Below are 57,423 nucleotides of genomic sequence, written 5' to 3' on the forward strand. Positions count from 1 at the left end.
CGACTTCAGCAGGTACGCGATGCCCCCCTTGCCCGACTGGGAGTTCACCCGGATGACGGCCTCGTAGCTGCGGCCCACGTCCTTGGGGTCGATCGGCAGGTACGGCACGGCCCACGGCAGCTCCTCGACGACGGTGCCCTGTGCGGCGGCCTTGGCCGCCATGGCCTCGAGGCCCTTCTTGATCGCGTCCTGGTGCGATCCGGAGAACGCCGTGAAGACGAGGTCGCCGGCGTACGGGTGTCGCTCGGGGACAGCCATCTGGTTGCAGTGCTCGACCGTCCGGCGCACCTCGTCGATGTCCGAGAAGTCGATCTCCGGGTCCACGCCTTGGCTGAACAGGTTCATGCCGAGCGTCACCAGGTCGACGTTGCCCGTGCGCTCGCCGTTGCCGAACAGGCAGCCCTCGATGCGGTCCGCGCCGGCCTGGTAGCCGAGCTCGGCGGCGGCGACCGCGGTCCCGCGGTCGTTGTGCGGGTGCAGGGAGAGGATGACGTTCTCGCGGTGGTCGAGGTTCCGGTTCATCCACTCGATCGAGTCGGCGTAGACGTTGGGGGTGGCCATCTCGACGGTCGCGGGCAGGTTGATGATGACCTTGCGCTCCGGCGTGGGCTCGAGCACCTCGAGGACGGCGTTGCAGATCCGCGCGGCGAACTCCAGCTCGGTCCCCGTGTAGGACTCGGGCGAGTACTCGTACAGCACCTTGGTGTCCGGGACCGTGTGCTCGAACTTGCGGCACAGGCGCGCACCCTCGAGCGCGATGTCGATGATGCCCTCCTCGTCGAGGCGGAACACGACCTCGCGCTGGACCACCGACGTCGAGTTGTACAGGTGCACGATCGCCTGCTTCGCGCCGGCGATCGACTCGAACGTGCGCGCGATCAGGTGCTCGCGCGACTGCGTCAGCACCTGGATGACGACGTCGTCCGGGATGAGGTTCTCCTCGATGAGGAGGCGGACGAAGTCGAAGTCGGTCTGCGAGGCGGACGGGAAGCCGACCTCGATCTCCTTGAAGCCCATGGCGACGAGGAGCTGGAACATGCGGAGCTTGCGCTCGGCGTTCATCGGCTCGATCAGTGCCTGGTTGCCGTCGCGCAGGTCGACGGCGCACCACCGAGGAGCCTCGGTGATCGTGCGGTCGGGCCAGGTGCGGTCCGGGAGGGAGACGGCGATCTGCTCGTGGAACGGCCGGTACTTGTGGATCGGCATGCCCGAGGGCTGCTGGTTGCCGCCGGGCCGGGGGGTGCTGCTGGTCATCGCGGGGTGTCCTTCGCCTGTGACGTGGTGCTCGGGGTGGGTCAGTCGGCGTCGTTCAGCCCCGCGGCGAGGATCCGACTGGATCAGGCCTCACCACGGCACAGAAGAAGCAGGCGCTGCGCTACCGAGTACACCCGTGCACTGTACTCGGCGGCGCAGCGCCTGCCGCAACCGTGTCTTGCGGACCGGTCGTCAGAACGAGGGTGACATTCCCAGCCCGAGGTCGTCCATCGAGACGCCGAGCTTCTCCGTCAGGTACGTCTCGAGCTCCGCCGTCTGCGCGTCGATCCACGCCTGGTCCTCGAGCTTGCCGGACTCGTACATCTCCATGCCCGCACGGCCCAGGGTCGCGAAGGCCTCGGACATCGTCGCCGTCGGGCTGAGGAACCAGCCCCCGTCTTCCTCGACAGCGATGAACGAGAGCTCCTCGAGCGAGAGCTCCCGCAGCAGCGGCATCTCGGGGTAGCAGATCTCGCCATTCACGGTCGGGTGCGCGAGCGCGAGGCACTCCTCGCTCAGCGTCACGGTGCCCGGCTGGACGCCGTCGTCGATGCTGATCGTGAAGTTCTCGAACACGACCTCCGCGACGCCCTTGTCCTCGGACCGCGTGCGGAACTCCTTGCTCGTGATCTCGAACGGCATCTCCGTTCCCGAGAACTCCGAGGCCGACGGCGCAACGTAGAGGGCGAGCAGCCGGCGCTCGGCCAGCGGCATGGCGTTGACGAGCGAGGACATGTCTCCGGTGGTCGCGAACGCCACGGCCGCGTCGGTCATGCCGACGGCGGCGGCCTCCGGGCTGTCGAAGCCCTGAGCGTCCTTGATGCTGGCGAGCGTGCCGCGAGCCTGGTCGGACTCGACCATCGCGTACTCACCGAGGGTCAGGTACGGGCTGACGTACCAGCTGCCCTCCTCCTCGACGGCCATGACGAACGGGGCGTCGTCGGCGACCTGCATCTCGGCGGTGGTGACCGTGACGGGGAACGTGCCCTCGAGCTCGGTCAGCAGCTGGCTCTTCATCTCCTCCTCGGAGGGGATGGGCCCCATGAGCCCCTGGTAGTCGGCGAACATCGGGTTGCCGACGAGGTCGGTCGCGACCTTGGCGACCTCGCTGGCGAGCAGCTCCTCGTCGGCGTCCACGGTCAGCGTGCCGTCCGTGAAGTAGACCTTCGCGAGGCCCTCCTCGATGTTCTCGACCTCGATCTTGAGGCCCTCGACCTCGAGGTCCAGCGTGGCCAGCAGCGCCTCGTAGTCGATCGCCTCGCCACCGAGGTCCTCGACGTCGGAGAGCCACGCGTCGAGGTTCGTGCGGGAGTGCTCGATCTCCGCAGGCGACAGCACGCCGTACATCGCGATCATGTCCTTGTCCGCGAAACCCTCGACGAGGCGCACCGCGGCCTGGTCAGGGCTCTCCGCACCGCCGAGCTTCGAGAACACCATCTGGTACGCCGCGACGCTGCCGCCACCCAGCAGCAGCACGCCGCCGGCGACGGCTCCAGCGATGATCGCCTTCTTGCGCGACTTGCGCGCAGGGGCCATGCCGGAGTCGTAGCTCGTGTACGGCTGGGCCGAGCCTGCGAAGCCGTAGCCGCCCTGGGCGGGCTGGTGATAGCCGGGCTGCTGCGCCTGCGGCGTGAAACCGCCCTGCTGGCCCTGCGGGATGAAGCTCGTCTGCTGGCCCTGCGGCGCGAAGCCACCCTGCGGGGCCTGGTAGCCGGGCTGCTGCCCGACCTGCGGCGCGGCGGGGGCCCACCCCGCCCCGGGGACGACCCCTCGGCGCGCGGCGATGGCGGCGTTCACGGCGGGGTCGTGGAACTGCTCGAGCCAGGTGAGCAGCTCGGGGTAGGTGGCCGGGTTCGCGGCGACCGCCGGACGCAGGTCGGGTCGCTCGTAGGCGATCCGGGCCAGCGTCTCGGCGGTCGTCGCGGGATCCGACGCCTGGAGGGAGAGGGGGTCAGTCATGGGGCCCGGCCTTCGGTGTCGTCGTGCGCAGTGAACAATCGGGCCCCATCATGTCGCTATCCCTGGCGCGACTTCAAGGCCGCGTCCACATCCGGGTCACCGAGCTGGCCCAGCCACTCGAGCAGCGCCGGGTAGGTCGTCGGGTTGGACGCCACGGCCGCACGGAGCTCCGGGGCGTCCTGGACGATCTGGGCGAGCGTGTGCGCGGACGTCGCGGGGTCAGCGGCCTGCGCGGCCGTGAAGCCGTGCGCGGCCGGCGCCTCGGCGACCGGCTCCTCGATCGGGTCGAACACCGCGGTGGTGTCGGCCGAGGGCAGCGCAGAGCGGTCGACCTTCAGGACCGTGTCGTGGTCCAGGTCGTCGTCGAGCACGGGAGCCTGCTCGGGCTCCGCCTGCTCCACGACCGGCTGGGTCGCGGGAGCCGGCTCGACCGGCTGCGCGGGCGCCTCGACCGGCGTCTGGCCGTAGCCGTCAGCCTGGGCGGTGTCGGGGCTTGCGGTGCTGGGTGCGCCGGCAGCGGGCGGGTAGGACGGCTCCGCGGCCGCGGGGTAGGACTGTTCGGCAGCGGGGTAGCCGGTGGACGCCCCGTAGCCCGGGGCGGCAGCACCGGCGGCAGCGACGTTGGCGGCGGGGGCGCCGTAGCCGTAGCTCTGGTCCCCGTGCTGCGACGGCGCACCCTGGGCCTGGCCGTGCGCCTCGTACGCGGGGCGGCTGGCCGGGCGCCACTCGTACGCGCCCCGGGAGTCGGCGCGCGGCGCCCGCGGGTGCGCGGCGAAGAACTCGCGCACGACGGTCGGCACGGTGAGCGCCAGGACCACGAGGATCGGCAGTGCCAGCGCGATCAGCAGGTAGCCGATCGAGAGCACGTTGACGGGCATGGGCCCGATCGCCTCGTTCCCGGACACCTGGCTCATCGCCGTGATGCCCGCGACCGCCGCGAGCACGGTGAGGACCAGCACGGTCCCCCGGCGCTCGACGACGTCCTTGCGCAGCGCCGACGCGGCGACGAGCGCGAGCGCGCCGCTGACGAGCAGGACGACGGCGTGGGCCACCTGCGGCGCCACGGCGAGGTCGTCCACGACGACGACGGCCGCGATCGTCGCGACGGCGAGCAGCAGCGTGACGCTCGCGTGCAGCACCAGGGCGCTGCGTGCGGTGCGGAACCAGGAGCCGGCGTCGTCGGCGGCACGTCGGGCGCGCGCGGCCACGGGGGCGGCGAGCGCCGCGGCGGCACCGGGCAGCAGGACGAGCCCGAACCCGGTCGCGATCACCGGGAAGCCCTCCCGCCAGGTGCGGATGGTCTCGAACTTCGCGAAGACGTTCGTGCTCGAGCCCTGGACGAAGAACAGCACCACGGCGGCGACCGCCACGGCGATCAGCACACGCTGCCAGGCGACCGCCCGGCCGAGCCCGCCGAGGACCAGCGGGATGAACACGATGGCGACGAGCGCCAGCACGGCGACGAGCGAGAGGGCGAGCCAGGCCACGCCACCGAGGCGCTCCTGGTCCCGCTCGGCCAGCTGGGTCCAGCCGACGATGAAGTAGACGAGCCAGCCGAGCAGGCCCGCGAGGGCGAGGAAGGTCAGCAGCCGCGCGAGCGTGCGACCGAGGTTGGCGGCCGAGGCGTCCTGCTCGACCGGTCCGACCTCGCTGGTGCGAGGGCTCGCGGCGAGCACCGCACCGGCGAGGCCGACGGACGCCGCAGCACCGACGCCCTCGAGGCGGTCACCGGGGATGACGTCGAGCACGATCTGGGCGAGGACGGCGAGACCGTAGGGCGCGGTCAGCAGCAGCCGCCAGCGCCGCGTCGTGTGCACGGACCAGGAACCGGGGAACGCTCCGAGCCGCGCGAGGTAGGGCAGCACGAGCGCGGCGAGCGCCAGGAGGGTCACCGGCAGCGCCCACGCGACGTCGGAGGCGGGCTGCGGCGAGAAGCTCGGCAGGCGCCAGGTGAGCGAGAGCGAGACGAGCAGGAGCACTGCCGCGACGGCGTCAGTCACGTAGTCCCGCGTCGTCAAGGAGTCGAACGGCTTGTCGGCCGCCACGTCGCGCACGTCGATCGTGTCCGTCTCCGTGCCTGCGGCCGGCGGGTACCCGCCTGCCGCGTGGTTTCCGGTGTCGTAGCTCATCAGTGTCCTTCCCTCGCACGGCTGCCCGCCTGGCGGCGCGCGTCTCCGCTGCGGGCGTGCCCGCGGGGATGAATGTACTGATAAACGGCGCGGCGCGCTCGCCAGCCTCCCAGACGTGTCGCGGGCGGGACGCTCAGAAGCCGAGGCGGCCCAGCTGCTTGGGGTCGCGCTGCCAGTCCTTGGCCACCTTCACGTGCAGGTCCAGGTACACCCGGTTGCCCAGGAGCCGCTCGATCCCCACCCGGGCCTGGGTCCCGACCTCGCGCAGCCGCGAGCCACCGCGGCCGATGATGATCGCCTTCTGGCTGGGGCGCTCGACGAACAGCTGCACGCGGACGTCCAGCAGCGGGTTCTCCTTGCTGCTGCCCTCGCGCACGGAGATCTCGTCGACGACGACGGCGAGCGAGTGCGGCAGCTCGTCGCGCACCCCCTCGAGGGCGGCCTCCCGGACGAGCTCGGCGACCATGACGTTCTCCGGCTCGTCGGTGAGCTCGCCGCCGGGGTACAGCTCAGGGCCCTCCGGCAAGTGGGTGACCAGGATGTCGGCGACCTCCGCGACCTGGTAGCCGTCCACGGCCGAGACGGGGATGACGTCGGCCCAGTCGGCGAGCGCGCTCACGGCGAGGAGCTGCTCCGCCAACGCCTGCCGAGAGACGGTGTCCGCCTTGGTGACCACCGCCACGACCGGTGTCCGGCGTCGTCCGCCCATGACCTCGGCGAGCTCGGCGGCGATGAAGCGGTCGCCGGGACCGACCTTCTGGTCTGCCGGGACGCAGAACGCGATGACGTCCACCTCCGACAGCGTGTCGCGCACGAGTGCGTTGAGCCGCTCGCCCAGGAGGGTCCGCGGCCGGTGCAGCCCGGGCGTGTCGACGAGCACGAGCTGCGCGTCGCTGCGGTGCACGATCCCGCGGATCGTGTGTCGCGTCGTCTGCGGGCGGCCTGAGGTGATCGCGACCTTCTCCCCCACGAGCGCGTTCGTCAGGGTGGACTTCCCGGCGTTCGGGCGTCCGACGAGGCAGGCGAAGCCCGAGCGGAAGGCGGGCGTGGTGGCGCTGGTCATGGGTCTGCTCTCGGTCGGTCGCGGCGTGGGGTCGGGCGGGGTCGCGGTCACCGGCTCGCGAGGAAGGTGAGCAGCAGGTTGCGCTGGAGCGCGAACATCTCCTTCTCCTCCTCCGGCTCCGCGTGGTCGTAGCCGAGCAGGTGCAGGATCCCGTGGGTGGTGAGCAGGAGCATCTCCTCGACCATCGAGTGGCCTGCGGTGCGCGCCTGCGCCGCGGCCACGTCGGGGCACAGCACGACGTCGCCCAGCAGACCCGGGCCCGCCATGTCGCCCTCACGGCCGGGACGCAGCTCGTCCATAGGGAAGGACAGCACGTCCGTGGGGCCGGGCTCGTCCATCCAGCGCACGTGCAGGTCGGTCATGACGTCGGACGTGACCATCATGATCGAGACCTCGGTGCGCGGGTGGACGTGCATCGCGTCGAGCACGTGCCGGGCGAGCGCCGCGAACTCGGCCTCGTCGACCTCGGTCCCGGACTCGTTGTTGACCTCGATCGTCATCTGGCTCTCTCCTTGCCGGTGCGTGCGCGGGTGGTCCCGGACGCGCCCGAGGCGACGTCCCAGCGGGAGTAGGCGTCGATGATCTCGCCGACGAGCCGGTGCCGGACGACGTCCGAGCTCGTGAGCCAGCAGAACTCGATGTCGTCGACGCCCGTGAGGACGTCCTCGATCAGGCGCAGGCCCGACGACGTCCCGCCGGGCAGGTCCACCTGCGTCACGTCTCCGGTGATCACCATCTTGGAGTTGTACCCCAGGCGGGTCAGGAACATCTTCATCTGGTCGGGCGAGGTGTTCTGGGCCTCGTCGAGGATGATGAACGCGTCGTTGAGGGTCCGCCCGCGCATGTACGCGAGCGGGGCGACCTCGATCGTGCCCGCCTCCATGAGCCGCGGGATGGACGCGGGGTCGATCATGTCGTGCAGGGCGTCGTACAGCGGGCGCAGGTACGGGTCGATCTTCTCGGTGAGAGAGCCGGGGAGGTAGCCCAGGCGCTCCCCCGCCTCCACGGCAGGCCGGGTCAGCACGATCCGGTTCACCTGGCGCGCCTGCAGCGCCTGGACCGCCTTGGCCATCGCCAGGTACGTCTTGCCGGTGCCCGCCGGACCGATGCCGAAGGTCACCGTGTTCGCGTCGATCGCGTCCACGTAGCGCTTCTGCCCGACCGTCTTGGAGCGGATCGTGCGACCGCGCGAGGACAGGATGTCGAACGTGAGGACCTCGGCCGGGCGGTTGGCGTCGTCGGTCAGCATCGCGATGGACCGGGTCACGACGTCGGGACCGAGCGGCGTGCCCGCGGCGGCGATCTCCACGAGCTCGTCGATCAGCCGGACAGCGAGGCCGACGTCGCCCGCAGGGCCGCTCACGGTGATCTGGTCCCCGCGGACGTGGAAGTCGACACGGGAGAACCCGGCCTCGATGGCACGCAGGACGACGTCCCCGGTGCCGAGCAGCGAGACCATCGGGACCTGCGCGGGGATCGCGATGCGATGCTCGAGCCGCGCCCCGGGGCCGGACTTCGCGGTCGTGGCCGCGGTGCTGGGTGTCTCGTGCATGAGCCGGCGGGTGCCGTCGTCTCCTGACTGCTCGGATGGCTGGTCTGACGCGTCCCAGTCTAGCGAGCGCGACGCGCCCGGCGCGGCGTCAGGGCCCCCGAGGCGGTGCGGACGCGCGACAATGGCACCACGCACCTACCCCGGAGGTCCTCATGGCACTGCACCGCCGCACCCGCGCCCTCGTCGCAGCCTCGACGCTCGCGCTCGTCCTCGCGGCCTGCGCGACCGAGGACACCCCTGGTGAGGGCGGTACGACGCCGCCCCTCGTCACGTCCCCCGGGACCGCGTCCCCGAGCGCGACGCCCGAGCCGACGACGACGTCGGAGTCCGCGGCCCCCCCGACCGCTGACCCGGTCGTCAACGGCACGACCGTGCTGACCGCACCGCTGCCCGGCGCCGAGGTGTCCGGGCCGACGGTGACCGTGACCGGCGAGGGCACCGCGTTCGAGGCGACCCTGGACTGGCGCGTGACGGCCGCCGACGGCACCGAGGTCGCGCGCGACTTCACGATGGCGGGCGCCAACGGCGAGATCGCGCCGTTCGAGTTCACGGTCGACCTGCAGCCGGGCGAGTACACCGTGCGTGTCTGGGAGACCAGCGCGATGGACGGCGAGGAAGAGATCAACCCGGTCGAGGCTCGCTTCCGCGTCGTCGACTGATCTACGGGCGCGGCTCCCAGCGCCCCAGGCGCTGCGCGAGGGCGGCGATCGCGAGCGGGCCGGCGGTCGAGGTGCGGAGCACGTGCGGCCCCAGCCGGACGGGCTGGGCGCCCGCCTCGCGCAGCCGGTCGACCTCGTCGGCGGTGATCCCGCCTTCCGGGCCGACGACGACGAGGATCTCCGTGTCCGAGCCTTCCGCGGGCAGCGCGCACGCGGCGATCGGCACGCTGGCCTCCTCGTGCAGCACGAGCGCCGCGCCGCCGTCGGCGCACACCTGCGCCACGCGCGCCGCGAGGCCACGCGTCTCCACGGGGTCGAACACCTCGGGCACGAGCGCGCGGCGCGACTGCTTGGCGGCAGCCCTGACCGTCGCGATCCAGCGCGCGCGGGACTTGGCCGCGCGATCACCGCGCCAGACGACAATCGAGCGCGCGGCCTGCCAGGGCACGAACCCGTCCGCGCCGGCCTCGGTGGCGGCCTCGATCGCCATCTCGTCCCGGTCGCCCTTGGCGAGTGCCTGGGCGAGCACGAGGCAGGGGGCGTCGAGCCCCTCGTCGACGCGCTCGAGCACCCGCAGCTCGACCTCGGCCGCGTGCACCGACACGATCTCGCAGCGCAGCCGCAACCCGCGCCCGTCGACGACGTCGATGTGCTCGCCCGCCCGACGCCGCTGCACGACGCCTGCGTGGCGGCCCTCGGCGCCGTCGAGCAGGTAGGTGTCGCCGGCGCCGAGGTGGGCGAGGATGTCGCCCTCGGCGAGGAAGACCGGAGCGCTCATCGGCGGGTCAGCGGCCGGTGATCTTCTCGCGCAGCCGCGAGAAGACGCCACCGTGCGTCGACGAGACCTTCGCCTCGGGGCGCTCCTCGCCGCGTGCCGCAGCCAGCTGGCGCAGCAGCTCCGCCTGGGTGTCGTCGAGGCCCGTCGGGACGCGCACGTCGACGTGCACCAGCAGGTCCCCGCGACCCCCGACGTGCAGGTGCCCGATGCCGAGTCCCTTGAGCGTCACCACGTCGCCCGGCTGGGTGCCCGGCTCGAACGTGACCTCCTGGTCGCCGTCGAGGGTGTCCAGGTCAATGGTGGTGCCGAGCGCGGCGGCGGTCATGGGGATCTCGAGGTTGCAGTGCAGGTCGTCGCCGCGCCGGACGAAGACGTCGTGCTTGCGCTCGCGGATCTCCACGTAGATGTCGCCGGCCGGGCCGCCCGCGGGGCCGACCTCGCCCTGGGCGGTCATCTTGATGCGGGTGCCGGTGTCGACGCCGGCCGGGACGTCCACCGTGAGGGTGCGGCGGCTGCGGACCCGGCCCTCGCCCGAGCAGTCGGGGCACGGCTCCGGGATCGTGGTGCCGAAGCCCTGGCAGGCCGAGCACGGCTGGGTCGTCATGACCTGGCCGAGGAACGAGCGTGCGACCCGCTGGACCATGCCGCGTCCGCCGCAGACCTCGCAGGGGCGCACGCTGGTGCCCGGGCGGCAGCAGGATCCGCCGCACGTGCCGCACGCGACGGCGGTCTCGACCTGGATCTCGCGACGCGCGCCGAACGCGGCCTCCGCGAGGTCGAGGTCGAGGCGCACGAGCGCGTCCTGGCCGCGGCGCGAGCGCGGGACGGGGCCGCGGGGAGCGGCGCCGCCGCCGAAGAAGGTCTCGAAGATGTCCTGGAAGCCGAAGCCGGCTCCCCCGCCGCCGCCGCCCATCGCGGACGGGTCGGAGCCCATGTCGTACTGCTGGCGCTTCTCGGCGTTGCCCAGCACCTCGTAGGCCCGCGAGACGTCCTTGAAGCGGTCTGCCGCGGATTCACCAGCGACATCGGGGTGCAGCTCACGGGCCAGTTTGCGGTAGGCCTTCTTGATCTGCTCCGCGCTCGCGTCGCGAGGCACACCGAGGATCTCGTAATAGTCGGTCACTGCATACTTCCTGTTGGTGGATGTGGCGTCAGGTGGCGAGCACGCGCGACAGGTAGCGCGCGACGGCGCGCACCGTGGCGATGGTGCCGGGGTAGTCCATGCGGGTGGGACCGATCGAGCCGATGAGAGCGACCGAGCTGCCGTCACCACCGTAACCGGTGGTCACGACAGACGTCTGCGCGAGACCCTCGTGCTGGGTCTCGTGGCCGATGCGCACGGCGACGCCGGGGTTGTCCTCGGCCATCTCCGTGAGCAGCCCGAGCAGCACGACCTGCTCCTCGAGCGCTTCGAGCACCGGGCGCAGCGCGTGCTGGAACCGCATGCCGCTGCGGGCGAGGTTCGCGGTGCCCGTGAGGACCACGCGCTCCTCGGTCTCCTTGTCGAGCGTGGCCGCTAGGAGGCCGGAGATCTCCGTCACGACGGCCTGGTCCTCGGGGGCGAACTCCGCGGGCAGCGCCGCGAGGATGCTCTTGAGCTCGGGCAGCGGCCGGCCAAGCGCGACGGCGTTGAGCCGCGCCCGGAGGTTGGCGAGGCTGACCTCGTCGACGACCTGCGAGGTCTCGAGGGTGCGCTGCTCGACGCGACCGGTGTCCGTGATGATCACGACCAGCAGGCGTCGCTCGCCCATCGGCACGAGCTCGAGGTGCCGCAGCCCTGACCGCCGCAGGGACGGGTACTGCACGACCGCGACCTGCTGGGTGAGCTGCGCGAGCAGCCGGCCGGCCCGGACGACGACGTCGTCCAGGTCGACGGCGGCGTCAAGGAAGGTCTCGATGGCGCGGCGCTCGGGCGCGGACAGCGGCTTGACCTGAGCGAGCCGGTCCACGAACAGCCGATAGCCCTTGTCGGTGGGGATGCGCCCCGCCGACGTGTGCGGCTGCGCGATCAGCCCGGCCTCCTCGAGGGCGGCCATGTCGTTGCGGATCGTCGCCGGGGAGACGCCGAGGTTGTGCCGCTCCGCGAGGAGCTTGGAGCCCACGGGCTCACGGGTGTGCACGTAGTCCTCGACGATCGCGCGCAGCACGTCCAGGCGTCGGTCGTCACTCATCGCTCCGCCTCCTCCACGTCGTCCCGGTCGGGTCCACCGAGTTCGCACTCGGGGTGTCCGAGTGCCAATCCTACGTCGTCGCTCCGCGCGACTTAGGGTGATCTCCGTGACCGACCGCTACGGACGCGATGTCCTGTCTGCCGACCCGCTCCCGCCTCGCCCGACCTCGCGGCCCGTCGCCGCCGACGTCGGCCTCGTCGTCGAGGAGGTCACCACCGGCTGGGTGGGGGCAGTCCTGCGCACCGAGAAGTCCGGCGGCATGCACGTCGTCGTGCTCGAGGACCGCCAGGGGCGGCGGCGCACGTTCCGCCTGGGCCCGGGGTTCTGGATCGACGGCGCGCCGGTCGAGCTCGTCCCACCCACGACCACGACGGCGCCTGCCGCGCCCGCCCGCACCGCCTCCGGGTCCCGGGCCGTCGTCGGCGCCAAGGCGCGCGTCGCCCGCGAGTCGCGGATCCTCGTGGAGGGACGCCACGACGCCGAGCTCGTCGAGCGCGTCTGGGGCGACGACCTGCGCGTCGAGGGTGTCGTCGTGGAGATGCTCGACGGCGTGGATCACCTCGAGGACGTCATCGCCGAGTTCGGGCCGGGCCCCGGACGCCGGCTGGGTGTGCTCGTCGACCACCTGGTGCCGGGCTCCAAGGAGCAGCGGATCGCCGACCAGGCCCTGCGCGCCGCCCCCCGCGGGACGGTCCTCGTCGTCGGGCACCCGTACGTCGACGTGTGGCAGGCCGTGCGCCCGGCCCGGCTCGGCCTCGAGCGCTGGCCCGTGATCGAGCGCGGCACCGAGTGGAAGCACGGCATCCTGCGCGAGCTCGGCTGGCCGCACGAGGACCAGGCCGACGTCGCGCGCGCCTGGAAGAAGATCCTCGGCACCGTGCGCTCCTACGCGGACCTCGAGCCCGCCCTGCTGGGCCGGGTCGAAGAGCTGATCGACTTCGTCACCGAGCCGGAGGAACCGTGAGCTACTCGTCCATGCCGCCGGGCGCCCAGCCCTACCCGTACGGGCCGACGCCGATGAGCCCGTCCGACGAGACCCTGTGGTCCGTCCTGGTGCACGTGAGCGTCTTCGTCGCTCCGATCCTGGGGCCGCTGCTCGTCCTGCTGATCCTCAAGGAGCGCAGCGCGGTCGTCGCCCACCACGCGCGCGAGGCGCTGAACTTTCACCTCACGTTGACGATCGTCTACACGGCCCTGGGCGTCGTGACCGTGGTTTCCCTGTTCTTCGCGACGCCGCTCACGATCCTCCTCGGGGGGCTCGTGACCGTCGCGGGGGTCGTCCTGCCGATCCTGGCGGCGGTCGCCGCCGGCAAGCGGGCCCCGTACCGCTACCCCGCCGCGATCCGTCTGGTGCGCTGAACCAGTCCTGACATGCAGAACGCCCCGGTGTCGTCCGACGACACCGGGGCGTTCTGGTTCACGATCAGCCAGCGACCTGCTGTCCCTGCAGGCGGCGGAACATGAAGGCGGTCGCGAGCATGGCGACCGGCGCCGCCACGAGGAGCCCGACGCCGCAGAGCGCACTACCGATACCCATCGCGACCTGGACCAGGACGAACAGCAGCACGGTCTCTGCCACGTTCGCAATCACGAGCGCGTAGCTCGACTTGAACGCGTCGATGGGCGACTGGCGCTGGCCGATCACGAAGAACAGCACGAACTGAGCGATCCACCCGAAGACCAGACCCGGCAGATACAGCAGCGAGTACCCGATCGCGGATCCGATGCCGATGAGGACGATCGCGACGACGACCTTGCCGATCTCCGCGAACTGGAAGAAGGTCCCCACACTGATCGGGCGACCTTCGGTCACGTCCAGGCTCGCGCGCGTCAGCCCCGCCTGCATCAGTGCCGTCAGGAGGGCGACGACGACGAAGAACAGCACTCCGGTCCCGCTGAACATGGCGAAAGCACTCGCGCCGTCGCCCGCTGCGAGCGATCCGAACAGCGCGAAGAACATCGCGATCGTGACGATGAGGAGCAGACCGCCGTACGCGACCATAGCCAGGACGAACGGCGCGACGTTGCGAGTGAACGCGCTCCAGCCCCACGTGAACGCGTCGCCGGCGCTGGGCGCGCCACCCTGGTTGCCGTAGGGCGGCTGTCCACCCCCGCCGTAGGGCGGCTGGCCCCCGCCGCCGCCGTACGGAGGCTGACCGCCGCCATAGGGAGGCTGCTGGTTGTACCCGCCCTGGCCGTAGCCCGGAGGCTGGTTGCCGGGCTGTCCCGGCTCGTTCCAGCCCTGTCCGTTCGGCGGTGTCGTCATGTGCGTTCCCCTCGTCGAGCGTCGAGCCTGGTGTCCCCTGGCCCCTGAACGTGCCCGATCATGCCAGTTCTGGGGCGTTTGTGGCAGCGCCCTCACAGGTCAGTCGTCGGTGAGGTCCCGGACGACGGCGTCGGCGAGGAGGCGTCCGCGCCGCGTGAGGACCGCGGACCCCGTCACAGCGGCGCGCCCCTCGAGCAGTCCCGCAGCGACGTTGCCGGCGACGTTGCGCCGCGCCGTCGGACCGAGGTCGGCGATCGGCAGGCCCTCGCGCAGCCGGACGCCGAGCATCACCCGTTCGAGGGCGGCGTCGGCGTCGGTGAGCACCTCGCGTCCGGCGGCCGGGCTGTGGCCCTGCTCGAGGGCGGCCGCGTAGCGCCGGGGGTGCTTGACGTTCCACCAGCGCAGGCCAGCAGCGCTCGCGACAGCGTCGGGAGTGTCGGGCGTGTCGGGAGTGTCAGGCGTGTCGAACACGTCGTCGCGCGGGTCGTGCATGGGCCCGGACAGGTAGGAGTGCGCTCCCGGTCCGATGCCCCACCAGTCGTCCCCGCGCCAGTAGGCGAGGTTGTGGCGGCACGCGGTCGCGGGCGTGCCGGGGCCGTCGAGCGGGGTGCGGCGCGCCCAGTTGGAGACCTCGTACCACTCGAACCCGGCGGCGGTCAGCAGGTCGTCGGCGAGCTCGTACTTCGTGGCCTGGTCGTCCTCGTCGGGCAGGGCCAGCTCGCCGCGGCGCACCTGGCCCGCCATCCGCGTCCCTGCCTCGACCACCAGCGCGTACGCGGACACGTGGTCCGGCCCGGCGGCGACGGCGGCATCGACGCTCGTGCGCCAGTCGTCGAGGGACTCCCCCGGCGTGCCGTAGATGAGGTCGAGGGAGACCTGCAGGCCGGCGTCGTGCGCCCAGCCGACGACGTCGCCGATCCGCTCCGGGTCGTGCGTGCGCTCGAGGGTGGCCAGCACGTGCGGGACGGCGGACTGCATGCCGAACGAGACGCGCGTGAAGCCCGCGGCGGCGAGGACGCGCAGGTACTCCGGGCTCACCGAGTCCGGGTTCGCCTCCGTGGTCACCTCGGCGTCGGCGTCGAGCCCCCACGTGGTGCGCACGTCCCCGAGGAGGCGGGCGAGGTCGGTGGCGGGCAACGTCGTCGGCGTCCCTCCCCCGAAGAAGACCGTCGAGACCGAGCGCTCCGGGTACCCCGCCTCGCGCATCGTGCGTGCGGCCAGCGCGATCTCGAGCGACGCGGTGTCCGCGAACGCGACCTGGCTCGCACCGCCGCCGAGCTCGGTCGCCGTGTAGGTGTTGAAGTCGCAGTAGCCGCAGCGCACCGTGCAGAACGGCACGTGCAGGTACACGCCGAACCGCCCTGCCGACGCCGCGTCCCCCACCCAGGTGGGAAGTGCGCCGTCGGCCGGGGCGGGCAGGCCCTCGGGGCGGGCAGGGCTCACTTCTTGCCCTTGTCCTTCGGCTCCGTCTGCTCGGACGAGAGCGCGGCGATGAAGGCCTCCTGCGGCACGTCGACCCGGCCGATGGTCTTCATGCGCTTCTTGCCCTCCTTCTGCTTCTCGAGGAGCTTGCGCTTGCGGCTGATGTCGCCGCCGTAGCACTTGGCGAGCACGTCCTTGCGGATCGCGCGGATGGTCTCGCGGGCGATCACGCGGGCGCCGATCGCGGCCTGGATGGGCACCTCGAACTGCTGACGCGGGATGAGGTCCTTGAGCTTGCCGGTCATGGAGACGCCGTACGCGTAGGCCTTCTCGCGGTGCACGATCGCGCTGAACGCGTCGACCTGCTCGCCCTGCAGGAGGATGTCGACCTTCACCAGGTCAGCCGCCTGCTCGCCGATCACGTCGTAGTCGAGCGAGGCGTACCCGCGCGTCTTGGACTTGAGCTGGTCGAAGAAGTCGAACACGATCTCCGCGAGCGGGAGCACGTACCGCAGCTCGACGCGGTCCGCCGAGAGGTAGTCCATGCCCTGCAGGTCGCCGCGGCGCGTCTGGCACAGCTCCATGATCGCGCCGATGAACTCGGACGGCGCCAGGATGGTCGCCTTGACGATCGGCTCGCGGACCTCGCCGATCTTGCCGCCCGGGAACTCGCTCGGGTTGGTGACCGTGAGGATCGTCTTGTCCTCCATCGTCACCTCGTAGATGACGTTGGGCGCGGTCGAGATGAGGTCGAGGTCGAACTCGCGCTCGAGGCGCTCCCGGACGATCTCGAGGTGCAGCAGGCCGAGGTAGCCGACGCGGAAGCCGAAGCCGAGCGCGACCGACGACTCCGGCTCGTACACGAGCGCGGCGTCGTTCAGCTTCAGCTTGTCGAGCGCGTCGCGCAGGATCGGGTAGTCCGAGCCGTCGATCGGGTACAGGCCCGAGAACACCATCGGCTTGGGGTCCGAGTAGCCGCCGAGCGCCTCGTCGGCCGGCTTGGCGTTGTTCGTGACCGTGTCGCCGACCTTGGACTGGCGCACGTCCTTCACGCCCGTGATCAGGTAGCCGACCTCGCCGACGCCGAGGCCCTTGGTCGGGATGGGCTCCGGGGAGGTCACGCCGATCTCGAGCAGGTCGTGCGTCGCGCGCGTCGACATCATGACGATGCGCTCGCGCGGGTTGAGCTGGCCGTCGACGACGCGGACGTAGGTCACGACACCGCGGTAGGTGTCGTAGACCGAGTCGAAGATCATGGCGCGGGCGGGCGCGTCCGCGTCGCCGACCGGGGCAGGCACGGTCGCGACGATCTTGTCGAGGAGCTCGAGCACGCCGGCGCCCGTCTTGCCCGAGACCCGCAGCACGTCCTCGGGGTCGACGCCCACGAGTCCGCCGATCTCCTCCGCGTACTTCTCCGGCTGCGCGGCGGGGAGGTCGATCTTGTTCAGGACCGGGATGATCGCGAGGTCGTTCTCCATCGCGAGGTACAGGTTGGCCAGCGTCTGGGCCTCGATGCCCTGCGCGGCGTCGACGAGCAGCACAGCACCCTCGCAGGCCGCGAGCGAGCGGGAGACCTCGTAGGTGAAGTCGACGTGCCCCGGGGTGTCGATCATGTTCAGGGCGTACGGCGTGCTCACGCCCGCGGCGTCGGTGACGGCCCAGGGCATGCGCACCGCCTGGGACTTGATGGTGATCCCGCGCTCGCGCTCGATGTCCATGCGGTCGAGGTACTGAGCGCGCGCCGCGCGCTCGTCGACGACGCCGGTGAGCTGGAGCATCCGGTCGGCGAGGGTGGATTTGCCGTGGTCGATGTGCGCGATGATGCAGAAGTTGCGCAGAAGGTCCGGAGCGGTCGCGGCGGGCTGGATCCTGGCCGTCTCGGCTGCTGAGGGAATGGGAGTCACGCGGGCCATTCTCCCACGGAGGACCGGCGCCGGTCCCCGCTCCCCCGCAGCCGCCCACGAGCACCGATAGGTTGGCGCTATGTCTGACTGGTCACGCATCCTGCGCCGCGCCGGCCGCATCGCCAGCGCGGCGATCTCTTCAGCAGCGGCGTCGCGCACGCGGACGGACGACGCGTCGCGCAAGCCCTTCCCGACCGCCGGTTCTGCTGGGACGAGCCCGGGATGGACGCCCGGCACGCCCTCCCCCGGGGAACGATCAGCTCCGTCACCGCAAGCCTCGCTCCCCGCACCCGACACCGGGTCGTCCGGGTCGCCCGCCGTGCGGAGGATCGAGACGCCCGACGCTCCCGGCTACCCCGGCGACTTCACCGGCACCGTCCACCCGATCTACCAGCCGTCGCTCGACGGCGACGCTGATCCCGGCGAGATCGTGTGGACGTGGGTGCCCTTCGAGGAGGACCACACGCGCGGCAAGGACCGCCCGGCCCTCGTCGTCGGGCGGGACGGGCGGTGGCTGCTCGGCCTGATGCTGACGAGCAAGGACCACGACCGCGACGCGGCCGACGAGGCACGCTGGGGTCGGCGCTGGCTCGACATCGGTTCCGGCCCCTGGGACTCCCGCGGACGGGACAGCGAGGTGCGCCTCGACCGCGTCCTGCGGCTCGACCCGGACGCTGTGCGGCGCGAGGGCGCGATCATGGACCGGGCGACGTTCGACCGGGTGGCGGCCGCGATCGCTGGATGAGGCGCGCCCGGCACGTGCGGGGGGTCGGCAGGCAGCCCTCAGCCTGGTAGCATCGGTGGTTGCGTGTCCGCCCAGGTCGGCGGGCACAGGCTCGACACCTCTCCACGGGTTCCCCACCCCAGTCCCGGTGTCGGGGCAGTCCTCTACGACCTGTCAGCTCGCCGCGAGGCGAACACACAAGAGAGTCCACACGTGGCAAACATCAAGTCCCAGATCAAGCGCATCCGCACGAACGAGAAGGCGCGCCTTCGCAACAAGGCTGTGAAGTCTGAGCTCAAGACGAACGTGCGTCGCGTCCGCGAGGCTGTCGCCGCGGGTGACAAGGACGCGGCATCCGCTGCGCTCCTCGTCGCGTCGAAGAAGCTCGACAAGGCTGCCTCCAAGGGTGTCATCCACCTGAACCAGGCTGCCAACCGCAAGTCGGCGCTCGCCAAGGCCGTCAACGGCCTCTGATCACAGCGGTGATCACCCGCCCAGCCACGCTGGGCACCTGAACGACACGCCAGAGGCGCCGCCCCACCACGGGCGGCGCCTCTCGTCGTCTCCAGACGCGCACGCGCCGAGTCCGATAGTCCGGGCCCCACTCCGATAGGAGGACCTATCGGAGTGGGGACAGAACTAGCGGACTCGACGGAGGCGGGGGGCGCAGGAGGGCAGCGGCGGGGGGGTCCAGTGCGCCGGCGCGGGCGGTCAGGCGCGGGCGGCTGCGGCGATGCGCAGGACGGCGCGCTCGACGGCGTAGACCGGGTCACGCCCCGCGCCCTTGACCTGGGCGTCGGCCTCCGCGACCGCGGTGATGGCCTCCGCGAGGGCCTCGGGCGTCCAGTGCTGCAGGTCCTTGCGCGCGCGGTCGACCTGCCACGGGGCCATCCCGAGGTCGGCTGCCGACAGGTGCCGCCGGCCCCGCATCGCCGCGACCTTCGCCAAGGTCCGCAGCTTCATGGCGAGCACCGCCACGATCGGGACGGGGTCCACACCGGTCGCCAACGCGTGACGCAGGAGCGACACGGCCTCCCCCTCGTTGCCGGCCACCGCGGCGTCGGCCACGCGGAACCCCGTCGCCTCGACGCGTCCGCCGTAGTAGCGCCCGACTACGGCCTCGGTGATCGTGCCGGTCGTGTCCGCGGCCAGCCGGGAGCAGGCCGCCGCGAGCTCGCGCAGGTCGCTGCCGAGCGCCTCGACGAGCGCGCGCACGGCGCCCGCGTCAGCACGGCGGCCCAGCGTCCGCATCTCCGTGGTGACGAACGCAGACTTGTCCGAGTCCTTCTTGATCGGCTCGCAGGCGACCACCGGCCCGCCGTGCGCCTTGACGGCGTCCAGGAGCTTCTTGCCCCGCTGGCCGCCGCGGTGCTCGAGGACCACGACGACGTCGTCGGCCGGGGCATCGAGGTAGGCGATCATGTCCGTGATGAAGGCGTCCGACGTCGCTTCCACCCCGTGCACGACGACGTGGCGGCGATCAGCGAACAGCGAGGGGCTGGTCTCGACGGCGAGCATGCCGGACGCGTAGGTGGACGCCTCGAGCTCGACGACCTCGACCTCGGAGTCTGCCTCCCGCGCGAGGACCCGCAGCCGGTCGACGGCACGGTCCACGAGGAGGCCTTCGGCACCCTGGACGAGGACGACCGGTGCGAGCTCGACGGTGTCCCAGGTGACGGACGGTCGGGAGGGTCGTCGTGCGGGTCGCTGCGCCATGGTCCAAGAATCCCACGCCCAACCGACAGGCTGGGTCCGCTACGCCGTCGCGGGTGCGGCGGACACCGGGAGCGCGCGTGCCCAGGCGCGTGCAGCGTCGAGCTCTCCCTCGGCCAGGCCGTCGGCCTTGCCGTGCACGAAGAAGGTCTTCGGCTCGCATGCCCGCACTGCGCCAGCGGCGCGCAGACGCTTGTCGATCGCCTTCGCGGCCGAGCCGGGCAGCCGCGGCGACACGACCTTGGTGTCGAAGGCCGCGCAACGCAGGCCTGCGGGCACCGTGAGGCCCTCGAGCCACTCCCGGACACCGATCGTCGCCGAGACCAGCGGGCTCCGTTCCTTCGCGGCGTCCAGCCGGGTCGCGCCGACAGCGTGCCAGGGCCCTAGGTCCCGGAGGCCTCCGGGACCGGCGCCACGCACCACCGCACCGCGACGATCACGACAACGGTCGCCCCCGCGAGCAGCGCCGCACCGCCGGTGCCCGGGACCCACGCGATCTGCGCTCCGGGTGCGTCGGCGAGCACCGTGGCGACCTTCGCCATCCACTCCGCGGCGAGCGCCGCGATCCAGGCGAGCGCCCGGGCCACCGGCAAGGACCACGGCGAGACGACGGCGGCCAGCACGCCACCGATGGTCGCGGGGACGACCGCTGGGGCGACGAGCACGTTCGCGAGCACCGCGTACGGCGTGAGGACGGGCTCGAGCAGGATGAGCACCGGTGCGCACGCGAGCTGGGCGACAGCGGGGACCACCAGGGCGTACGCGAGCGCACGTGGGACCACCTGCGCGAGCCAGCGCACGGCCGGCGGCGTGGCAAGGACGATCGCGCCGGTCGCCACGACGGAGAGGACGAAGCCGTAGGAGCGTGCGAGCCAGGGGTCGAGCAGCACGAGCACGACTACCGGAATACTCACCATGCTCAACACCCTAGAGCGTTGGCGCGCCCGCGACCGACGGTGCTGCGGCTCGCGCAGATCACGGACCACAGAACGAAGGGACGGACCGCCGCGATCTAGTAGTTCTCTCTCACGTACCGATAGATGCGGTCGAACAGGTCGCCTTTGATGGGAAGTCCGTAGTTCTTCAGCACCGCACGCAGCTCGCGTCGAACAGATTTATCGCCCGAGTCACTCGAAGTCCAGCCGGTGTAGGCGACTTCACCGACAATCGCGTCAATGCGGTCGACAATTTCCGGCACAATCTGATGCAGCCCCTGCGGCGTGTTCTCTTCGACAATCTGGGTGAGCACACCGCGTTTCGGGTCGGCGAGGCGTTCAAGTTCCTCTTCATCCCCAGCCTCTGCGGCGCGGTCTGCCGCGACGACGTCTTGTGCGATCCTGAGTGCCTCCTCCAGGAACGCTAACGAGTCCTCGACGTTCTCGACCGCTCTCGTCCGAAGCTTTTCGATTCTCTCCGCGAGCGACTTGTAGACTCGGCTCTCTCCCTCAGCGAGACGACGGTGAAGCCGCGCCTCGATCGAGTCGAGCACCTGCTGATAAACGTCGGTCCGCTCCTGGCCATCTGGCGAGGTGTTTGACAGCCGCAGCTGCTCGGCGATGCGCTTCACCAGCGCGAGCCCGGCCGCATTCAAGGTGACCGTTCTAGAGGCCATCGACTTCACGACGACTGCGTTCATGTGGCCGTGGATGAGCTCCGTGGTCTTCGCCCCGAGCCGCGCCCAAAGGAAGGCTTTGGAGACATCTTTGGGCCGAATCGACTCATAGACCTTCGCTAACCAGAAGTACTGCTGCTTGAACGGCAACAGCATAGGGTGCGGGTCCAAGAATTCCCAGACCGTCTGGAGAGCCACGTAGCCTTCGACGAACTCCGTGCGCTGCGTACCGCCATCGGGTATCCGCTCGTGCGCTATTGCGAGGGAATCGAATGAGGAATCCACGGTGTCGATGCCCGCGAAAAGATGGAGGAGCTTCGTGAGGTCGGCGACGAACTTGCCTGCCAATTTGGATGCGTCAATGACGTTCAATTCTCCCTCGTCGTCCACGCTCAGCTTCGGGCCGGCGATCGCGGTGCCGATTGCCTTGGCGAGACCGATGTAGTCGACGACACGGCCGTAGTCCTTGCGCTGTCCCGTGACCGGGTTCTTCCAGGGACGGTTCGGCCGCGTGATGGTCTGGAAGAGATTGGCCTCCTTGGCCGGTTTGTCGAGGTAAAGCACTCCTTCGATAGGTGCGTTGAAACCGGTCATCCACTTGGCGGTGACGACGACGAACGACATCGGGTCATCGACCTTTTTGAACCGTCGCTTCAGCGCCTCCTCCTGCTCTGGCGTAAGCAGGTACTGTTGATGCTCCTTTGGCGTGTCCTTGCTGTCGGCGACGTGCATCACCACTCCGACCTCACGGAGTCGCCCGTCGAACATGACCGCGCCGCGACGCTCGAGCTCCTCCTCGATGGCGCGCGCGTACGCGATGACCAACTTCTGGTTGTACGCGACCACTTGAGCTTTCTGCCCCAGAGGCGCGACGTAGGCGAGAAAGTGATCGACGATGTCGGCACAGACCGCGGCGACGCGATCGGGGTTCGACAGGATCGTCTCGATGTGCGAGGCCTTGCCGGAGAGGTAGACCTTCTCTTCCTCGTCGAGGTTCTCGATCTCAGCCAGCTCATCGAACGCCTCGTCGAGCGCCTCCTTGTCGAGGCTGAAGCCGACCGATCGGCCCTCCACTATGACCGGCTTCGTGAACCCGTCCGCAATGGACTGCTCCGGCGTGTACCTCGACATCACGAAGTCGGGGTCGGATGGGTCACCGAAGAGCTTGAACGTCGAGCGGTCCTTATCCTGGATCGCCGTGCCCGTCGCGCCGAAGAACTTCGCGTTCGGCACCGCCGCGCGCCATGCATCGCCAAACTTGCCCTCCTGCGACCGGTGCGCCTCGTCAACGAGGACGATGATGTTCGACCTGTCGTTCAGGTGCCCAGCCTCGGCGAACTTGTGCACGGTGGTAATCACAATCCCCGGGTCTCCGCTGCGGAGCAGTTCGTGCAACTCACGCCGGTTGCGGGGCACCGTCAGACGCGGCATACCGGCCGTCTCGAACATTTCCGCGGTCTGGCGTACAAGATCCTTGCGATCCGCGATAACGATCACGGTCGGCGAACTGCCGAACTTCTCGACGACCGCATCATCGCGCAGGAGCCGTGCTGCGGCGAAAGCCATGAGCTCTGTCTTACCCGAGCCCTGGTGATGCCAGATCAGTCCGCCACGCCCGTCGGCGAGCACCTTGTCGTGGATCGCCAGGGCTGCCTCGAACTGCGGGTACCTCGGGAGGAACTTAATGTCGGTCTCGGAGGCATCTCGAGCATGACGAAACATCACGAGGTCCTTGAGGATCGGGAGGATCACTTCGGGGCGCAGCAACAACCTCGCCGAGCGCTCAACTCGGGCCGGGCCCGTGATGACCTTCGGGTCGTCCTCGGTCGAACCCCAAGGAGCCCAGATCTCCGAGTCTGGATCAGGCACAGCACGGATAGGAGCCATCCGGAACTCTAGGCCTTCGGTAGCGATGTTGAAGACGTTGGTCGCGAAGAAGTTCGGGTACTCGTCCTCGTAGACGTCGTAGATGTCCTTCGCCGCGCTCACCCACGAGACCTGCTGCTTCACAGGCGTCTTCGTCTCCGCGACCACGAGCGGGAATCCGTTCACGTAGTAAACGACGTCGAATCGCCGGGGCTTGACCGATCCGGCGATCCTCACCTCATCGGCGACTGTGAATCGGTTGTTCTCGAGCACTACGAAGTCGATCAGCCTGCGTGGAACGTGTTCACCGTTGATCGTCGTGAACGCGTGATCACCGCGTAGCATCACGGTGAGCCGTTCATTGGCGGAGACGAGCCCGTTGTGGGCATCCAGCACCGCCTGGTTGATCTCGTGCAGGACGAGGTCAGTGGATTCAGGGTCATCGCCGAGCTCGGGGTTCAGCGCAACTAGCGACTCTCGAGCCCACCCCTCGATGACGACATCATGGTCATCTCGGGGTAGCTCATCGCCATGCAGACGATCCCAGCCTGCTTCCTCTGCCCATTCGAGCAAGGAGCGCTGGATTGTGGACGACTCTGTCCATGCCATGTCAGGAGGCCTCCCCCAATAGGTCGTCGTAGGACTCAGGAATCTCAGTCTCCTGGTTGAGGAGCGACGTCGTTAGAGCAGCGCGGAACCCAATGAGCGAGCCCAAGTGGCTGCCTGACCCGCCGGACTCCTTGTCGAGCGCAGAAACGCAGCGATCCACAGAAGTAATGAGATCTACGATCCGGCGTTGGATACCCAAGTCCGGCAATGGAACCGACCACGATTCGAAGTCTCGCTCTTTCCAGCGAGCCCGTCCCTCCGAACCGCCCCGCGATGCTTCGATCGCACGAAGTACTGCGCTCTGCTTAAAGTAGATCAGCAAGAACTGGGGAAGCAAGAGATCACGATCTGTCTCGTATAGCGGAAACTCATTGCTTGCGAGGGCACCATCAAGGGAATCCGGGACGACATCAAACGCCCCCTTCTGCGTATCAATTCTGTTAAAGACGAAGTCGCCGCTACGCGCTCGATAGAGCGTCTTCGCTTTGACTGTGTCAGTGGTGCCGATTCCGCGGTTGTACGCCCCTTTGCCATGCCAGCGGACGCCCATCGTCGTGTACTCGACGCCAGGTTCGAGCCGGACCGCTTCGCGGCGCTGCTTTGCAACCGAAGCTACTGGTACTACGCGCCACTTAGTCATCGCTCACCTCAATCGCGCTCAGATCAATCCCCGCCGCCTGAAGCCGTCTAAACATGTCTGCCTCAGCTGCGATGCGCCTTATTCGACTGTCCGCGTAGGCCGTCAGCGTGCTGCCAAGATCAGCTGATTCTTCGGCCGCCACCGTGATGTAGTGACCGAGCCTCAAGTCGAAATCTCGACTGGCGATCTCGTCAATCGGAACGAGTCGGACGTTAATACGGTCCACATCGGCTGATTTGGTACCGCTCCGGTAGGTGTCAACCAAGGCATCAACGTCAGCGGCGGTCATCGAGTTCCGGTTGACTGCCTTCTCAAACCGGGCCGAGCCATCGATGAAGAGCACTTTGCCGGCGCGAAAAGCAGACTTATTGGCTCGAAAAATCAAGATGCAAGTCGGAATGTCTGTGGAGTAGAAGAGATTGGGCGGCAATCCGATAACCGCTTCAAGCAAATCGGCCTCAATGAGTTTCTGTCGAATACTGGATTCGGTCCCCATCCGGACCAAAGTACCGTGTGGCATAACGACGCCAACCCGACCAGAATCTGGCGTCATCGAGGCAATCATGTGCTGGATAAATGCGAAGTCGCCGTTCTTCGCAGGCGGCACGCCGTACCGGGCTCGAGGGTCGGTTGCCCAACGGTCCGCTCCCCAGTTCGCGAGCGAGAACGGCGGGTTGGCGATTACAGAGTCGAAAGTGCGCAGAGCACCTCTGGCGTCCTTGAAGGCGGGGGCACGGAGCGTATCCCCTCGCTTGATCTCGAAGTCCTCGATCTCATGCAGGAACAAATTCATCCGCGCGATCGAGGAGGTGGTTAGGTTGATCTCCTGACCGTACAGGCGCAGAGTCCTGTGATCCAGGTTGGCGTCGCGGAGTTGGTTGATAGTCGCGACCAACATCCCGCCCGAGCCGCAGGCAGGGTCGTACACGGACTCTGCCGGCTGCGGCTCTAGGATTCCTACCAGCAGGTTGACGACCTCGCGGGGTGTGAAGAACTCCCCCGCCTTCTTTCCTGACTCGTCGGCGAAGTTCTTCAACAAGTACTCATATCCAGCGCCTAGAAGATCGTGGGAAACCGTCGTCGGATCGAGCTTAATTTTGTTAAAGGCCTTGATCAAGTCAAGAAGTGCTGACTCTGGGATTCGCTCCTTGTTACCCCAAGCAACATCACCGAAGACTCCGGCAAGCGAGCGCGGGTTAGCCTTCTCAATCCGCTGGAAGGTGCTCGCGATCTCCGCGCCGAGGTTTTTGACCTTCGTCGTGGTCTCCGACCATAGCGTGCCTTCGAGCATCTCAAATCGGTGGTAGTCAGCTTCGATCTCGTCGTCGAGGTCGTCCCCATACTCTTCAAGCGCCATGTCGTGCTCGTACACCCAGGTGTCAGAGATCCATTTCCAGAAGAGCATCGGAAAGACGTAGGTCTTGAAGTCGGCTGGGTCAACGGGGCCGCGCAGAGCATTTGCCGCGTCCCAAAGCCTGGACTCGAGCTCTTGCTGGGTGATCGTCACTGAGTTGGTGCCCTTCTGTGATTGCTTTGGTCCACACGCGTACTGAGCCGGTCGCACCGAAGCTCAGGCGCAGTCACGGTGAAAGTCGACTCGAATCAAGTCGACTGGAGCCATTCACATCGTATAGATACGCGGCATCATTCAGACTTGCCGTCGCTGCGCGACATCTTGTCGAAGTATCGCACGCTGGAAGCTACGCGGATGCGTCAGGTCTATCCCTGAGCGAGTAGCAGCGCTGCCGCATCCACGCCCAACTGCTGCGCCAGTGCATCGACGGAGTCCAACGTGAGGTTCCGCTCGCCGCGTTCGACTCCGGCGAGCTAGCGCGGGGTTACCTCGAGCTGCTCAGCGAGCGCCTCCTGAGTGAGCCCCCGGGCACGACGAATCTCGCGCACCTGCGCGCCGAGGGTCGACTTGAGAGAACTGGTCACCCCTCAAGGCGGGTCTGCTGCACGGATAGGTGACAGCGGTTCTCAGGCGGCGAGTGCGACCTGAGTGGTCTGTATGGTCTCGTATTCGATGGGGGTGAGTCGACCCAGGCGGGCTTGCCTGCGCCGGCGGTGGTAGGTCCGTTCGATCCAGGTCACGATCGCCAGGCGCAGCTGGTCGCGGGTGGCCCAGGAGTGGCGGTCCAGGACGTTCTTCTGCAGCAGGCTGAAGAAGAACTCCATGGCGGCGTTGTCCCCGCAGGAAGCCACCCGCCCCATCGATCCGGTCAGGTCGTGGCGGGTCAGCGCGCGCAGGAACTTGCGGCTACGGAACTGGCTTCCCCTGTCGCTGTGGACCACGCATCCGGCGACGTCGCCGCGGCGAGCCACGGCGCTCTCGAGCGCGTTGACGGCCAGGCGCGACTTCATCCGTGAGTCGATCGAGTAGCCCACGATGCGCCCTGAGTAGGCGTCCTTGATCGCGCACAGGTAGACCTTGCCTTCGGCGGTCTTGTGCTCGGTGATGTCGGTCAGCCACAGCCGGTTCGGGGCGTCGGCGGTGAACTCGTGGCGCACTACGCCGTGCTTGTCGGTCACGGCGCACAGGTCGTCGTGAACCGCGGGGCCTGGCTTCTTGCCGTTCTTGGTGGGCTTCTTGCCGAACGCGCTCCACCAGCCCATCGACGAGCAGATCCGCCACGCGGTACGGTCAGCCATCGCGTGGCCGGCGTCGCGGGCTTCGTCGGCGAGCAGCCGGTGGCCGAACTCGGGGTCGTCGGCGTGGGCGTCGAACAAGGCATTCGCGCGGTGGGCCTGAGCAAGGTCACGCGCGGTGACGGGGGCGGCCAGCCACCGGTAGTAGGGCGCGCGGGCGAGCTTCAGTACCCGGCACGTCACCGCGACCGGCACCCGCACTGGGGCCCCGGTCGCGGCCAGCTCGCGCACGAGCGGGTACATCATTTTCCCGGCAGGTTCGCCTGCGACAAGTACGCGGCTGCGCGGCGCAAGACCTCGTTCTCCTGCTCCAGCAACCGGATCCGCTTCTTCAACTCGCGGGTATCTCCGTCCGGCGAGGCCGCAGCGCCCGGGGCGGGTCCGTCGGCGAGGTCGGCGGCCCGCATCCAGTTCGTCAGGCACGACTCGCTGATCCCGAAGTCAGCAGCGATCTGCTTCAGACGCTGACCCGGCTCACGGTTGCGGGCCACGCGCACCACGTCATCGCGGAACTCTTGGGGGTAGGGCTTGGGCATGAGGGACATCCTTCCAGTAGCGCCCAACGGCACCACAGGTCAGGTGTCACCTATCCGTGCAGCAGACCCGGACGAGGGTCGCGAAGGTCCGGTCTAGAAGACGAGGGACTGCACGGCAAGGTCGTGATCACCACCTGGACTGCGGAGTCTGCTCACCGCGGGGACCGGTGCTTCTGATTTCGACGTCTGCCCCCACTGGCGTCCAGGCGTGAGCTGACGCCACCGGAAGATTGTCGGTGGCGAAAGGTACATTGCTCAGCATGACTGAACTGTTGGCGGCCCTGCTGGGCGCGATCGTAGGCGGCGTCCTATCTGCATGGGTGGGTTCCCGGCAGACCGCCAACGTGCTGAAGCACGAGACGGACCTCGCTGCGATAGAGCGAAGGGAAGCAGAACGCGCCGATGAGCACCGCCGGCATTCCTTCGCAGCGGATCAACTGATCGTTGCACTCGCGGAGTTCACGACGATCAAGGGGGACGAGAGGCAGGGGCCGGCATCCTTCGCTCGAGTGCCAGCAACGGCAGATGTACATCTGGACCGGAAGAGACGTGTCTCGACGCTTCTGCAAGCGGGCTCCAGCCACGCGCATGCCCTTCCGACGGAGCTGCATGCGCGCTGGGATGCGCTGACCTGGATGGTCCGCTTCAACCAGTTGGATCAAGGAGAGCGCTCGGATGATCCGCGACAGCGCGACGTCAGCGATCTGCTGAACTATGTCGAGTACGTACGGCGATCCCTATGCGCCGTCAGCGGAGACGGCCCGATGCCGCCACATTATGCTGCTCCGGACGTACGCCGCGAAGAATCTCGCCCATGGGGCTTCAAACCCGACGCGGGGCACAATGAGCCCGACCTCACTGATTGGCATTCGAGCACCCGCCTCATCGGCAAGGTCAAGTTCACGACCGGAGAGAGGCGTTGGTACGGACCGAACGGACTCATCGAGGATCTTCCACGAGAGTCCACCAAATCAGACCAATCTGACGGATGAGCTGGCCGCGCCACGCGTTTTGGCTGTACCTAAAAAGAAGAAACTTGCTTCGAGTGGGCTGGGTCTGCGAGGAGCACACCGTAAGCTTCCCGAAAGACCTATGTCCCGATGCGTAAAGCTTGCGGACGACGACCAAGGAGTTCTATGGGCTCGGATCTGTTCATCTCATACGCCTGGACATCGGATGAGCACCGGGAGTGGGTACGTCTGCTCGCAGCTCAGCTCAAGGCGCTCGGTTTCGATGTGCTCATCGACGCAGATGTCGATTATGGCGACGACCTCAACGGCTTCATGCGTCGCGTTGACGATGCCAAGCGCGTACTACTCGTAGTCGACCGGAACTACGTAGAACGGGCCGACACGATGCCAAACTCGGGCGTCGGCAAGGAGAGTCGCTGGATCTCAGAGGTGCACGGTGACCGCGAGGCCTCCTGGATGTCAGTCCTGTTCGTCAACAACCCGGATTTTACGTTGCCGGCATGGCTAGGCGACAAGATGCCGAAGGGTTTCAATTTCAACCACTCTTCCAACAGCCTCCAGGAATTTCCCGGGGCTGAACAGGTTGAAGATCTCTGGCGCTGGATCGCCGGGCTGCCGACTAACCGCGACAGCGCGACTCCGATCGCGACACTTCGTGAGCGCGCCACGCGCTTGGAGGAACAAACCTTGCGCACAGAACCCTCTCAATGGCGGAGCCCCGACTTGGAAGGCGAGCTCCGCTTCGCCTATGCAGACGCACCTCAAAGAACTTTCCGTTGGGGATTCGGCGACTCAGAGTTCGCTTTCAGTGTCAGCGGGCACAGCAATGACTCCATATACGTCCTCAAGGACTACGGGAATGCTGTGGGGCTGGTGCAGGGTGAGATGCCCGACGATGCCGACTTGGCGCGACATCTTGTCCCGGGGCGCTCAGTCACTCCGCGCGTCGGCCAAAGTGTCGTGCTGATGAATGAGCACGGTCGGCTCGCTCTCGTTGAGATCGTCGACGTCCAAAGGGAGACCACGCACATCCCCTACACCGCGCCGCACGTCACCTTCCGCTGGCGAGTCATCGCGTCCTCGTGACCAGGAGCAACGTACCGGGCCGAAGACAGGTCGCCACCCGTCTACGAACTGCATGAGCCTCCCGTATAGCCGAGCCTCGAACGCTTAACTTGCCTCCAAGACCAATGCTTCAAACGGTACCCACGACGACGTCAAGGCGGGTCGACCAAACACGAGCGTCGCTGCCGTTGGTGTTACAAAAGAAGACCACTGCGGACGTCTTCTGGCACTCTTGAGAGCAAACATAGTAAGGTGGGAGCGTCCCACAACGCTTGCAATATCGGAGCGTTAAAATGGCTTCTGACCTGGGGTTTTAGCATTTAGAACCATCGCATAGTTGGCACTTACGCACCTGGCGAAGTATTTGCCCGACACCGCCGTCAGGTGGGTGAGCCCGGTGGCGCGCATCGCGTCCGCGACGTCGTCGGGCAGGGCCGAGGTGTCCCCCACGGCGACCCCGGGGACCAGCCCACGGGCAGCGGCGGACCGATCGGCGACGGCTGCCACCAGGCCGGCGCGCATCGCGTGCGCCAGACCGTACGGCGAGGCTTCGACGACGACCGGGGGGCTGGCGCCGAGCAGCTCGTAGCGTTCGGCCCCACCCGCGGGCAGCGCGACGAGAGTCTCCGAGGCCCGCACCACGCTCGCGTAGGTCAGGTCGCCCCACGCACCGTCGCCGCGCACCAGCACCCCGACGGAGACGCCCTGGCGGACCGCGGAGGCGAAGGGACCGGCCGTGACCTCGGTGACGTGCAGTCGCACCCGTGCCGTCGCTGCGCCCCACGGGCTGGTGGCGACGGCGGGGTCTGCCCGCAGCCGCCCGACGACGTGCACCGGGTCGCCGCGCGCCGCCGCCCCGGCGACGACGCCGCCCTCCTGCGCCGCGAGGTGCACCCCGACGACCGCGGCCGTGCACGCCGCGGCGACGAGCGTCAGCGCGAGCGCGTCCCGGAGCGCGCGACGGCGCATCGTGCCGGCGGCGAGGCCGACCATCAGCACCGCTGTCCCGAGGGCCGCCCCACCCGTGGTCGCGACGAGCACGAACGCGGCGAGCCAGCTCCCGAGCGCGGGACCGAGCAGGCGGACGTCGATCACACGCGCACCCCCGACCACAGGTTCTCCAGCACGGCAGGTCCGACGCCGCTGACCTCGAGCAGGCCGTCGACCGACGCGAACGGACCGTAGGCCTCGCGGTGCTCGACGATCCGCTGCGCGAGCACCGGACCAATCTCTGGCAGCGCCTCGAGCTCGCCCGCGGTCGCACTGTTGAGATCGAGCGTCGCACCCCCACCCGTCGTGCCTGGTCCGGCGTCCGGACCGCTGGGCGCCTCCGAGCCCGACGGCGCTTCCTCCCCCGCCCGCAGCACCACGACCTGCTCGCCGTCCGCGAGGACGCGTGCCAGGTTCAGGCGCGCCAGGTCGGCTTCGTCGGTCGCCCCGCCCGCGCTCTCGACGGCGTCCAGCACGCGGCTTCCGACGGCGAGGCGGACGACCCCCGGCCGCTCGACGGCCCCGACGACGTGCACGAGCACCTCGGCCGGGACGCCGTCGACGACCTCCGGAGCTGACGACGGCGCTTGTCGAGGCGCATCGCTCGACGGGGCGGCTGCGCTGGTCGCCATCCGTGCGGGCATCGGCACCGCCTCACTCGGCACGCCGGCGACACCCCGCGCGACCAAACCGCCCGTGAGGATCGCGAGGGCAGCGGCACCGATGGCAAGGGTGCGGCGGGTCGTCAGCCAGCGCACGCGCGGGGGCGCGTTCCGGTGCGCACCTGCGAGAACAGGTGCACCCGCGCGAAGCCGCTCACGCAAGGCGGCGACGTCGTCAGGAGGAGGCTCGGGCACCGTCCGAGCCTGCTCGCGTCATCGGGCGCGCGCAGGGGTTCCGGTCGCTCTGGGGACGACGGCGCGGCGCAGCATCCCTGTGGAGGACCCTCGGGGCAACTTCCGGGGTCTCGCCTCAAGAGGCGCGCGAGCAGCCGTCAGTTGCGATTCAGACCGTGCACACGCGTGTCGAGGGCAACCTTGAAGTGGCTCTCCGCCGCGTCGATCTCGCGCACGGGGGTGGCCGGGTCGAAGACCCGGAGCAGCGAGAACCGAAAGTTCGTGGCTGCCAGGCCGCGCAGCTCGACATTGCCACCGTGACCATTGGTGGCGTAGGTGTTCCATCGTTGGCGGATGCTCTCTGCCCCGTCCGCCTTGCCCACGTAGTGCCGTCCGCTGCTCGTGTCGGTGATCAGGTAGATGCCCACGACCGAGGAGAGCGCGGTGCGCCACGCCGAGTAGCGGTGCTCGCGCATCACCGCTTGGAGCTGCGCGTGGTCCAGGACCAGCCGGTTGAAGCCGGGGAACGGGATCGGCTGCGCGTCGACGATCTCCATGACCGGGTACTGGGCGGCGGTAGGGCCGTTGAGGCGCCAGGCGCGGGGCGACCTCCAACCGATGACCAACCGGTTCCTGAGGTCAGCCAGCTGGTCGGTCTCCACGAGGTCGAAGGTACGCAGCAAGCCATCGTTCCGGACCTCTCCCCGATTTTCGACCACCGACCAGAGCCGGGCCCGGTCGCCGCCATCGCGCACGAAGACGGCCCAGATGCGCGGTGGCACCGCGGGAAAGACCTTCGGGTTCGCTGACTGCCCGCGCGTGTACTGCATGATCTCGTCGTGCGTGGAGTCGGCGTGGATTCCCCTCTGCCCGTCCTCGTGCTCACGCACGTAGGCGTGGCGGATCACCTGGGCATCCGCAGGATCGATCCCAGCACTGCGCAGGATCGGTTCGAGCGTCAACGTCATGCTCGTCGCCCCTCCATCGGATCATCCACGACAAACGCCGCGACCAGCCCCGGCCCGACGTGCGCCCCCAGCACGGCCCCGACGGGCGCGACGAGCACCTCGAGTCCGGTCCGCTCGACCAGGTCCGCCGCGATGGCGCGCACGTCCGCGTCGTCGCCCAGGTAGTGCAGCGCTACACGCGGCCGGGCGCACCGTGCCGCCTCCTCCTGCACCAGCGCCGTCAGGCGCGTGACGGCGGCGGCACGCGTACGCACCTTCGCGAGCACGGCCACCCGCCCGTCGCGCAGCGTCAGCAGCGGCTTCATGCCGAGGGCCGTGCCGACCGCGCTCGCCGCGAGGCTGAGCCGCCCGCCGCGCCTCAGGTGCTCGAGCGAGTCGACGAGAAAGAACCCGCTCGCCGACCGCGCCGTCGCGAGAGCCGCGCCCTCGACGTCGGCCGCCGACGCACCCGACGCCGCCACGCGGGCCGCAGACAGCGCAGCGAAGCCGAGTCCCATGCCCACCACGCGCGAGTCGACCACGCGCACCGGCACGGGTGCCCGGTGCGCGGCGAGCGCCGCCGCGTGCACGGTGCCCGACAGCTCCCCGGAGAGGTGGACCGACACGATCTCGCGCGCTCCTGCCGCGGCCAGCGCGGCATACCGCTCGGCGAACGCCTCGGGCGTCGGCTGCGAGGTCGTGACGCGATCGCCGCGCAGCACCGCCGCCGTCGCCTCGTCCGTCCCCACGCCCTCGAGCGTGATGCTCTCCCCCACGTGCACGTGCAGGGGCACGACGGCGACGTCCGCCTCCTGCGCGAAGGCGGGCAGCAGGGCGGCGGTGGAGTCCGTCACGACCGCCACCGCCCTCCCCCGCTGCGGGCTCATGCCGTCACGGCGTCCGCGGCGGCGACCCACACGACGCGGGACCGGCCGGCGTCGTCCTTGAGCGTCTGCAGCACGAGGTCGACGTGCGGCTCGAGCGCGCTGACCTTGTCCAGGGGCGCACCGATGATCAGCTGGAAGCCGAGCCCACGCCACGCACCGACCGCGCGCCCGGCGAACCGCGCGTCGGCCTTGATGAACGCCTCGTCGAGGAACACCGGCGCGTACCGCGGGCGCTCGGCGTCGGCATCGCCGAGCTGGTAGCGCAGCGCCGCACCGACGATGAACGCCACGAGCTCCTGCGACTCGCCGCCGGACTTGCCGGCGATGTGGTCGTAGACGCTCACGTGGTTGCCGTCGAGGTCGACGCACTCGGCGCTGATGCGCACGTGCTCGCGCACATCCACCAAGCGCCGCCGCTCGGGGCTCTCGGGGCGGATCCGCGCGAGCAGCCGCGCCATTCGCGCGTACCGCCGCTCGCGCTCGGCCGTCGTGCCGTCGGCCGTCGCATCCTTCGCCAGGGCACGCAGGTCCCGGCGGAACGTCGCGACGTCGTGCGCCTCGGTGACGGTCGCGGTGATGCGCAGGCGGTGCGCATCGTCACGGAACGGCAGCCCGGCCAGGATCTCGTTCACGGGCTCCATGCGGGTGCGGATCTCGCTGATCGCCTGCTCGATCGCCGAGCTCAGCATCGTCAGGTCGCGCCCGGACAACCGCCCGATCGCCCGGTTCCAGCTCTCCTGCAGGGCGTACATGCGCTGCCGGGAGATCTCGTCGTGGATGCGCTTGAAGTCCTCGTACGAGGTGTCGGGGTCGGTGCCCAGGTTCGGGTTGGGCCACTGCTCGACGAACCGTGCGAACACCGCGGCCAGGCCGTCGTGCGCGGCCGCGACCTCGGCGTCGGCGAGCTCCCGGGTGTGCACGAGCTCGCTGCGCAGCGCGGCGACGGCCGCGGTGAAGGCGGACAGGTCCCCGCCCGGCGTCCAGCGCGACCCGGCGAGCTGCTCGTCGAGGAGGGCCGCCTGCTCGTCGTCGGCGGAGATCCCCGACTCCTCGTGGGCGGCAAGCCGGTCCCCCAGCTCGTCGACCTCGTCGACCAGGGTCGCCCACACCTTCTCGAGCTGCTCCATCTCGACCTGCGTGCGCGACGCCTCGCGGCGCAGGTCAGCGAGCCGGCTCGAGACGCGCGCCTCGTCCTCCTTGAGCGCCCGCAGCACGTCGGAGCCCGCGACGAGCTCAGCGAGGCGCGCCTGCCGGACCGCGAGGTTGCGCGCCGCGCCCTGGACGTCGAGCTGGTCCCAGGACAGCCCGCTGACCGCCTGCGCGGCGGCGAACCGGTCGGTGAACCCCGACCGCGCACGGCGAGCCTCGGCGAGCTCACGCTCCGCGGTGCGCTCACGCACGTGCGCCTCACGCCGCTCGTCCTCGAGCTCGGCGAGCGCGCGGTCGTTGCTGAAGCCGAGCACGCTGCGCCGTCCACCGCCACCATGCGCGCCACGCTGCCCGTCGCTGGTCTGCCCCGTGCGGCTGAGCGCCCGCGGGTGACGCGAGAGGTCGGCGGCGTCGTCGACGCACACGTAGGAGAACCGCCGGTCGAGGGTCTCGGCGACCCAGCCGGTGAACGGGCCGTGCCGCAGCTCGAGGCGGCCGTCGAGCCGCGTGCGGTCCTCCTGCTCGCGCACGGGCAGGCCGGTGGGCACGCCCTCGAACCGCAGCCGGCGCGAGGAGGGAACCCGGTCGATCGCACGCCGGAAGTCGGCCAGGTGCTCAGCGTCGACGAGCAGCGTCAGCGCGAACCCGCCGAGCGCCAGGCTGATCGCGTCGCGCCACGGCTCGTACTCGGCGCGCACCTCGAGCAGCTCCGCGACGAACGGCAGCTGGTCAGGGCTCAGCCCGGCCGCCTCGGCGAGGGCGCAGCGCGCCTGGTGGTCGGCGTCGGGCACGTTGCCGCGGCGCTGGCTGAGCGAGCCCTTGTCCGCCTCGAGCCGGGCGAGCTCCCGCGCGGCCTCGGCGTGCGCGACGGTCGCGGCCGCGACGGCATCGTCGAGCTCGCGCTCGCTCGCCGCACGGTCGGACACGAGCGTCGACGCGCGCCGACGCAAGGCCTCGAACTGGCCCTTGTTCTCGGCGTCGTCCCCCAGCACGCGGCGGTGGGCCTCGAAGGCGGCGTGGCGCTGCTCGGTGTCGGCGAGCGCGACCTCGAGGTTCGCGACCTCGCGCTCCAGGCGCGCAATCTCGTCGCCACCGTTGCGGCGCTGGTTGTCCTTGATCTCCTCGTGCTCGCGCTCGGCGATGAGGATCTGCGCCTCGAGGGCAGCGTGGCGGGCGTCCGCCTCCGCGTGCGCGGCGCGGTTCGCGGCCTCCTGCGCGCGGGCCAGCTCGAGCCGGCGCGCGTCGTGCCACTGCGCGAACGGCGTGTCCGGCTGGTCGATCCGGCCGATGCCGAGCGAGTCGATCGCGGCCGCCCGCGCGCGGGCCTCCTCGAGCCGACGCCGCAGCCCGACGATCGGGCCGAGCAGGTCGAGCTGGCGCTGCGCGGTGAGCATCTCCTCGCGCACCTCGCTGAGCTCGTCGAAGTGGTCGACTGCGTCCTGCGCGCGCCGGATGGTCTCCGGCTCCTCGAGCACCATCGACTTGTACAGCGCGTCGACGGTCGTGATCTGCTGCCCGGCCTGGATGCGGGCGAGCAGCGCCATGGCCTTGTGCCCGTCACCGGCGGCGCCGATCCCCAGGGTGCTGTGCAGCCGCGCCGTGAACGCGACGTCCGTGTCGTAGAGCGCGAGCCCCAGGCGGTCCGTCATCCCCGCGCGCGGGAACCGCTCCGCCGCGAGCGGCTCGAGCAGCCGCAGGTCGAGCGCGCTGTCGACCGTCGCGCGCACGAGGACGCAGTCGTCGTTCTTCACGGCGCCGCGCGGCACGTAGTAGGCCCGCACCGCGGTGAACACGCGCCCGGACTGGTCGGCCCACGACATCGCGATGGCCGACCACGTGTCCGTGCCGTCGCCGCGCAGCACCGCGTCCTTCGCGCTCAACGAGCCCGCGACCCGCGCCTCGTCGAGCTTGCCGCGCGCATAGGAGATGACGTTTCGCTGCTCGCGCCCGCGCGCCCGCCCGCTCGTCGCCCCGTTCGAGGCGCCGTTGAACGGCGTCGTGTGGCTCATCGTCAGCGCGATGTAGGCGTCGAGCAGCGTCGACTTCCCCGTCCCGGACGCGCCCGAGAGCAGGGTCGCCGTCGAGGCCAGCCCGATCTCGTGATACCCGTGGTACCCGCCCCAGTTGATCAGCTGGATGGACCGCGCGACCCACTGCTGGCCGGTCGAGGCCGTCGGCACGAGGCCGAACAGCGTCTGGCTCATGGTGCTCACGGTGCCTCCTCCGGCAGGGTGTCGTCAGTCGGTGCGTCGTCGTCACCCTCGGCATCGTCGCCAGCATGGGCGTCGCCGGCCACGTCGTCGTCCGCGAGAACATCGGGCACGTCCCCGGCCTTGAGCCAGCGCGCGAGCTCCTGGAGCCGCTCGACCGGCAGCAGCACCTCGATCACCGGCAGGATCCGGAACCGGCCCGGGCTGACCTCGTCCAAGACGCGTTCGCGCTGCAGCGTGGTCATCGCCGCCTCGGCCTCGCGGCGGCGCAGCGCGAGGTTGGTCTCGTCGCTCGCGAGGAAGCTCATGGCGTACTCGACGAGCTCCTCGGCATCGATGAACGCGGCGCGCTCCCCCGCTCCCTGCTGCTGGCGGAACACGTTGCGCGCGTGCACCATCAGCAGCGTCTCGACCCGGCGGTACGGCTCGTCCTTGAGCAGGATCGGCACCGACAGCCCGTCGGGGCGCAGCTGCTTCTTGTACGCGAGCTCGTAGTCGCGGTCGATGACGAGCTGCAGGAACATGTCGTGGCAGCGCGACTCGAGGACGTCGAGGTTGGCCAGCAGCGCCTTCCACTCCACGGGGTTGTCGGCGGCGGCCACGTACCGCGCGCGCAGCAGCAGCGCGAACGCCCGCCGTGCCTCGAGCGGCAGCTGACCGCGGTCGCCGTCGAACAGGACCGGGACGTCCTCCTCCATGGGCGGCGTCTCGACGAACGCGGGAGTGCTCATGCTGCTCCTTCAGGTTCTGCGGGCGCGGGCTCGCCGCGGTGCGTCGGGGGCGCCAGGAGCACCCGGGGCAGGGCGAACTCGCGCTCGCTGCCGTCGGCGCGCCGGGCCACGACGCGCTCGACGGCGCCGGGAACGACGCCGTGGCTCTGCTCGGGCACGCCAGCGTCGGCCAGCTCGAGGAAGCCGAGGATCTCGACCGGGCGGCGCAGCTCGGCAGGCGCGCTCGCGAAGGCCTCGGCGACCGAGAGGTCGCCGGCCCCGCCTGCGCGCAGCTCGGCGACGTGCGCCGCGAGCCACGCGTGCTGCGGACCGCCGAGTGCGCGGATCTCGTCCAGGTCGCCGCGCTCGTCGTCGTCGGCCCACTCCTCGAGGGCGGCCGGGGGCGTCTCGGGGCGCAGGTCGTGCAGGGAGTCGCGCAGGCGGCCGAGCTGGGCGCGGCCAAACCAGCGCAGCGGCTCGACGCGGGCACCGCGCGAGGACTCGGGGAACCAGTGCGCGAGGGCGGACACGACGTCGCGGATCGCGTGATCGAGCTCGCGGTCCCGCAGCGGGTTGTGCCCGCGCACCTGGGCCGTGAGCGTGCGCGACGCCCGGGCCTGCTCGGACTGCACGACGTCGAGCGCGGAGACGATCTGCGCGCGGATGCCCCGGAAGCCTTCGCGCTCGGCGCGGCTGAGGCTGCGGGCGAACGGGTGGCGCAGGATCGCGGCCACGTGGTCGTCGAGGGCGGCCAGGAGCTCGGCGTCGGTGAGCAGCTCCATCGCGCCCGTGAACGCGCGCCCCTCGGGGGTGTTCGCCATGAGGTTCTCGGACGCCTCGAGGTACTCGGCGAGGATCTCGCCGGTCGGCCGCTCGTCGGCGCGCAGCTGGGCGATGATCTGGCGCTGCAGCTCCTTGATCGACTCGGCCACGCGCGCGAAGTCCGCCGGCAGCTCGCGGACCAGCAGCTGGACGTGGTCGTACGCCTCGACCATGCGGTCGGCGGGGGCGGGCTCGAGGTCCGCTCCGGAGGCGAGGCGGTCGCGCTCGGCCGTCAGCGCCGCGAGCTGGACGTCGATGCTCGCCAGCCGCTCCGCGCGGTCCCCGGTCGCGTCCTGCGCGGCGCGGTCCACGGTGTCGAGCAGCGCGCGGATGCGCGACTCCGACACGAGCGAGCGCGCGCCACCGGTGCGCTTGACCAGCTCGAGCGCCTCCTGGGCGTGCGAGGTCAGGCGGTACTCCTCGACGTCGGCGTCGTTGACGTCGCTGATCAGCCAGCGCTCGCGCACCCACCGCGCGCACAGCACGCGCGCCGGCTCGGCGGGCACGTCGACGCCGGCCGCCGCGAGCTCGGCGAGCAGCGTGTGCACCTCGAGGTGCATCTGCTCGGACGCGACGGTGCCGCGCCCGCGGGTGAACACCGTGTCGAACACGGCGACCACCAGCGGTGCGCTCTGCTTGTTCAGCAGCGCGAGCGTCGGGCGCGCGAACGCCCGCTGCGCGGCTGCGAGTGCGCCGGCGACGGCGCGTGGGTCACCCACGCGTCAGACGACGACGTTGACGAGCTTGGGCGCGCGCACGATCACCTTGCGCACGGGGCGACCGTCGAGGAACCGCACGAGCGCGGGCTCAGCGAGCGCGGCGGCCTCGAGGTCCGCCTCGGAGATGTCCGGGGACACCTCGAGGCGCGCGCGCACCTTGCCCTGCACCTGCACGACGCACGTGACCGTGTCCTCGACCAGGTGCTGCGGGTCGGCGACCGGGAACGGCTCGTACGCGAGGGACTCGGTGTGGCCGAGGCGTGACCACAGCTCCTCGGCGATGTGCGGGGCGACGGGCGCCGTCATGAGCACCAGGGCCTCGGCGGCCTCGCGCGGCACGCGGTCGAGGCTCGTGAGGTGGTTGTTCAGGGTGATCAGCTTGGCGATCGCCGTGTTGGGGCGCATGTGCTCCATCTCGACGCGCACGTCCGCGATCGCCCGGTGCAGGTGCTTGAGCGTGTCCGCGTCGGCGGGCTCGTCGCTCACCGAGAGCTCGCCGGTGGTCTCGTCCACCACGTTGCGCCACAGGCGCTGCAGGAACCGCTGCGAGCCGACGACGGCGCGCGTGTCCCACGGGCGCGACAGGTCCAGCGGGCCCATCGACATCTCGTACACCCGGAAGGTGTCGGCGCCGTACGCGTCGTACATGTCGTCGGGCGTCACGACGTTCTTGAGCGACTTGCCCATCTTCCCGTACTCGCGCTGCACGACCTCGCCGTTGTACGTGTAGACGCTCGCGCCGTCGGCGTCGGTGGTCTCCTCGACCTCGCCTGCGGGGACGTACGCGCCGCGGGCGTCGGTGTAGGCGTAGGCCTGGATGTAGCCCTGGTTGAACAGGGTGTGGAACGGCTCGGCGCCCGAGACGTGGCCCAGGTCGAACAGGACCTTGTGCCAGAACCGTGCGTACAGCAGGTGCAGCACGGCGTGCTCGACGCCGCCCACGTACAGGTCGACACCGCCCGCGGCGCCCGCGCTCGCGTTGTGGTCCGGGCCCAACCAGTAGCGCTCCAGGTCCGCGGCCACGGCGGCGTCGGCGTTGTGCGGGTCGATGTAGCGCAGGTAGTACCAGCATGAGCCGGCCCAGTTGGGCATCGTGTTGGTGTCGCGGCGGTACTGGCGCGGTCCGTCGCCCAGGTCGAGCGTGACGTAGACCCAGTCGTCGTTGCGGCCCAGCGGCGGCTCGGGAGAGGAGTCCGCGTCGTCGGACGCGTAGGTCCGCGGCGCGTAGTCCGGCACGTCCGGCAGGTTCACGGGCAGCAGCTCGTCGGGCAGGGCGATGGGCTCGCCGGACTCGTCGTAGACGATCGGGAACGGCTCGCCCCAGTAGCGCTGCCGGCTGAACAGCCAGTCGCGCAGGCGGTAGGTCACCGTGCCGGTGCCCAGTCCCTTGGCCTCGAGCCAGCCGATGATCTCCGCCTTGGCCTGCGCGACGGTCAGGCCATCGAGCGAGACCTCGTCGTTGGCCGAGGCGATGATCGCGCCGTCGCCCGTGTACGCGCCGCCCTCGAAGCCCTCGGGCGGCTGCACGGTGTAGACCACGGGCAGCTCGTAGGCCTGCGCGAACGCGAAGTCGCGCTCGTCGCCGCCCGGCACGGCCATGATCGCGCCGGTGCCGTAGCCCATGAGGACGTAGTCCGCGGTGAACACCGGGACCTCGGCGCCGTTGACGGGGTTGACGGCGAACACGCCCGTGAACACGCCCGTCTTGGACTTCGCGTCAGCCTGACGCTCGACGGCGGTCTTCCCGCCAGCCATCGCCTGGTAGGCCGCGACGGCCTCGCGCGGGGTCGCGTGCCCCCCGGTCCACAGCGGGTTGGTGCCCTCGGGCCACTCGGCGGGGACATGCTCGGTCAGCACGCCGTGCTCGGGTGCCACGACCATGAACGTCGCTCCGAACAGCGTGTCCGGGCGCGTGGTGAAGACCTCGATCGGGGCGCCGTCGGTCGCCACGGCGAACGTCACGTGGGCACCCTCGGAGCGGCCGATCCAGTTGCGCTGCATCGCCTTGACCTTGTCCGGCCAGTCGATCAGGTCGAGGTCGTCGGCCAGGCGGTCCGCGTAGGCCGTGATGCGCATGTTCCACTGCCGCAGGGACCGCTGGAACACCGGGAAGTTCCCGCGCTCGGAGCGGCCGTCGGCCGTGACCTCCTCGTTCGCCAGGACCGTGCCCAGCCCGGGGCACCAGTTCACGGGCGACTCCGACACGTACGCGAGGCGGTGGGCGTCGATCGCGGCGCGGCGCGCGGTCGTGTCGAGGTCGGCCCAGGGGCGTCCGTCCGGCGTCGGGCGGGTGCCCGCGGCGTACTCGGCCTCGAGCTCGGCGATCGGGCGGGCGCGGCCCGTGCCGCCGTCGGGGCGCACAGCGTCGGCGTCGTACCAGGAGTTGAAGATCTGCAGGAAGATCCACTGCGTCCAGCGCACGTACTCCGGGTCCGTCGTCGCGAAGCTGCGGCGAGAATCGTGCGCGAGGCCCAGGCGGCGCAGCTGGCGGCGCATGTTGGCGATGTTCCGCTCGGTCGTGATGCGCGGGTGCTGGCCCGTCTGCACGGCGTACTGCTCGGCGGGCAGGCCGAACGCGTCGAAGCCGAGCGCGTGCAGGACGTTGTCGCCGCACATGCGGCGGAAGCGCGCGGTGACATCGGTCGCGATGTAGCCCAGCGGGTGTCCGACGTGCAGCCCGTCGCCGGAGGGGTACGGGAACATGTCCATGACCATGAAGCTCGAGGACTCCGGGTCCGCGTGCCGGCCCTGGCCGTCGGTCAGCTCGCCGGACGGGTTGGCGGCGTAGAACGTGCCGCGCTCGTCCCAGCGGTCCTGCCACGCCAGCTCGATCTGCGCCGCGAGCGCCGGGGTGTAGCGGAAGGTCGGCTCGTCAGGGCTCGCGGGCTGGGCAGGCTGGGTTCGGGTCGCATCGGTCACCCGGGGAGTTTACCGCCGCTGTGCGCACCTGCCGTGCTGTCGCTCAGGCTGAGGCGACATCGTCGAAGTGCTCGACGACGGGGAACGGGTCGTAGAAGTGGTGCAGCAGGCGTCGCCACTCCTCGTACGCCGCGGAACCGCGGAATCCCTCGGTGTGGTCGGTGAGGCTGTCCCACCGCACGAGCAGCAGGAAGACGTCGGGCCGCTCGAGGCAGCGCGACAGCGTCAGTCCCCGGAAGCCGCGCGACGCCGCGATCAGAGGTTGTGCGCGCGCGAACGCCTCTTCGAACTCCTCCGCACGACCGGGGCGGACATGGAGGACCGCGTGCTCGAGAATCACCGGACCGACCGCTCAGCCGAGGGTGCGGGCGATGTCGTCGCCGAGGACGAGCAGGATCCACGTCAGCAGCACGAGGACGACGACGCCGAGCCCCAGGTGGCGGTACCGCACGAGGCCTGACTTCTCCGAGCCGCGCCCCAGCACCCCCGTCCGCCACACGTGCACGAACGTGTACCAGGCCAGCGGGACCATGGCGGTCCACACGACCATGCAGTACGGGCACAGCGCGGCGAGCTCGTACAGGCTCGTGTGGATGAGGAACACCACGAGCGCCAGCCCGAGGACGTTGCCGGCCAGGAAGACCCACCAGAACCAGCGCGGCAGGCGCAGCGACGGGGCGAGGGCGAGCAGGACGCCGATCGTGACCACCACGGGGAACGCGGCAACGCCGATCACGGGGTTGGGGAAGCCGAGCAGGCTGCCCTGCCAAGACTCCATCGCCGGCCCGCACGTCATGAAGACGTTGAACGAGCACGACGGCACGTGCGAGGGATCGATCAGGGTCCAGATGCGCTCGAGCGTGAGCGCCATGGACCCGACGAACCCGACCAGCCCGAGCACGACCAGCAGTGCACCGAAGCGGCGCTGGTGGCGCTCGGTGGTGACGACGTCGGTCATGGGTTCTCCTGCGGTTCGGTGGTGGTGTCCGGGACGACCCACACGGCCTGGGCGGCGCCGAGGCCGAGGTCCTGCGGCGTGCTCGCGTCGTCGACCGTGAGCGTGACGACCCCGGCGGCGGCGTTGACGGCGTGCAGCGTCACGACGGAGTCAAGCACGACATCCTGGGTGACGAGGTAGCGCAGGACGTCAGGGTCGGCGTCGGAGATCCGCGCCACGCGTCCACCGGTGCGCGGGGGCAGGTCGGCCAGCGGCCGGGCGTCCGGGGTGGCGACGGTGCCGTCGGCGGCGGGGATCGGGTCCCCGTGCGGGTCCCGGGTGGGGTGTCCGAGCGCGCGGTCCAGCCGGTCGAGGAACGTGTCCGACACCGCATGCTCGAGCACCTCGGCCTCGTCGTGCACCTCGTCCCAGCCGTAGCCGAGCTGGGCGACCAGGAAGGTCTCGAGCAGCCGGTGCCGGCGGACCATGCGCAGCGCCTGCGCGCGCCCGGCGTCCGTCAGCGTGACCTTGCCGTATCGCTCGTGCACCAGCAGGCCCTGGGCGGCGAGCCGCCGCACGGTCTCCGAGACCGTCGAGGCGCCGACGCCGAGCCGCGCGGCGAGCGCCTTCGTGGTCACGGGCTCGTCCGACCACTCCTGCGCCGACCACACCACCTTGAGGTAGTCCTCGGCGACGGGGGTCAGCGCGGGTCCGGGCTCAGGGCTGGACTCAGGCACGGGGCTCGACGCAGTCTCAGGGCTCATCGGGCGTCACGATACCCGCGCGTGCACGACGGCGACCTGGCGCGTCCGCAGGTGCCCACGCACACGCACGCTCGCGTAGGCCAGGGTGAACACGAGCCCCTGCGCGACGACGACGCATCCCGCGGCCGAGGCGTCCAGGGCGTAGCTCGCCACGAACCCGACGACGGCGCACGCGCTGGCCATGACGGGGGCGATGACGAGCATCCGGGCCATGCGCGTGGTCAGGAGGTACGCGGTGGCGCCAGGGATGATCAGCATCGCGACCACGAGGATCACCCCGACGGCCTGCAGTGCGACGACGACGGTCACGGCCAGCAGGGCGAGCAGCAGCGCGGAGATCCGGCGGGGCGAGATGCCGACGGCGTGGGCGTGGGTGGGGTCGAACGCATAGAGCGTGAGGTCACGTCGTCGGAGCAGCAACGTGGCGGCGACCAGAGCGCCCGAGACGCCGACGAGGAGGACGTCCTGGCCCGAGACGCCGAGCACGTTGCCGAACAGGATGTGGGTGAGGTCGACCTGGCTCGGGGTGACGCTCACGAGCACGAGGCCGAGGGCGAACAGGGACGTGAACACCACCCCGATGGCGGTGTCCTCCTTGAGCTTGGTGGTGTCCCGCACGCCGCCGATCAGGGCGACGGCGCCGAGGCCGAACACGAGCGCCCCGAGGGCGAACGGCAGCGCGAAGGCGTAGGCGAGCACGACGCCGGGCAGCACGGCGTGGGAGACGGCGTCGCCCATGAGCGACCAGCCGATGAGCACGAGCCAGCAGCTGAGCAGTGCGCACACGATGCTCGCGACGAGCGTCACGGCGAGACCGCGCTGGACGAAGCCGTAGGTGAGCGGCTCGAGGAGGAGGTCGATCATCGGACCATCCCGAACGCCCGGGCGAGCACCTCGGGCGCCAGGCCCTGCGCGGCAGGTCCGCTGAACACCAGGGAGCGGTGCAGCACGACGGCGTGGTCCGCGAGATCCGGGGCGGACCCCAGCTCGTGCGTGGACACGACGACGCTGGTCCCCCGCTTCCGCAGCTGCTTGAGCACGGCGGTGATGCCGTCCTGGGAGACGGTGTCGACCCCGGCGAACGGCTCGTCGAGCAGCAGCACGCGCGCCTCCTGAGCGATCGCGCGGGCGACGAACGCGCGCTTGCGCTGCCCGCCGGAGAGCTCGCCGATCTGCCGGTCGGCGAGCGCAGCCAGCCCGACGTCGTCGAGCGCGGCCTCGACGGCGTCGCGGTCGGCCGGGCGCAGGCGGCGGGTGAGGCCGAGGCGTCCGTAGCGGCCGGTCGCGACGACCTCCCGGACGCTCACGGGGAAGTCCCAGTCGACGTCGTGCGCCTGCGGCACGTAGGCGACCAGGCCGGCACGGCGTGCCTCCGCCGTGCTGCGGCCGAGCACCTGGACCGTGCCCGCCCACGGGCTCAGCGCGCCCATGACGAGCTTGAACATCGTCGACTTGCCGGAGCCGTTCACCCCGACGACCGCGGTGATGCGCCCGGCGGGCATGGTGAGGGTGACGTCGTCGAGCGCGAGGACTTGGCCGTAGCGGGCGGTGACGCCCCTGAGCTCGACGGCGGCGGCGCTCATGCGTCCTCCAGGGCGGTGGCGATCAGGCGGGTGTCGTGGCGCAGCAGGTCGAGGTAGGTGGGCACGGGGCCGTCGGCGCCCGAGAGCGAGTCGACGTAGAGCGGGCCGGCGAGGCGGGCTCCGGTCTCGGCAGCAACCTGGCGCTGGGCGGCGTCGGAGACCGTGCTCTCGCAGAACACCGCGGGGGTGCCGGTGGCGCGCACCTGGTCGACGACGTCGATCACCCCGCGCACGGTGGCTTGCCCCTCGGAGTTCACGGGCCACAGGTAGGCCTCACCGAGGCCGGCGTCCCGGGCGAGGTAGGAGAACGCCCCCTCGCACGTCACCAGGAGAGCCCTGGGACGGTCCCTGAGCACGGCGACGAGGTCGGTGTGGATGGCCTCGAGCTCGGCCGCGTAGGCCTTGGCGTTGGCCGCGTAGGCGTCGGCGTGCGCGGGGTCGGCTTTCGCGAGCGCGGCGGCGATGTTGCGGACGTACACCTGGCCCGCTCGCGCGGACATCCAGGCGTGCGGGTTGCGCTCCCCCGCTGCCGCGCCGTCGACGATGGGCAACGGCGGGACGCCGTCGCTGAGGGTGGCGTGCGGGGCATCGACGCCGGTGAGGAGCTGGGCGAACCACGACTCGAGCCCGAGGCCGTTGTCCAGGACGAGGTCCGCCCCCTGCGCGCGCGCCAGGTCGCCGGGCGTGGGTTCGTAGCCGTGGATCTCCGCGCCGGGCTTGACCACGGACTCCACGCGGACGTGCTCACCGCCGACGACGCGCGCCATGTCGGCGATGACGGTGAAGGTCGTCACGACGTGGAGGCGGTCGTCCGCGCTCGCCCCAGGCGCTGCCGGGAAGGCGCACGCCGCGAGGAGCGCGGCGCACATCGCGCCTGCGGCAACCCGCGCGGAAAAGTTCGACATACCGAACTTTCGCACGGCGGATCCCCGTGCGCAACGTTCGCGGGGCTACTCGATCTCGTCCGCTCCCTCGACGGTGACCACGAGCACCGGCCGCGGGAACCGGACGGCGGCCCCGACCTCGACCGCACCCGACGGCGCGAGGGTCACCACGCGCAGGTCGACCATCCGGCGGGCCTCGGGGTCGAACCGCAGCACCGTCATCTGCGCGACGCCGCGCAGGGGTCCGATCGTCAGCTCCCCCTCCACCGCGCCTGCCGTGCTCGCGCTCCCGTACCGCATCCCGAGCCCGTGCTGGACCGGGCCGACGCGCCGGTGCAGGTGACCCGACACCTGCACCGGCGCACAGCCGCGGTCGAGGGTCGTCGACCCGACGTACGGGGTGTGGATCAGCAGGAGGTCGACGTCGGCAGCGCACGCCACGTCGGCGAGCCGCACGCCTGCCTCCTGGGGCGTCTCCTCCCCCGTGGCCCGCGTCGCCTGGCCGGGCCGGGTCTCGTTCGGGTCCGCGTCTCCGAGGATCCGCACCCCGGCGACCTCGACGACCTCACCGTCGAGGACCGTCATCCCGGCCGCGCGCGCCTGGGCGCCCGTCTCGGCCGAGTCATGGTTGCCGGTCGAAATCACGTACGGGACGCCGCGGGGGGCGGCGTCGGCGAACGCGCTCACGCAGAAGCGCTCGACCGACGTCCCGTTCATCGTCGTGTCGCCGGCGTCGAGGATCACCTGGGCCCTGGAGAGCTCGGCAACGGCGGTGATCGCCCGTGCCATCCCGACGTTGCAGTGCAGGTCCGACACGACGAGCAGCGGGACGAGGTCGGCTTCGACAGCCTGGCCGTCGGCGTCCTCCGGTACCGCCTCCCCCACGCCGGCGAGCCGCTCCCCGGAGTCCGTGGGCGTCGCCTCGGTCGAGGGGTCGTTCGTCGGGTCCGTCGACGGGGTGGTCGACGGGGTCGCGGGAGGCGACGGGTCGCTCACCGGCTCGGGTGCGGGGGGCGTCGGCGCAGCCGCGCCGTCGGGTGCCGCGTCGCCCTCGGGCGTCCCAGCGTCCTCGGGTGCGCCGTCGTCGGCGGGTCCACTCTCGCCGCCGTCGACCTGACCACCCATGTCGCCGGCGCGCGGCGCTGTGGCCGCGGCGAGCAGCGTCGCGGCGCGCTCCTCCTGGGCCGCGCGCTCGGCCCAGGCGACGCGCACGGCCCGCTCGGCGTCGTCGTAGAAGCGCTCGTTGTCGCGGTAGACGTCCAGGACCTGCGCGCCGTAGGTGTCGATGATCCCCGAGAGCCGGCCCGTGATCCGGGCCCCCTCGAGGGGCGTGTCCGCGAAGACGGCCGAGGCCGGAACTCCGACGGGCGTGCGCGGGCGCGCCGACGTCGAGGACGTCACGACGAGCACGGCGACGAGCACCCCGCCGACGAGCTGACCCGTCCGCGGCGCCAGCCGCCCCGCGAGCTCGTCCCGGCGAGCGCGCCCGAGCAGCACGTAGCCGAGGCCGCCGACCACCGCGAGCACGAGCACCGCGCCGCCGAAGCGCAGGGCGGCGTTCGCGATCAGCTGCTCGGCGACCTCCGCGACCGTCGTCTGGGGCCCGGCAAAGAACTGCACGTAGGCCGCGAGGTCCTCCTCGAGCCCCGCGAGACTCGACTGCACCGCCTGCAGGTCCGCCGGGATCTCCTTGACCTCGATGTCGACGCCGAGCACCCACGGCAGGGGCGAGTCGATCTCGAGCGTGCCGAGCGGACCGAGGTCGACCACGACCGTGTCGTCGAACGTCACGGCGTACCGCGCCTCGTGCGGGCCCAGGCTGAGGTCGGCGCGGGCCGTCCCGAAGCCGTAGACGAGCGCCACCAGGAGGCAAGCGAGCACCGCGAGCGTCCAGCGCAACCACCGCGGTGGCACGCGTCGCCGTCGTCCCGCCTCCTCCGTCGCCACGCCCCGACCCTAAGCCAACTGAGCCCACCCCGCCGGGGCGCGGAGCCCACGCGCGCTGCCTATGCTCGGGCGATGAGCTACGTCGAACCGAGCTACAGCCGGGACATGCGGTACATCTCCACGCGGATCACCGCCGACGGCGCGGGCGGTTACCCCGTCGAGGCCAGTCGGTACCGGCTGGTGGTCGCCCGGGCGTGCCCGTGGGCGAACCGCGCGGTGATCGTGCGCCGGCTCCTGGGCCTCGAGGACGCGATCTCGATGGGCATGTGCGGGCCCACCCATGACGAACGCTCGTGGACGTTCGACCTCGACCCGGGCGGGGTGGATCCCGTGCTCGGCATCGAGCGGCTGCAGGACGCCTACTTCGCGCGCGTGCCCGACTACGACAAGGGCATCACCGTCCCCGCGATCGTCGACGTGACGACTGGCCAGGTGGTCACGAACGACTTCCCGCAGATGACGCTCGACCTGTCGACCGAGTGGACCGCGCACCACCGCGAGGGCGCGCCCGACCTCTACCCCGAGGCCCTGCGTGCCGAGATCGACGAGGTCAACGCGCTCGTGTTCAAGGACGTCAACAACGGCGTCTACCGCTGTGGCTTCTCCGGGACCCAGGAGGCGTACGAGGCCGCGTACGACCGACTGTTCTCCCGGCTCGACTGGCTCAGCCAGCGCCTCGAGAACCAGCGGTTCCTCGTGGGAGACACGATCACCGAGGCCGACGTCCGGCTGTTCACCACCCTCGTGCGGTTCGACGCGGTCTACCACGGGCACTTCAAGTGCAACCGGTCCAAGCTCACCGAGATGCCCGTGCTCTGGGCGTACGCCCGGGACCTGTTCCAGACTCCCGGGTTCGGCGACACGATCGACTTCGGCCAGATCAAGGAGCACTACTACGTGGTGCACAGCGACATCAACCCGACGCAGATCGTCCCGGCGGGCCCGGAGCTGGGCGGCTGGCTCACGCCGCACGGCCGCGAGTCCCTGGGCGGCCGCCCCTTCGGCAACGGCACCCCGCCTGCCCCGCCCGCCCCGGGCGAGCACGTCCCGCCCCTCACGATCACCAACTGACCAACCCTCCACTGAGTGCGTGATTTTGGCGGTGTTCTGGGCTGAAAACACCGCCAAAATCACGCACTCAGCGGGGTGGGTCGGTGGGGTCAGGTGAGGGTGGTCGGGGTCTTGTCGGGGCGGAGGCCTCGCCAGATTGCGTGACGCAGCCTGCCCGACGACGTCCACTCGCCGTACTCGACCTCGGCCACCAGCTCCGGGCGCAGCCAGCGGGCATCGCGGGCGTCGAGGCGGGGCACGTCGTCGATCGGCGGCTCGTCCGTCGCGTATGGGGCAAGCTGCTCGGCCAGCCTCGCGAGCGCCTTGTCGCCGAGCGCAGCGCCGACGCGACCGGCATAGCTGAGCCGGCCGTCGCGCGGGACGGCCACGAGCAGCGAGCCGATCGTCCCTTCGCGCCCGCCCTTGCCAGGCCGCCAGCCCACGAGCACGACCTCGGCGTCGTGCCGGTGCTTGATCTTGAGCCACTCCCGGGAGCGCCGACCGGGCGAGTACCGCGACGCCGACCGCTTCGCCATCACGCCCTCGAGCCCGAGCTCCGCGCTGGCCGCGAGCGCATCGCCGAGCTCGCCGTCGACCCTCGGCGGCACCTGGACGCGTCCCCCCGGGCTCACGACGAGCTCGAGCGCGTCGCGCCGCGTCGTGTACGGCTGGCCGGTGAGGTCCTTGCCGTCGGCGTGCAGGACGTCGAACAGCATCAGGTGGACGGGCGCCTCGCGCTGCGCACGCGCGACGTCGCGCGGCTGGGTGAGCCCGAACCGGTTCTGCAGCAGGCCGAAGTCGGGCCGGCCTGCCTCGTCGAGGGCGACGATCTCGCCGTCGAGCACGGCAGGGATGGGGACCCGCGACGTCACCTCGGCCAGCTCGGGGTATGCCGCCGTGACGTCGTTGCCGTTGCGGGTCACCAGGCGCATCTCGTCGCCGTCGACGTGCACGAGCGCCCGGATGCCGTCCCACTTCATCTCGTAGCTCCACCCCGCCCCGACGACGTCGCGCTCCTGGCCAGGCGAGGCGAGCATCGGGCGCAGGTCGGTCGTGTCCGACGGCGCGTCGGGGGCCGGGACAGCTCGCGCGGCACCGCCCGACGACGCCCGGTCGGGACGGGCCTGCGTCGTCGCCTCGCGAGCGTCTTCGGCCGCGTCGTCTTCGGCCGCGTCGTCGTCGGCGAATCCCCAGGGCGGCGCGACGCCGTCGGGCAGGGCCTCCATGCGGTGGATGAGCCAGGTCGCCTGGTCGCCGCTGCCGGTGTGGATGAGCGCGAACCGGAACGGCGCGACGCCGAGCTCCTCGAGGCCGCCGCCCGCCCGGCCGTGCAGGGTCGCGATGATCTCCTTGCCCTCGCGCCACTTCTCGAGCTTGTACGTGCCCGCGTCCCAGATGCTCACGGTGCCCGCGCCGTACTCGCCGCGCGGGATCGCGCCCTCGAAGCTGCCGTAGGCGAGCGGGTGGTCCTCGGTCTGCACGGCGAGGTGGTTCTGCTTGCCGTCGGTCGGGACGTTCTTGGGGATCGCCCAACTCACCAGGACCCCGTCGCGCTCGAGCCGGAAGTCGAAGTGCAGGCGCCGGGCGTGGTGCTCCTGGATCACGAACCCAGGCTCGTCGGGGCGCTCGGGGTGGCTGGCTCTGTCGGACTCCTCTCCGGCGTCGAACGGCTCCGGGGTCTTCTTGGGGTCACGCTTGGCGCGGTAGGTCGCGAGCCGGGGGTGACCGGCGTCGTCGTCGCTCCCCCGGCCGAGGGCCGCCATCGGGTCGTCCTTCTTCTTCATCCGGGCGAGGACCTCGTGTATCTCGAGGTGGCGCAGGCGCACGGTCATCTCGCTCCAGGTGCGCGGCACGGCCACCATCGGCCGCTCTCGACCGCGCAGCGAGTACGGCGCGACGGTCGTCTTGTTGCCGTTGTTCTGGCTCCAGTCGACCAGCACCTTGCCCTCGCGCAAGGACTTCTTCATGTCGGAGACCACGAGGTCCGGGTGGTCGGCCTCGAGCGCGCGGGCCAGCTCGTGCGCGACGGTCGAGATCTGCTCGCTCGTTTGCTCGCCCGGCAGGCCGGCGTACAGGTGGATGCCCTTGGAGCCGCTGGTCACCGGCACGAGCTCGAGACCCATGTCGATGAGGATCGCGCGGCACAGCTTCGCGACCTCGACGCACTCGGGCAGGCCGGTGCCGGGGCCTGGGTCGAGGTCGAGCACCATGCGGTCGGGCTTGCCGCGCTCGCCGTCGGGAGTGAACCGCCACTGGGGCACGTGCACCTCGAGCGCCGCGAGCTGACCGAACCACGCGAGCGTCGCGGCCTCGGTCACCAGCGGGTAGGTGTTGACGTGGTCCGAGTGCTGCAGGTCCGCGCGCTCGACCCACTCGGGCGCGGAGTCCTCGAGGTTCTTCTGAAAGAACACCTGCCCCGGCTTGGCCTCGGTGCCCACGCCGTGCACCCAGCGCTTGCGTGTGACCGGGCGGCCGACGACGTGCGGCAGCATGATCGGCGCGATCTGCGTGTAGTACGCGATCACGTCGCCCTTGGTCGTGCCCGTGGCCGGGTAGACGACCTTGTCGAGGTTCGTCACCCGGAGCGTGCGGTCACCGACCTGGATCGTCTGTGCGCCAGCCATGGGGCCATGGTGCCGCCGTCGGGGCGCTCGCGCCCGCCGAACGCTGCGGATCCGGGGCCGTCCCGACGCGCGGACCGCGGAAGTTCGCGCTTCACTGGTGCTATGCGATCGATCTGGAAGGGCGCCATCACGTTCGGGCTGGTCAACGTGCCGGTCAAGCTCTACAGCGCCCTCGAGAGCCACGACGTCCCCCTGCACCAGGTGCACGACGACGACGGCGGCCGCATCCGCTACCACCGCACGTGCGAGGTGTGCGAGCAGACCATCCCGTACGAGCACATCGACCGGGCCTACGACGACGGCGAGCACACGGTCGTGTTGACCAAGGACGACTTCGCGGTGCTGCCGTCGGAGCAGAACCGCGAGATCGAGGTCGTGGAGTTCGTGCCATCCGACCAGATCGATCCGGTGCTGTTCGACCGCACGTACTACCTGGAGCCCGACTCCAAGTCCCCCAAGGCCTACGTCCTGCTGCGGCGCACCCTCGAGGAGACGGACCGGACGGCGATCGTGCGCTTCGCGCTCCGGCAGAAGACTCGGCTGGCGGCCCTGCGGGTGCGCGAGGGCGTGCTCACCGTGCAGACGCTGCTGTGGGCCGACGAGGTGCGTGACGCCGACTTCCCCAAGGCCACCGCGGACGTCAAGATCTCCCCGCAGGAGATGAAGATGTCCTCCGCGCTCGTCGAGTCGTTCTCGAGCGACTTCGAGCCCGAGCAGTACACCGACGAGTACCAGGAGGAGCTGCGCAAGCTCGTCGAGGCGAAGATCGAGGCCGGCGATGCGATCGACACCGATGCCACCTTCGGCAAGAAGCCCGACGACGACGAGAGCGCCGGCGGCGACGTCATCGACCTGATGGAGGCCCTGCGCCGCAGCGTCGAGTCGTCGCGGGCGAAGCGGACCGGGCAGGCGGAGGCAGCGGAGTCCTCGGCTGACGACGAGCCGGACGACGACCAGGCGGACGAGGCCGACGACGCCCCTCCTGCCAAGAAGAAGGCCCCGACGCGCAAGCCCGCGGCGAAGAAGCCCACCGCCGAGGACGCCGACGAGCCGAAGAAGTCGACCGCCAGGAAAGCCCCGGCGAAGAAGGCACCCGCGAAGAAGCCCGCGGCCAAGAAGCCGGCAGCCAAGTCGGAGACGAAGAAGCCCGCTGCCCGCAAGAAGGCCAGCTGACCGACCCGGTCAGCCGAGGATTGCGAGCTCCTTGCTGCCAGGAGCCGCGAATAGTGCACAATCCCCGGCGGCCGGAGGTCAGGGCCGGAGGTCAGGGCCGGGCGGGCGACGGCCGGAGGTCCGGGCCGGACGAGGACTCAGGACGCGGCGAACCGGTCCGTCGCCGCGCGCAGCGCCGCGGTGATCCCGGGCTCGGTCATCGAGTGGCCGGCGTCGGGGACGATCACGAGCTCGGACTCGGGCCAGGCACGGTGCAGGTCCCACGCGGTCTTCGCCGGGCAGACGACGTCGTAGCGCCCCTGCACGATCACGCCGGGGATGCCGGCGAGCCGGTCGGCCTCCTCGATGAGCTGGCCGTCGCGCATCCAGCCGCGGTTCACGAAGAAGTGGTTCTCGATCCGCGCGAATGCCGTCGCGAACTCGGGCCGGGCATTGTCAGCGACCGCGGCGTCGTCGGGCAGGAGCTTGGACGTCGCCGCCTCCCACACGCTCCAGGCCACGGCGGCGGGCCGGTGCACGGCGGGGTCCGGGTCGCTCAGCATGCGGTGGTAGGCCGCCATGAGGTCGCCACGCTCGGCCGCCGGGACGACCGCGAGGTAGGACTCCCACACGTCCGGGAAGAGGTAGCTCGCGCCTTCCTGGTAGAACCAGTCGAGCTCGATCTTGCGGAGCGTGAAGATGCCGCGGAGCACGAGCTCGGTGACCTGCTCCGGGTGGCGCTGGGCATAGGCGAGGGCGAGCGTGCTGCCCCACGAGCCTCCGAACACCAGCCACTGCTCGATCCCGAGGTGCTCGCGCAGGCGCTCGATGTCGGCGACCAGGTGCCACGTGGTGTTGGTGGACAGGTCGGCGTCGGGATCGCTGGCGTGCGGGGTGCTGCGGCCGCACCCGCGCTGGTCGAGCAGCACGATCCGGTATCGCTCGGGGTCGAAGATCCGGCGCTGCATCGGGTTCGTCCCGCCCCCGGGCCCGCCGTGCAGGAACACTGCGGGCTTGCCCTGCGGGTTGCCGCTCACCTCGTAGTAGACGCGGTGCCCGTCACCGACGTCGAGCATGCCGGTCTGGAAGGGCTCGATCGACGGATACAGCGCGTGCTCGCTCATGCCCCCGACTTTACTCACGCCCCGCGCCCCGTCCGTGAGTGGGGCAGCTGCGGGGCGTGTGGGGAGGATCACAGCGCGAGGGATGAGATCTGGGTCTTTCGGCCCAGGTCAGCGACCTAGCATCAAACGGTGACGGAGCACAAGGTAGACGTAGTCCTCATCGGCGGCGGCATCATGAGCGCGACCCTCGGGTCCCTGCTCTCGCTCCTCGAGCCCACCTGGCAGATCGAGATCTTCGAGCGGCTCGACGACGTCGCCCTCGAGAGCTCCAACCCGTGGAACAACGCGGGAACCGGCCACGCCGCGCTGTGCGAGCTCAACTACACGCCCGAGCGCGAGGACGGCTCGATCGACATCGCCAAGGCGGTCACGATCAACGAGCAGTTCGAGGTCTCCCGCGAGTTCTGGCACCACCTGGTCTCGACCGGTGCGCTGCCGGACACGAACGCGTTCCTGAGCCCCACGCCGCACATGACGTTCGTGCACGGCGATGAGAACGTCGACTTCCTGCGCCGTCGCCACGCTGCGATGTCCGCGCACCCGCTGTTCTCCGACATGGAGTTCTCCGACGACCCCGCCGTCATCGCGCAGTGGGCGCCGCTGCTGATGGCGGAACGGGCCGACGACGGCGCTCCCGTCGCGGCCACACGCGTCACCGGGGGCACCGACGTGGACTTCGGGGCGCTCACGCGCCTGCTGTTCGCCCACCTCGAGGCGCACGGCGCCCGCATGCACCTGGAGCACGAGGTCCGCGGCCTCAAGCAGCGCCGCGACGGCTCGTGGGACGTGCGCGTCAAGGACCTGCGGTGGAACGCGGCGCCGGCGCGTCGCTCGGTCAACGCCCGGTTCGTGTTCGTGGGCGCCGGCGGTGGCGCCCTCCCGCTCCTGCAGAAGGCCGGCATCCCCGAGGCCAAGGGCTACGGCGGCTTCCCCATCTCGGGGCAGTTCCTGCGCACGACCAACCCGGAGATCGTCGCGCAGCACCACGCGAAGGTGTACGGCAAGGCAGAGGTCGGCTCCCCGCCCATGTCCGTCCCGCACCTCGACACCCGCGTCGTCGACGGCGAGGCCGCGCTCATGTTCGGCCCCTACGCCGGGTTCAGCACCAAGTACCTGAGGAAGGGCTCGCTGCTCGACCTCTTCACGTCGATCCGCCCGAACAACATCGTGACGATGGCCGGCGCCGGCCTCGACAACATGGACCTGACGGCGTACCTCGTCAAGGAGGTCACGGCGTCGCCCGAGGCGAAGTTCCGCACCCTGCGCGGCTTCATGCCCTCGGCGCACCCCCGCGACTGGGAGCTCATCACCGCCGGGCAGCGCGTGCAGATCATGAAGCGCGACGCGAAGAAGGGCGGATGCCTGGAGTTCGGCACCGAGGTCGTCGCCTCCGCGGACGGCTCGATCGCCGGTCTGCTCGGCGCCTCGCCGGGTGCGTCCACCGCCGCGTGGGCCATGATCAAGCTACTCGAGCGCTGCTTCCCCGCCGACGCTCCCCGCTGGCGCCACCACCTCGCGGCGATCGCGCCGTCCGTCGGCGCGGACTGGGACACCCCGGAGGAGCGCGCCGCGCTCGACGCCGAGGTCGACGCGGACGCCGACGTCGAGGCCGGGCACTGAGCCGAGGCCCCGGGCCTGACAGCGTCCGGGCCTGACCGCGTCGCTGGACGCGACGCCGCTCAGCGCGCGGCGCGCACCTGGTCCACGCCGCGGTTGGCGAGCTGGTCGGCGCGCTCGTTGCCCGGGTCGCCCGAGTGGCCCTTGACCCAGCGCCACTCGACGTCGTGCCGGGCGACCTCGGCCTCGAGCTCCTGCCACAGCTCCACGTTCTTGACCGGCTTCTTGTCGCCGGTGCGCCAGCCGTTGCGCTTCCACCCGGCGAGCCAGGTGGTCATGCCCTTCATCACGTAGGACGAGTCGACGTGCAGGATCACGCGGCACGGCCGGTTGAGCGCGCGCAGCCCGCGGATGACCGCGAGCAGCTCCATGCGGTTGTTCGTGGTGTGCGCCTCGCCGCCGAACAGCTCGCGCTCGTGCTCGCCGAACCGCATCCACGCGCCCCAGCCGCCGACGCCGGGGTTGCCTTTGCACGCGCCGTCGGTCCACATCTCCACGACCTCGACCGGCGCAGCGGGGTCCGCGCTCTCAGGACCTGCCGGGAGATGGGCGTCGGTGAGGGGGCTGTGGGGAGTCGTCACGGGACCCAGCCTACGACCAGCCCTCGCAAGAACTGGAAGAACGCGGACATAAGCGACGCCGCAGGTCACGATTGTGACCGCGCTCCCACGGGACCCTTCCCGCAACGACCGCGGGCCGCTACGGTGTGCTCCATGAGAGCCGACGATGTCTCTACCGTGAGCCCACCGACCGCAGTCTCCGCGCCCTCCGCCGGACGCGTCGAGCCGTCCGTCCCCGCGCCGCACGCCCCGCCCGCGTGGGACCACGAGAGCGTGCTCGCCGAGACCGAGCTCGAGCTGCGCCGTGCCGCCAAGACGTTCTTGCGCCGCAAGGTGCCGACCGCGCCACTGCTGCGCAAGAAGCCTGCCACCGCCGGCCGGGTCGCCTTCGACTCCTTCGAGGCCACGGGCCTCGAGGGCTGGATGATCGGCTCGAACCTGTGCCTCCTGTCCGACGGCGGATGGGTCCCGTACGTCGCGGGGCGCAGCCAGAAGCTGGACCGCCCGCGCACCGGGATGTTCGCGGACGCCGGAACCAAGAAGGCCGCCGCCGAGTGGGACGCGCTCAAGGACGCCGGCGTGGCACCGGGTGCCCGCTACATCGCGATCGAACCGGAGCACGCGAACTACCTCGACGTGTGCCGGCACCCCCGTCGCGGCGAGTTGTTCAAGGTCCGCGAGATCGCTGGTCTGCCGCACCTCGTCTTCCCGTACGACCGGGGGCAGGGTTCCCACGAGGACGTCCTGCGCGACGACCTGCACCGTTGGACGGCCGACTACCTGGCCTGATCCCAGCCAGGGTGCAGGGCGCCAAGCACGTGCCTACGGTGGAGTGGTTCTGACCACGTCGAGACCGGAGGTATGCCATGACCAGCTCGTCCATGATCGCCACCCACCCCGCCACCCCGGCGTGGGACCCCGGGCGCCTGAGCGCGGCCATCGACGCGCTGGGAGCGTGCGCCCAGGCGTGCACGACGTGCGCCGACGCGTGCCTGAGCGAGGACATGGTGGCGGACCTGCGCCGCTGCATCCGCACGGACCTCGACTGTGCCGACATCTGCGCGGCGACGGCGAGCGTGCTTAGCCGGGTCGGTGAGTCCGACCTCGCGACCGCGCAGGCGCTGCTCGAGGCCTGCATCACGGCGTGCGAGGCGTGCGGCGACGAGTGCGCGTCTCACGCCGAGATGCACGAGCACTGCAAGGTCTGCGCCGAGGCGTGCCGCACGTGCGCCCAGGCCTGCCGGGAGCTGCTCGCCGCCTGAGGGCCTCAGCGCTCGAGCGCCAGCACCGCGCGCGCGGCGGCCACCATCGCCACGTCGACGAACCCGCCGTCGGGTAGCACCGCCGTGCCTGCTCCCGCCGCGCGTGCTGACTCCACGGCGGCGACGACGGCGCGCGCCCGGGCCAGCTCGGCGGCGGTCGGGGTGAACGCCTCGCGGATCGTGGTGAG

51 protein-coding genes (2 of these 51 only partly in view) are annotated in these 57,423 nt (G+C 70.5%); 12 read left to right on the forward strand and 39 right to left on the reverse strand.

The genetic code is table 11. The annotated features are described in order from the left end of the window. From leuA to BMZ30_RS07700, 6 genes are all read right to left on the reverse strand, one after another. A protein-coding gene (leuA, locus tag BMZ30_RS07675; RefSeq protein ID WP_093376843.1) for a 2-isopropylmalate synthase crosses the window boundary here: on the reverse strand, positions 1-1,254 show its 5' portion. It extends 510 nt beyond the left edge of the window; only the first 1,254 of its 1,764 coding nucleotides appear in the window; the start codon lies at positions 1,252-1,254; the stop codon falls past the left edge of the window. A gap of 192 nt (positions 1,255-1,446) precedes the next feature. Continuing rightward, positions 1,447-3,213, reverse strand: a complete 1,767-nt coding sequence (locus BMZ30_RS07680) for a variant leucine-rich repeat-containing protein (protein ID WP_093376846.1) — start codon at positions 3,211-3,213, stop codon at positions 1,447-1,449. A gap of 56 nt (positions 3,214-3,269) precedes the next feature. Further along, positions 3,270-5,342: a DUF7937 domain-containing protein gene (locus tag BMZ30_RS07685; RefSeq protein ID WP_093376850.1), complete on the reverse strand. Its 2,073-nt coding sequence runs from the start codon at positions 5,340-5,342 to the stop codon at positions 3,270-3,272. A 133-nt stretch (positions 5,343-5,475) separates the two neighbouring features. Further along, a complete protein-coding gene (gene era / locus BMZ30_RS07690; protein ID WP_093376853.1) occupies positions 5,476-6,405 on the reverse strand; it encodes a GTPase Era in 930 nt (309 codons plus the stop codon). A gap of 47 nt (positions 6,406-6,452) precedes the next feature. Next, entirely contained in the window at positions 6,453-6,905 is a 453-nt protein-coding gene (gene ybeY / locus BMZ30_RS07695; RefSeq protein ID WP_093376856.1) for an rRNA maturation RNase YbeY, read from the reverse strand. Continuing rightward, positions 6,902-7,957, reverse strand: a complete 1,056-nt coding sequence (locus tag BMZ30_RS07700) for a PhoH family protein (RefSeq protein WP_093376862.1) — start codon at positions 7,955-7,957, stop codon at positions 6,902-6,904. The genes ybeY and BMZ30_RS07700 overlap by 4 nt, the downstream gene beginning before the upstream one ends. Before the next feature lie 152 nt (positions 7,958-8,109). Here BMZ30_RS07700 and BMZ30_RS07705 point away from each other — a divergent pair, with 152 nt between their 5' ends. Beyond that, positions 8,110-8,616 carry a Gmad2 immunoglobulin-like domain-containing protein gene (locus BMZ30_RS07705; protein WP_093376865.1) on the forward strand — a complete coding sequence of 169 codons (507 nt, stop codon included), beginning with the start codon at positions 8,110-8,112 and terminating at the stop codon, positions 8,614-8,616. Between the two features lies 1 nt (position 8,617). On the opposite strand, the gene BMZ30_RS07710 is transcribed toward BMZ30_RS07705, so the two are convergent. From BMZ30_RS07710 to hrcA, 3 genes are read right to left on the reverse strand one after another with little or no spacing between them, the layout of a single operon-like run. Continuing rightward, complete coding sequence (locus BMZ30_RS07710; protein WP_093376868.1) at positions 8,618-9,394, reverse strand: 16S rRNA (uracil(1498)-N(3))-methyltransferase; 777 nt, start codon at positions 9,392-9,394, stop codon at positions 8,618-8,620. 7 nt (positions 9,395-9,401) lie between these two features. Next, positions 9,402-10,517 carry a molecular chaperone DnaJ gene (dnaJ, locus tag BMZ30_RS07715; protein WP_093376871.1) on the reverse strand — a complete coding sequence of 372 codons (1,116 nt, stop codon included), beginning with the start codon at positions 10,515-10,517 and terminating at the stop codon, positions 9,402-9,404. Positions 10,518-10,545: 28 nt separating this feature from the next. Further along, a complete protein-coding gene (gene hrcA / locus BMZ30_RS07720; RefSeq protein WP_093376874.1) occupies positions 10,546-11,565 on the reverse strand; it encodes a heat-inducible transcriptional repressor HrcA in 1,020 nt (339 codons plus the stop codon). Positions 11,566-11,671: 106 nt separating this feature from the next. Between hrcA and BMZ30_RS07725 the strand changes: the two genes are divergently transcribed. Continuing rightward, positions 11,672-12,529, forward strand: coding sequence for a DUF3097 domain-containing protein (locus BMZ30_RS07725; protein WP_093377434.1), 858 nt, complete (start codon positions 11,672-11,674; stop codon positions 12,527-12,529). Continuing rightward, positions 12,526-12,924, forward strand: a complete 399-nt coding sequence (locus BMZ30_RS07730; RefSeq protein WP_093376876.1) for a DUF4870 domain-containing protein — start codon at positions 12,526-12,528, stop codon at positions 12,922-12,924. The genes BMZ30_RS07725 and BMZ30_RS07730 overlap by 4 nt, the downstream gene beginning before the upstream one ends. 64 nt (positions 12,925-12,988) lie before the next feature. Here BMZ30_RS07730 and BMZ30_RS07735 read toward each other — a convergent pair whose 3' ends face one another. The 3 genes from BMZ30_RS07735 to lepA form a co-directional block, all read right to left on the reverse strand. Continuing rightward, entirely contained in the window at positions 12,989-13,831 is an 843-nt protein-coding gene (locus BMZ30_RS07735; RefSeq protein WP_093376878.1) for a hypothetical protein, read from the reverse strand. Between the two features lie 99 nt (positions 13,832-13,930). Beyond that, positions 13,931-15,274 (reverse strand): radical SAM family heme chaperone HemW, encoded by a 1,344-nt coding sequence (gene hemW / locus BMZ30_RS07740; RefSeq protein ID WP_093376880.1) that lies wholly within the window; start codon positions 15,272-15,274, stop codon positions 13,931-13,933. Further along, on the reverse strand, positions 15,271-17,166 hold the full coding sequence (gene lepA, locus BMZ30_RS07745; RefSeq protein WP_093376882.1) for a translation elongation factor 4: 1,896 nt from the start codon (positions 17,164-17,166) through the stop codon (positions 15,271-15,273). The genes hemW and lepA overlap by 4 nt, the downstream gene beginning before the upstream one ends. A 70-nt stretch (positions 17,167-17,236) precedes the next feature. On the opposite strand from lepA, the gene BMZ30_RS07750 reads away from it, so the two are divergent. Then, positions 17,237-17,902 (forward strand): type II toxin-antitoxin system PemK/MazF family toxin, encoded by a 666-nt coding sequence (locus tag BMZ30_RS07750; RefSeq protein ID WP_093376885.1) that lies wholly within the window; start codon positions 17,237-17,239, stop codon positions 17,900-17,902. 192 nt (positions 17,903-18,094) lie between these two features. Next, positions 18,095-18,355: a 30S ribosomal protein S20 gene (rpsT, locus tag BMZ30_RS07755; RefSeq protein ID WP_093376888.1), complete on the forward strand. Its 261-nt coding sequence runs from the start codon at positions 18,095-18,097 to the stop codon at positions 18,353-18,355. 237 nt (positions 18,356-18,592) lie between these two features. Here rpsT and holA read toward each other — a convergent pair whose 3' ends face one another. The 8 genes from holA to BMZ30_RS07790 form a co-directional block, all read right to left on the reverse strand. Then, on the reverse strand, positions 18,593-19,597 hold the full coding sequence (holA, locus tag BMZ30_RS07760) for a DNA polymerase III subunit delta (RefSeq protein WP_093376891.1): 1,005 nt from the start codon (positions 19,595-19,597) through the stop codon (positions 18,593-18,595). Positions 19,598-19,636: 39 nt separating this feature from the next. After that, positions 19,637-20,014 carry a hypothetical protein gene (locus BMZ30_RS13705; protein ID WP_177191305.1) on the reverse strand — a complete coding sequence of 126 codons (378 nt, stop codon included), beginning with the start codon at positions 20,012-20,014 and terminating at the stop codon, positions 19,637-19,639. After that, entirely contained in the window at positions 19,978-20,580 is a 603-nt protein-coding gene (locus BMZ30_RS07770) for a ComEC/Rec2 family competence protein (RefSeq protein ID WP_268248153.1), read from the reverse strand. The genes BMZ30_RS13705 and BMZ30_RS07770 overlap by 37 nt, the downstream gene beginning before the upstream one ends. Before the next feature lie 26 nt (positions 20,581-20,606). Beyond that, positions 20,607-23,681, reverse strand: coding sequence for a type I restriction endonuclease subunit R (locus BMZ30_RS07775; RefSeq protein WP_093376897.1), 3,075 nt, complete (start codon positions 23,679-23,681; stop codon positions 20,607-20,609). Between the two features lies 1 nt (position 23,682). After that, complete coding sequence (locus tag BMZ30_RS13505) at positions 23,683-24,321, reverse strand: restriction endonuclease subunit S domain-containing protein (RefSeq protein WP_143073148.1); 639 nt, start codon at positions 24,319-24,321, stop codon at positions 23,683-23,685. Further along, positions 24,314-25,828, reverse strand: a complete 1,515-nt coding sequence (locus tag BMZ30_RS07780; RefSeq protein WP_219810200.1) for a type I restriction-modification system subunit M — start codon at positions 25,826-25,828, stop codon at positions 24,314-24,316. Before BMZ30_RS07780 ends, BMZ30_RS13505 begins: the two co-directional genes overlap by 8 nt. A gap of 320 nt (positions 25,829-26,148) precedes the next feature. Next, entirely contained in the window at positions 26,149-26,259 is a 111-nt protein-coding gene (locus BMZ30_RS13970; protein ID WP_342341516.1) for a helix-turn-helix domain-containing protein, read from the reverse strand. A 42-nt stretch (positions 26,260-26,301) separates the two neighbouring features. Then, a protein-coding gene (locus tag BMZ30_RS07790; RefSeq protein ID WP_093376900.1) for an IS3 family transposase occupies positions 26,302-27,506 on the reverse strand; the annotation gives its coding sequence in 2 pieces (ribosomal slippage) (positions 26,302-27,219 and positions 27,222-27,506; 1,203 coding nt in all). Positions 27,507-27,766: 260 nt separating this feature from the next. On the opposite strand from BMZ30_RS07790, the gene BMZ30_RS13510 reads away from it, so the two are divergent. Both BMZ30_RS13510 and BMZ30_RS07795 read left to right on the forward strand, forming a co-directional pair. Next, complete coding sequence (locus BMZ30_RS13510) at positions 27,767-28,498, forward strand: hypothetical protein (RefSeq protein WP_143073149.1); 732 nt, start codon at positions 27,767-27,769, stop codon at positions 28,496-28,498. A gap of 144 nt (positions 28,499-28,642) precedes the next feature. After that, positions 28,643-29,563, forward strand: a complete 921-nt coding sequence (locus tag BMZ30_RS07795; RefSeq protein WP_177191307.1) for a toll/interleukin-1 receptor domain-containing protein — start codon at positions 28,643-28,645, stop codon at positions 29,561-29,563. Positions 29,564-29,830: 267 nt separating this feature from the next. Here the strand turns inward: BMZ30_RS07795 and BMZ30_RS07800 are convergent, their stop codons facing one another. The 15 genes from BMZ30_RS07800 to BMZ30_RS07870 all read right to left on the reverse strand — a co-directional run bounded on the left by BMZ30_RS07800 (position 29,831) and on the right by BMZ30_RS07870 (position 47,846). Further along, a complete protein-coding gene (locus tag BMZ30_RS07800; RefSeq protein ID WP_143073150.1) occupies positions 29,831-30,637 on the reverse strand; it encodes a ComEC/Rec2 family competence protein in 807 nt (268 codons plus the stop codon). Beyond that, positions 30,634-31,389: a ComEA family DNA-binding protein gene (locus BMZ30_RS07805; RefSeq protein WP_229828513.1), complete on the reverse strand. Its 756-nt coding sequence runs from the start codon at positions 31,387-31,389 to the stop codon at positions 30,634-30,636. Before BMZ30_RS07805 ends, BMZ30_RS07800 begins: the two co-directional genes overlap by 4 nt. Before the next feature lie 137 nt (positions 31,390-31,526). Then, positions 31,527-32,336: a GIY-YIG nuclease family protein gene (locus BMZ30_RS07810; RefSeq protein ID WP_093376908.1), complete on the reverse strand. Its 810-nt coding sequence runs from the start codon at positions 32,334-32,336 to the stop codon at positions 31,527-31,529. Beyond that, positions 32,333-33,169, reverse strand: coding sequence for a DegV family protein (locus tag BMZ30_RS07815; RefSeq protein ID WP_229828512.1), 837 nt, complete (start codon positions 33,167-33,169; stop codon positions 32,333-32,335). The genes BMZ30_RS07810 and BMZ30_RS07815 overlap by 4 nt, the downstream gene beginning before the upstream one ends. A 29-nt stretch (positions 33,170-33,198) precedes the next feature. After that, the gene (locus BMZ30_RS07820; RefSeq protein ID WP_093377444.1) at positions 33,199-36,555 is read right to left on the reverse strand and encodes an ATP-binding protein; all 3,357 of its coding nucleotides are present in this window, start codon (positions 36,553-36,555) and stop codon (positions 33,199-33,201) included. 5 nt (positions 36,556-36,560) lie between these two features. Beyond that, positions 36,561-37,292: a DUF4194 domain-containing protein gene (locus BMZ30_RS07825; protein WP_093376910.1), complete on the reverse strand. Its 732-nt coding sequence runs from the start codon at positions 37,290-37,292 to the stop codon at positions 36,561-36,563. Next, complete coding sequence (locus BMZ30_RS07830) at positions 37,289-38,812, reverse strand: DUF3375 domain-containing protein (protein WP_093376913.1); 1,524 nt, start codon at positions 38,810-38,812, stop codon at positions 37,289-37,291. The genes BMZ30_RS07825 and BMZ30_RS07830 overlap by 4 nt, the downstream gene beginning before the upstream one ends. 3 nt (positions 38,813-38,815) lie before the next feature. After that, positions 38,816-41,731, reverse strand: coding sequence for a leucine--tRNA ligase (gene leuS, locus BMZ30_RS07835; RefSeq protein WP_093376916.1), 2,916 nt, complete (start codon positions 41,729-41,731; stop codon positions 38,816-38,818). Between the two features lie 43 nt (positions 41,732-41,774). Further along, entirely contained in the window at positions 41,775-42,071 is a 297-nt protein-coding gene (locus BMZ30_RS07840; protein WP_093376919.1) for an antibiotic biosynthesis monooxygenase family protein, read from the reverse strand. Positions 42,072-42,083: 12 nt separating this feature from the next. Next, positions 42,084-42,689, reverse strand: coding sequence for a vitamin K epoxide reductase family protein (locus tag BMZ30_RS07845; protein ID WP_093376921.1), 606 nt, complete (start codon positions 42,687-42,689; stop codon positions 42,084-42,086). After that, a complete protein-coding gene (locus BMZ30_RS07850) occupies positions 42,686-43,432 on the reverse strand; it encodes a metal-dependent transcriptional regulator (RefSeq protein WP_093376923.1) in 747 nt (248 codons plus the stop codon). Before BMZ30_RS07850 ends, BMZ30_RS07845 begins: the two co-directional genes overlap by 4 nt. 6 nt (positions 43,433-43,438) lie before the next feature. Next, on the reverse strand, positions 43,439-44,296 hold the full coding sequence (locus BMZ30_RS07855; protein WP_093376926.1) for a metal ABC transporter permease: 858 nt from the start codon (positions 44,294-44,296) through the stop codon (positions 43,439-43,441). After that, positions 44,293-45,015 carry a metal ABC transporter ATP-binding protein gene (locus BMZ30_RS07860; protein ID WP_093376928.1) on the reverse strand — a complete coding sequence of 241 codons (723 nt, stop codon included), beginning with the start codon at positions 45,013-45,015 and terminating at the stop codon, positions 44,293-44,295. The genes BMZ30_RS07855 and BMZ30_RS07860 overlap by 4 nt, the downstream gene beginning before the upstream one ends. Next, complete coding sequence (locus BMZ30_RS07865) at positions 45,012-45,935, reverse strand: metal ABC transporter solute-binding protein, Zn/Mn family (protein WP_268248152.1); 924 nt, start codon at positions 45,933-45,935, stop codon at positions 45,012-45,014. Before BMZ30_RS07865 ends, BMZ30_RS07860 begins: the two co-directional genes overlap by 4 nt. A 30-nt stretch (positions 45,936-45,965) precedes the next feature. Continuing rightward, positions 45,966-47,846, reverse strand: a complete 1,881-nt coding sequence (locus BMZ30_RS07870) for a metallophosphoesterase family protein (RefSeq protein ID WP_143073151.1) — start codon at positions 47,844-47,846, stop codon at positions 45,966-45,968. 72 nt (positions 47,847-47,918) lie between these two features. Between BMZ30_RS07870 and BMZ30_RS07875 the strand changes: the two genes are divergently transcribed. Further along, positions 47,919-48,917, forward strand: coding sequence for a glutathione S-transferase family protein (locus BMZ30_RS07875; RefSeq protein ID WP_093376936.1), 999 nt, complete (start codon positions 47,919-47,921; stop codon positions 48,915-48,917). Between the two features lie 89 nt (positions 48,918-49,006). Here BMZ30_RS07875 and BMZ30_RS07880 read toward each other — a convergent pair whose 3' ends face one another. Beyond that, positions 49,007-51,520, reverse strand: coding sequence for an ATP-dependent DNA ligase (locus tag BMZ30_RS07880; protein ID WP_093376938.1), 2,514 nt, complete (start codon positions 51,518-51,520; stop codon positions 49,007-49,009). Between the two features lie 102 nt (positions 51,521-51,622). Between BMZ30_RS07880 and ku the strand changes: the two genes are divergently transcribed. Continuing rightward, positions 51,623-52,693, forward strand: coding sequence for a non-homologous end joining protein Ku (gene ku / locus BMZ30_RS07885; RefSeq protein WP_093376941.1), 1,071 nt, complete (start codon positions 51,623-51,625; stop codon positions 52,691-52,693). A 137-nt stretch (positions 52,694-52,830) separates the two neighbouring features. Here ku and pip read toward each other — a convergent pair whose 3' ends face one another. Continuing rightward, positions 52,831-53,796: a prolyl aminopeptidase gene (gene pip, locus BMZ30_RS07890; RefSeq protein ID WP_093376943.1), complete on the reverse strand. Its 966-nt coding sequence runs from the start codon at positions 53,794-53,796 to the stop codon at positions 52,831-52,833. A 129-nt stretch (positions 53,797-53,925) separates the two neighbouring features. Here pip and BMZ30_RS07895 point away from each other — a divergent pair, with 129 nt between their 5' ends. Next, complete coding sequence (locus tag BMZ30_RS07895) at positions 53,926-55,416, forward strand: malate:quinone oxidoreductase (RefSeq protein ID WP_268248151.1); 1,491 nt, start codon at positions 53,926-53,928, stop codon at positions 55,414-55,416. Positions 55,417-55,475: 59 nt separating this feature from the next. Here BMZ30_RS07895 and rnhA read toward each other — a convergent pair whose 3' ends face one another. After that, positions 55,476-55,904 carry a ribonuclease HI gene (rnhA, locus tag BMZ30_RS07900; protein WP_093377449.1) on the reverse strand — a complete coding sequence of 143 codons (429 nt, stop codon included), beginning with the start codon at positions 55,902-55,904 and terminating at the stop codon, positions 55,476-55,478. A gap of 246 nt (positions 55,905-56,150) precedes the next feature. Here rnhA and BMZ30_RS07905 point away from each other — a divergent pair, with 246 nt between their 5' ends. Beyond that, positions 56,151-56,762 carry a hypothetical protein gene (locus BMZ30_RS07905; RefSeq protein WP_093376946.1) on the forward strand — a complete coding sequence of 204 codons (612 nt, stop codon included), beginning with the start codon at positions 56,151-56,153 and terminating at the stop codon, positions 56,760-56,762. A gap of 77 nt (positions 56,763-56,839) precedes the next feature. Then, positions 56,840-57,235 (forward strand): four-helix bundle copper-binding protein, encoded by a 396-nt coding sequence (locus tag BMZ30_RS07910; RefSeq protein ID WP_093376948.1) that lies wholly within the window; start codon positions 56,840-56,842, stop codon positions 57,233-57,235. A 5-nt stretch (positions 57,236-57,240) separates the two neighbouring features. Here the strand turns inward: BMZ30_RS07910 and BMZ30_RS07915 are convergent, their stop codons facing one another. Beyond that, positions 57,241-57,423, reverse strand: partial view of an HpcH/HpaI aldolase/citrate lyase family protein gene (locus tag BMZ30_RS07915; RefSeq protein WP_093376949.1) — the end only. 636 nt of this gene lie beyond the right edge of the window; only the last 183 of its 819 coding nucleotides appear in the window; its start codon lies off the right edge, out of view; it ends in the stop codon at positions 57,241-57,243.

Origin of the sequence: Flavimobilis marinus, assembly GCF_900113055.1 — a bacterium.
Taxonomy (GTDB): domain Bacteria; phylum Actinomycetota; class Actinomycetes; order Actinomycetales; family Cellulomonadaceae; genus Flavimobilis; species Flavimobilis marinus.

Coding starts and splice junctions, on each gene's coding strand:
- hrcA (WP_093376874.1), bottom strand. CDS start 11,565: ATGAGTGACGACCGACGCCTGGACGTGCTGCGCGCGATCGTCGAGGAC.
- BMZ30_RS07910 (WP_093376948.1), top strand. CDS start 56,840: ATGACCAGCTCGTCCATGATCGCCACCCACCCCGCCACCCCGGCGTGG.
- BMZ30_RS07855 (WP_093376926.1), bottom strand. CDS start 44,296: ATGATCGACCTCCTCCTCGAGCCGCTCACCTACGGCTTCGTCCAGCGC.
- BMZ30_RS07705 (WP_093376865.1), top strand. CDS start 8,110: ATGGCACTGCACCGCCGCACCCGCGCCCTCGTCGCAGCCTCGACGCTC.
- BMZ30_RS07880 (WP_093376938.1), bottom strand. CDS start 51,520: ATGGCTGGCGCACAGACGATCCAGGTCGGTGACCGCACGCTCCGGGTG.
- BMZ30_RS07810 (WP_093376908.1), bottom strand. CDS start 32,336: ATGACGTTGACGCTCGAACCGATCCTGCGCAGTGCTGGGATCGATCCT.
- BMZ30_RS07735 (WP_093376878.1), bottom strand. CDS start 13,831: ATGACGACACCGCCGAACGGACAGGGCTGGAACGAGCCGGGACAGCCC.
- pip (WP_093376943.1), bottom strand. CDS start 53,796: ATGAGCGAGCACGCGCTGTATCCGTCGATCGAGCCCTTCCAGACCGGC.
- BMZ30_RS13510 (WP_143073149.1), top strand. CDS start 27,767: ATGACTGAACTGTTGGCGGCCCTGCTGGGCGCGATCGTAGGCGGCGTC.
- era (WP_093376853.1), bottom strand. CDS start 6,405: ATGACCAGCGCCACCACGCCCGCCTTCCGCTCGGGCTTCGCCTGCCTC.
- BMZ30_RS07875 (WP_093376936.1), top strand. CDS start 47,919: ATGAGCTACGTCGAACCGAGCTACAGCCGGGACATGCGGTACATCTCC.
- holA (WP_093376891.1), bottom strand. CDS start 19,597: ATGGCGCAGCGACCCGCACGACGACCCTCCCGACCGTCCGTCACCTGG.
- rnhA (WP_093377449.1), bottom strand. CDS start 55,904: ATGTGGACCGACGGCGCGTGCAAAGGCAACCCCGGCGTCGGCGGCTGG.
- BMZ30_RS13505 (WP_143073148.1), bottom strand. CDS start 24,321: ATGACTAAGTGGCGCGTAGTACCAGTAGCTTCGGTTGCAAAGCAGCGC.
- ku (WP_093376941.1), top strand. CDS start 51,623: ATGCGATCGATCTGGAAGGGCGCCATCACGTTCGGGCTGGTCAACGTG.
- BMZ30_RS07685 (WP_093376850.1), bottom strand. CDS start 5,342: ATGAGCTACGACACCGGAAACCACGCGGCAGGCGGGTACCCGCCGGCC.
- BMZ30_RS07680 (WP_093376846.1), bottom strand. CDS start 3,213: ATGACTGACCCCCTCTCCCTCCAGGCGTCGGATCCCGCGACGACCGCC.
- BMZ30_RS07825 (WP_093376910.1), bottom strand. CDS start 37,292: ATGAGCACTCCCGCGTTCGTCGAGACGCCGCCCATGGAGGAGGACGTC.
- BMZ30_RS07750 (WP_093376885.1), top strand. CDS start 17,237: ATGTCTGACTGGTCACGCATCCTGCGCCGCGCCGGCCGCATCGCCAGC.
- BMZ30_RS07850 (WP_093376923.1), bottom strand. CDS start 43,432: ATGAGCCCTGAGACTGCGTCGAGCCCCGTGCCTGAGTCCAGCCCTGAG.
- lepA (WP_093376882.1), bottom strand. CDS start 17,166: ATGGCCCGCGTGACTCCCATTCCCTCAGCAGCCGAGACGGCCAGGATC.
- BMZ30_RS07845 (WP_093376921.1), bottom strand. CDS start 42,689: ATGACCGACGTCGTCACCACCGAGCGCCACCAGCGCCGCTTCGGTGCA.
- BMZ30_RS07775 (WP_093376897.1), bottom strand. CDS start 23,681: ATGGCATGGACAGAGTCGTCCACAATCCAGCGCTCCTTGCTCGAATGG.
- ybeY (WP_093376856.1), bottom strand. CDS start 6,905: ATGACGATCGAGGTCAACAACGAGTCCGGGACCGAGGTCGACGAGGCC.
- BMZ30_RS07700 (WP_093376862.1), bottom strand. CDS start 7,957: ATGCACGAGACACCCAGCACCGCGGCCACGACCGCGAAGTCCGGCCCC.
- BMZ30_RS07820 (WP_093377444.1), bottom strand. CDS start 36,555: ATGAGCCAGACGCTGTTCGGCCTCGTGCCGACGGCCTCGACCGGCCAG.
- BMZ30_RS07860 (WP_093376928.1), bottom strand. CDS start 45,015: ATGAGCGCCGCCGCCGTCGAGCTCAGGGGCGTCACCGCCCGCTACGGC.
- BMZ30_RS07710 (WP_093376868.1), bottom strand. CDS start 9,394: ATGAGCGCTCCGGTCTTCCTCGCCGAGGGCGACATCCTCGCCCACCTC.
- BMZ30_RS07795 (WP_177191307.1), top strand. CDS start 28,643: ATGGGCTCGGATCTGTTCATCTCATACGCCTGGACATCGGATGAGCAC.